Raw genomic sequence first — 57,347 nt, 5'->3', positions numbered from 1 at the left:
CGGTCGGCGTCCCAGCCCAGGTGCGGGGCCATGAGGCGGGCGATCTCCGGGGCCGCCTTCAGACCGCGATCCGGCACCTCGATGGAGATGCGGGTGCGGCGGGTCAGCACGTCGTCGAGGTGCAGCGCGCCCTCGTGGGTGGCGGCGTACACGGCCTCGGCGGCAATGTAGTCCTCCGCGCCCGGAATCGGTTCGCGCAGTGCGGGAACCGCGGCGATGAGGTCGAAGAGGTTCTCCGACAGCGAGCCGTAGCGGTGCAGCAGGTGCTCGACGGTTTCGACCGGCAGTTCGGCACGGGCCGCTACGCTCTCGATATCGGCCAGCATGTCCTGGTAGCCGACCGCGCCGAGGATCGGCAGGTTCTCGGTGACCGACTGCGCGACATCGCTGCCCAGGCGCTCGGCGGCGGCATCGACGACATCGCTGGCCATGACGCGGTAGGTGGTGTACTTGCCACCCGCGATGACGAACAGGCCCGGTGCGGGCTCGGCGACCGCGTGCTCACGCGACAGCTTGGAGGTCTGCTTGTTCGCGCCGGTCATGAGCGGACGCAGGCCCGCGTAGGTGCCGACGATATCGGCGCGGGTAAGCGGTTCGCGCAGAAGCGAATTCACGTGGTCGAGGATGTACTGCACGTCGGCCGCGCTGGCGGTCGGGTGGTTCTTGTCCAGCGACCAGTCGGTGTCGGTGGTGCCGATGATCCAGTGCTCGGCCCACGGGATCACGAAGAGCACGGACTTCTCGGTGCGCATGATCAGTCCGGTGTTCATGTTCAGGCGCTCACGCGGAACCATGATGTGCACGCCCTTGGACATGCGGACATGGAACGGGAAGTCCATGCCGGTCATCTTGATCATGTCGTCGGTCCACACGCCGGTCGCGCTGATCACGGTGCGGGCCCGGATGCTGTGCTCCAGACCGGTTTCCAGGTCCACGACCTTCGCGCCGACGACCTTCTCGCCGTCGCGCAGCAGGCCGATGACCTTGGTGCGGGTGAGCACGGTCGCGCCGTGCTGGGCCGCGGTGCGGGCCAGCATCATGGTGTGGCGGGCATCGTCGACCTGGGCGTCGTAGTAGCGGATCGCGCCGGTCATGGCGTCGTCCTTGAGCGCGGGGGCCAGATCCAGTGCGCTGGTGCGGGTCAGGTGCCGGTGCATGGGCACGGCGCGCGCACCGCCGAGGGTGTCGTACAAGGCGACGCCCGCGCCGATGTAGGCGCGCTCCCAGACACGGTGCTGGAGCGGGAACAGGAACGAGACGGGGTGCACCAGGTGTGGGGCCAGCTTGTTGAGCAGCAGGCCGCGTTCCTTCAAAGCCTCACGAACCAGGGCGAAGTCGAGCTGCTCCAGGTAGCGCAGGCCACCGTGGATGAGTTTGGAGGAACGGCTCGAGGTACCGGCCGCGAAGTCGCGGGCCTCGACCAGGGCGACGGACAGGCCGCGCGAGGCGGCGTCCAACGCGGCACCGGCGCCGGTCACTCCACCGCCGATGACGAGGACGTCGATCTCGGTGTCGCCGAGCGAATCGATTGCCCGGGTGCGGTAGGCGGGATCCAGTTGTGCGGACACGAAATGCTCCTTGTTATCAGGGTTTTGAGTCTTTTCGGGCAACCCGGGGTCAGTCATCGATGTCGACCCAGTCGAGGGTGCGCGAGACGGCCTTGAGCCAGCGGGCGTAGCCGCGTTCGCGCTGCTCGTCGGTCCAGGTGGGCTGCCAGCGTTTGTCCTCGTGCCAGTTGGCGACGAGTTCGTCGGTGTTGTTCCAGAAGCCGACCGCGAGCCCGGCCGCGTAAGCCGCACCGAGAGCGGTGGTTTCGGCGACCACCGGTCGCGAGACCGGGACGCCGAGGAAGTCGGACTGGATCTGCATCGCCAGTTCATTGGCGGTGACGCCGCCGTCCACTCGCAGCGTCGCCAGCTTCACGCCGGAGTCGCGTTCCATGGCCTCGACCACGTCGCGGGTCTGGTAACAGATGGATTCCAGTGTGGCCCTGGCCAAGTGGGCATTATTGCTGTAGCGGGACAGGCCGAGCACCGCGCCGCGCGCATCGGGCCGCCAGTACGGGGCGAACAAGCCCGAGAAGGCGGGCACGAAGTAGACGCCGCCGGTATCGGAGACCTGGCGGGCCAGATTCTCGATCTGCGATGCGCCGGAGATGATTCCGAGCTGATCGCGCAGCCACTGCACGGCCGAACCGGTGACGGCGATGGAGCCTTCCAGGGCGTACACCGGCTTCTCGTCGCCGAACTGGTAGGCGACGGTGGTCAGCAGGCCGTGCTTGGAGTGCACAATCTCTGTACCGGTATTCAGCATCAGGAAATTCCCTGTGCCGTAAGTGTTTTTGGCCTCACCGGGCTGGAAGCACACCTGGCCGACGGTGGCGGCCTGCTGATCGCCCAGCACACCGGCGATCTTGACCGAGCCCTTGAACGGGCCGTCGGGGTTGGTGGTGCCGAAGCCCGCCGGGTTCGCGGACGGCGCGATGGTGGGGAGCATGGCGCGCGGAACACCGAAGACGGCGAGGAGTTCCTCGTCCCAGTCCAGGGTTTCGAGGTCCATGAGCATGGTGCGCGAGGCATTGGTCGGATCGGTGATGTGGATACCGCCGCGGACGCCGCCGGTGAGGTTCCAGATCAGCCAGCTATCGGAGGTGCCGAAGAGGGCATCGCCGTTCTCGGCGTCTTCACGCACGCCGGGCACATTGTCGAGGATCCACTTGAGCTTGCCGCCGGAGAAGTACGGCGCGGGCGGCAGTCCGGCCTTGCTGCGGATGAGGTCGGCGTGGCCCGCCTTCTCGAGGTCCGCGATGATGCGGTCGGTGCGGGTGTCCTGCCAGACGATGGCGTTGTAATAGGGGCGTCCGGTCTTGCGGTTCCACACGATGGTGGTCTCACGCTGATTGGTGACGCCGACCGCGGCGAGATCGGCCGCGGTCAGATTGGCTCCCGCCAGAGCGCTCTTGATGACGGTGCGACTGCGTTCCCAAATTTCATCGGGATTGTGTTCCACCCAGCCGGCCTGCGGCATGATCTGCTCGTGTTCGAGCTGATGCCGGGCAACTACATTGCCGCCGTGGTCGAACACCATGAATCGCGTGGAGGTCGTGCCTTGGTCGATGGCTCCGACATACTGCGTCATCGCGGTCCTTTCGGGAAACTCGTCATTGAGTCCATTTGCCCTGGTGAGGCCGGTCGACGCCGGGCCCGACGTCAACGCTACGAAGAGATGACGATGGGGGCGAGGGTTGCCGTTCGACAATGCCGAACGGTTTGCTGGTAGATTTCTGGTATGCCGGGTTCGATTCAGTCGATCGAGCGTGCGGCGGCCATGCTCCGGCTGCTCGCGCGCGGGAACGGGCGCATGGGCGTGGGGGAGATCGCTGCGGCGCTCGGGCTGGCCAAGCCCACCGCGCACGGCATTCTGCGGACCTTGCAAGGGGTCGGATTCGTTGAGCAGGACTCGGTGAGTGGCAAGTATCAGCTGGGGTCCGCATTGCAGGAACTCGGCGCGGGATACCTGGATGCCAATGAATTGCGGTCACGTGCCATCAACCGTGCGGACACGCTTGCGGCCCGCAGTGGCGAATCGGTGCGGATCGCCGCGCCGGTGAACGGGGGAGTGGAGGTCGTGCACCACGTCTTCCGGCCGGACAACACCGAACAGGCTTTGGCCGTGGGTGAGATGCTCCCGGCGCATGCCACCGCGCTGGGGAAGGTGCTGCTGGCCTATGACTCCGAGTTGTCGGCCGCCCTGCGCGAGCGGGAGCTGCCCGCGCTCACCCATCGCACGATTGTCGACAAGCCCGCGTTGGGTCGGGCACTGACCGAGGTGCGCCGGACCGGGTGGGCCGGGGATGTGGGGGAGTACGTCTCCGGCGAGGCGAGCATTGCCGCGCCCATCCGGGCGCGCGGCGGGCTGGTGGTCGGGGCGATCGGCATCAATGGCCCGGTGGATCGACTCTGTGACGGACAGTTGCGATTCCGGCCCGTGCTCATCGGGCAGGTTCGCGATGCGGCCCGGGCAGTATCGCGGGATCTCGGTGGCGCACAATGAGTTTCACGCAGGACGGGAGCAGGCTCGGATGACGCAACGCTATGTGCTGGCCATCGACCAGGGCACCACCTCCACCCGCTGCATTCTGTTCGATCAGCGCGCGCGGCTGGCGGGGGTGTCGCAGCGCGAACACCGGCAGCACTATCCGCGGCCAGGCTGGGTGGAGCAGGACGCGCTGGAGATCTGGCGCAATGTCGAACGCATTGTTCCTGCGGCACTGCGTGATTCGGGCATCACTGTCGATCAAGTCGCGGCGGTGGGCATCGCCAATCAGCGTGAGACCACGGTGGTGTGGGATGCGCGCACCGGGACGCCGATCGGGCGCGCCATCGTCTGGCAGGACGTGCGCACCGAAGGGCTCGTGCAGCAGCTGCGGGAATCCCTTGACGCGGAACGCATTCGGGAATTGTGCGGCCTGCCGCTGGCCACCTACTTCGCCGCGCCCAGGCTGCGCTGGCTGCTCGACAATGTGCCCGGGCTGCGGGAGCGCGCCGAGCGGGGTGACGTGCTGTTCGGGACCATGGAGACCTGGCTGATCTGGAATCTCACCGGCGGCGCGGATCACGGCGAGCACGTCACCGATGTGACGAATGCCGGTCGGACACTGCTGATGAACCTGGCCACGCTGGCGTGGGATGACGAGCTGCTGCGGCTGTTCGATATTCCGAAGGCCATGCTGCCGCGCATCGAACCGTCCACCGGATCATTCGGCACCGCGAGGCGGGTCGTTCCGGGAGTGCGGATCGCGGCGGCGCTGGGCGACCAGCATGCGGCGCTGTTCGGGCAGACCTGCTTCGCGCCCGGTGAGACCGAATGTACCTATGGCACAGGCGGGTTCCTGCTCATGAACACGGGCCGCGAGCTGGTGCGGTCGAAGCATGGTCTGCTCACCACCATCGGCTATCAGGTCGGGCCGGATCCGGTCTACGCGCTGGAGGGGCCGATCGCGGTCACCGGCTCGCTGGTGCAGTGGCTGCGCGACAATATCGGGCTCATCGCGAGCGCGCCGGAGATCGAAACCCTAGCGGGCACAGTCGAAGACAATGGCGGTTGCTATCTGGTCCCCGCCTTCTCCGGTCTTTACGCTCCGCATTGGCGCAGTGATGCTCGCGGCTTGCTGATCGGACTGACCTCGTATGTCACCAAGGGGCACATCGCGAGAGCCGTTCTGGAAGCCACGGCCTGGCAGACCCGGGACGTGGTCGAAGCCATGAACGCGGACTCGGGGCTGCATGCTTCGGCGCTGCGGGTGGCGGGCGGCATGACCTCGGACAACCTGCTCATGCAGATAATCGCCGATGTCCTGGATATCCCCGTCATGCGCCCGATCGTCGCCGAAACCGTCTCCCTCGGCGCGGCATACGCGGCCGGGCTGGCCGTCGGCTACTGGCCGGATCTGGAAGGCCTGCGCCACAACTGGCGGGTTGCCGCACAGTGGCTGCCGCGCATGGATCCGGTTCTGCGCGAGGACGAGTACGACAACTGGAAACGGGCTGTGGAGCTTACCTTCGGTTGGCTGCGCCACAAGAAGCCCTTGACCTAACGTGGCAGGCATGCGTTTGTACGTGGGATGCGCCATGTGGACTCACCCCCAGTGGCAGGAAAAGCCCCTACCCCCGGCAGAACGCCTCCGCTCCTACGCCTCCTGGTGCAATGCGGTCGAAGGCAACACCACCTTCTACGCCACTCCCCACCGCCGCACCGTCGAATCGTGGGCCCGCCAAACCGATCCGGACTTCCGCTTCGTCATGAAGCTTCCCCGCACGGTCACCCACGACCGCCGCCTCACCGGCATCGACAACGAAATGAACGCCTTCCTCGACGCCATAGAACCCTTGGGTCGCCGTCTCCACGCCCTCTGGATCCAACTCCCCCCATCCTTCACCGACCTGGCGGCCCTCACCCACCTCCTCGAAAACCTCCCACCCCACTACCGGGCGGCAGTAGAAGTCCGCCACCCCGTCTTCTTCGAAAACCCCCGAGCCACAGCCCAACTCGAAGCAGTCCTCGAAGCAGCCGACGCCGAATGGATCCCCTTCGACACCACAGTCCTCTTCTCGGCCCCACCCACCAGCCAAGCCGAATACGAAGCAGGCTCCAAAAAACCCCGCCTCCCCCGCCGCACCCGAGCCCTGACCGAATACCCAATCGTCCGCTACCACGGCCGAGACGACCCCAAAACCACAATCGCAGGCTGGCAACCCTGGCTCGACACAGTCGAATCCTGGCTCCGAGAAGGCCGTTCCCCCACCGTCTTCATCCACACCCCCGACAACGCCTCCTCCCGAACCCTCGCCCGCCACTTCCACGCCGAACTCCGCGACCGCCTCCCAGCTCTGGACCCCCTCCCAGACCCCATCCCCACCGACCCAATGACGTTGTTCTGACCTCCACCCTCTGACGGCTCGGCCTTCGGCCATCGCTGTCATTAACCGCACCGGTCAAAACCAGCGTCTCGGCCGCTCGTGTCCCAAGCGCACGGCAGTACGGATATAGCGTGGTCGCCTCGCCTGCCGTACCCGACGTTGGCTCCCCCGTTGGGAGCCGCCCTCTCTCGTCCCAGCCTGGCTGGATGGCTGTGGTCCCGTTCCGGGACCAACCACCAAAGACAAAACACGAAAAGACAAGAGATTCAAGACAAAAGACAAGGACGCCTGGACAAGAAGGGACCAAACAAGAGATACAAGACAAGAACAAGGACCAACGAGCAGCCGTGAAGCCTCCGATGGCCCCGCCGCTGCGCGTCTTAGGGGTAGAACACGTTCAGGAGGGACATGAGGCTGGTGTAACCGGACAAAACCCCGACTCATGTCCCCTCTCGATGAACGAGCCACCCGACACGCCCCAACACACCGACGCCCACCCCCGGCTCGTGCGGGTTCATGCCCGATTCGCCGGATTCCCTTGTCGGACACGCCCTCGAGGGGCTTGCCCGCCGACCTTCCCAGCGTGTCGCCACCGGAGAGGCCCGCCGATCGCGCATCCCGGGGATGAAACACGTTCAGTGGGACATGAGGCTGGTCGATCCGGACAAAACCCCGGCTCATGTCCCACTCGATGAACCAGCGACCCCGGCACGCGTGTGGCGCGGCCCGACACGCCGGTCGGCGGGGTGAGGGAGCTGTGGTGGTGGGGACACGCCGGAAATCCCGCCACCAGAGCTCCCTCACCTCCCGCTAGCCGCAACTCGACTTCCGCCAGCCGCAACGCGACGCACCCGCAGGTCCCCCTTCGAGAACGAGCCGCTGGAATCGAAGCGCAGCGGGCCCGGGATGCGAAGCGCAGCAAGGTTCGGGATACGCAGCGCAGCTAGGTTCGGGATGCGAAGCGCGGCGACTCAGGGATGCGAAGCGCAGCGAGATCCGGAACGCGTAGCGCGGCGAGATCCGGGACCCGAAGCGCAGCGAGATCCGGGACGCGCAGCGCAGCGAGTCAGGGGGAAGCCTCCACGGCTGGGGTTGTCTTGTGTCTTGTTCTTTGAGGTTTTGTTCCTTCTTGTCCGGGCGTCTTTGTCTTTTGGTCTTTCGGGTTTGGTCCCGGAACGGGACCACAGCCTTCCAGCCAGGCTGGGACGAGAGGTGACGGCTCCTGGCTGGGGAGCCAACGTCGGGTACGGCAGGCGAGGCGACCACGCTATATCCGTACTGCCGTGCGCTTGGGGCACGAGCGGCCGAGACGCTGGTTTTGACCGGTGCGGTTAATGACAGCGATGGCCGAAGGCCGAGCCGTCAGAGGGTAGCGCGGTAAACGAAAAGCGCCGCGCCGGAAGGGGATCCGGGCGGCGCTGGTCGGTGGGGTGGGTTAGATCAGGATGGATTCTTTTTGGCGGCGTTCGGCTTCGCGGGCGAGGGAGCGGTCGCGTTGTTCTTCGAAGCGGACTACGTCCTTGCGGAGCTTTTCGAGGAATTCGCCGAGGTCGTTGCGGAGTTCTTCGCCGTGGGGGCCGAAGTCGGTGCGGTCGAAGATGTTCCACTTCTTGAGGACTGGGAGGACGACTTCTTCGAGGTGTTGGCGGAGGTCGTAGATGCCGTGCTTTGCCATGAGGACGCCATTGCGGCGGAAGTCGGGCATTCCGGCGCCCGGCATTTGGAAGCCCTTGACGATATGGGTGATGGCTTCCATAGCTTGGTCCGGGGAGAGGTCGAGGGCTGCGGCGCACATATTGCGGTAGAAGATCATGTGCAGGTTTTCGTCGGCGGCGATGCGTTGCAGCATTCGGTCCGCTATGGGGTCATTGCACACTTTGCCGGTATTGCGATGAGAAACGCGAGTGGCTAATTCCTGGAAAGTCACATAAGCGACAGAAAACATAAATCCGGCATCCGCGCGGAGTGTGGTGTTGTCGGCCGCGGCGGCACGACCGCGGACCACATCGGCTGCGCGATAGCCATTGGTCATGTGAATCATGCGGGCGTTCTCGAGCGCGACCGGATCCACGCCCCGGGTCACCACCAGGTAGTCGCGAATCACGATGCCGTGCCGGTTCTCCTCGGCCGTCCAGCGCCCCACCCAGGTTCCCCACGCGCCATCCTGGGAGAAGTTCTGCGCGATCTCCCGGTGGTAGCTGGGCAGATTGTCCTCGGTGAGAAGATTGGTGATCATGGCCGCCTTGGCGACCTCGCCGAGACGCGACTGTTCCGGATCCCAGTCCACCCCATCCATTGCTGCGAAGTTGCGGCCTTCATCCCACGGCACGTAGTCGTGTGGATGCCAGTCCTTGGCCATGGATAGATGCCTGTTCACATTCGCTTCGGCAATCGGCTCCAGCTCGATGAGCAACTCGAGCTGCGTCAGACTCCTGGCCACGGTCGTGTGCCTCCCTCGAAATCGCTGGACGCTGCGGAATAATGGTGGAGATCAAAGAATTGTGCAGGCGTTTGCCGCCGCGGTGTAGAGGTCCGCTGAGAACGGATCATAGGATGCCCGCGTGTCGTGTGAGGAGACTGGTCGGCTTCGCCTCGGATAATCTAGCCCAGTTCGCCGGAGATTGGCTTCACCCCCCGCCGCTGTGTTCACGGCCGGGAGCGCTCACTAGTTGCAAACCAGTCATAGACAGCCCACGCGGATCGAGATCTCGGTTCGCCGGAGCATTGCTACGGAGAGAGTGAACATGCAGACGCCCAATCGCAGGAAGTTCCCTGAAGTCGTCGTCACTTCGCTCGCGGCGACCACCTCGATCGCGGGTGACGTCGACTCGACCTGGAAGGGACTACTCAACGGCGAGAGCGGGATCGACGTTCTCGAGGACAGTTTCCTCGACGACTTCGGGCTTCCCGTTCGCATCGGCGGCCACCTGAAGATTTCGCCGACCGATCAGCTCACCCGCTCGGAGACACGCCGCTGGTGCTACGTCGAGCAGATGGCCGTGGTGCTGGGTCGCGAGGTGTGGCGCAATGCGGGCAGTCCCGAGGTCGACGGCGATCGACTCGGCGTCGCGATCGGTACCGGCCTCGGCGGTGCGGAGGTGCTCATGACGGCGCGGGACAAGCTGATCAATGGCGGCTATCGCAAGGTGCTGCCGTCGACCGTGCAGGCCATCATGCCGAACGGCCCGGCCGCCTGCGTGAGTATCGAGCTGGGCGCGAGGGCCGGTGTGACAACGCCTGTTTCGGCCTGTTCGTCCGGTTCGGAGGCCATTGCGAATGCCTGGCGCATGATCGTCATGGGCGATGCCGACATGGTGGTCACCGGCGGCGTGGAAGGCTCCATTCAGGCGCTGCCCATCGCGGGCTTCTCCATGATGCGCGCCATGAGCACCCGCAACCACGACCCCAAGGGCGCGTCCCGCCCATTCGACAGGGACCGCGACGGTTTCGTCTTCGGTGAGGCCGGTGCGCTCATGATCGTCGAGACCGAGGAGCACGCCAAGGCGCGCGGCGCGAAGATCCATGCGCGCCTGATGGGTGCGGGCATCACCTCCGATGGCTTCCATCTGGTCGCCCCCGATCCCGAGGGCACCGGCGCGGCACGTGCGATGAGCCGGGCCATGGAACACGCCGGGCTGTCGAAATCCGATGTGTCACATATCAATGCGCACGCCACCGCCACACCCATCGGTGATTACGCGGAGGCGAATGCCATTTCCCTGGCCGTCGGCAATCATGCGGCGATCTATGCACCGAAGTCCGCTTTGGGGCATTCCATTGGCGCGGTCGGTGCGCTCGAATCGGTCATAACGGTCCTGAGCGTGCGCGACGGAATCATCCCGCCCACGCTGAATTTGGACAATCTGGACCCCCAAATCGACCTTGACGTGGTGCACGGTCAGGCCCGCTCCGGCAACTACGAGTACGCCCTGAACAACTCATTCGGGTTCGGTGGGCACAACGTGGCGCTGGCCTTCGGCCGGTACTGAGTGACACGGGTTTCCGACACCTGCTAGTGTTCCTCAGCCCCAGCTACTTCCCGGGCTTCGGTGTCGATTTCTGTTCGGTGTCACTGCACAGTCATTTCTGTGAGTTGAAAAAGGATAGGGAATGATCGGCGAGACCTTCGATGACTTTCTGGACGAGCGCGGCAACATCAAACTCCCCGAAAACCAGACCATGGTCGACCTTGTCGACATGCACGCTGGGGCGAACGGGGACGAGCTCGCCTACCGCTATATCGACTATTCACGCGAGCTCGACGGCGAGTACCACGACATCACGTGGAACCGATTCGGCGTCCGGCTGCGTGCCGTTGCCGCCCGGCTGCAGCAGGTCACGCAGCCGGGCGACCGGGTCGCCATCCTCGCTCCGCAGGGGCTGGACTACATCGTGGCCATGTATGCCGCGGTGTACGCCGGCAATATCGCGGTGCCCCTGTTCGATCCGGACGAGCAGGGCCACACCGACCGGCTGCACGCGGTGCTCGACGACTGCACCCCGTCGGCGATTCTGACGGTCGGCTCGGCCGCGGCCGGGGTGCGCGACATCTTCAAGCACCTGCCCGCACCGCAGCGCCCGCGCATCATTGCCGTGGAGGCGATCCCGGACAATGTGGGCGCCAGCTGGATTCGGCCGAAGCTCGCGATGGACGACACGGCGTATCTGCAGTACACGTCCGGGTCCACCCGCACCCCCGCGGGCGTGGAGATCACGCACCGGGCCGTGGGCACCAACCTATTGCAGATGATCGATGCCATCGGCATCACCGAGAAAGCGCGCGGCGTCACCTGGCTGCCCCTGTTCCACGATATGGGCCTGCTGACGGTGATCCTGCCGACCATCGGCGGCAAGTACATCACCATCATGTCGCCGAGCGCCTTCGTGCGCCGCCCGTACCGCTGGATCAAGGAGCTGGCGGCACAGGAGGACGGGGCCGAGATCTTCGCGGCCGCACCGAATTTCGCGTTCGAGCACGCGGCGGCGCGGGGCCTGCCCAAGCCGGGCGAGGAACTCGATCTGTCGAATGTCATCGGGCTCATCAATGGCAGCGAGCCGGTGTCGGTGACCTCGATGAAGAAGTTCAACGACGCGTTCGAGCCCTACGGCCTGCCGAAGACCGCCATCAAGCCCTGCTACGGCATGGCCGAGGCCACCCTCTTCGTCTCCGCCACCAAACGCGACGACGAGGCCCGCACCGTCTATGTGGACCGCTCCGAACTCAATGCGGGCCGCATGACCGAGGTCGACCAGCACGCGGAAAACGCTGTCGCACAGGTGTCTTGCGGTTATGTCGCGCTCTCGCAGTGGGCGGTCATCGTCGACTCCGACACCGGTGTCGAGAAGGATGACGGACAGGTCGGCGAGATCTGGCTGCACGGCCAGAACATGGGCGTCGGCTACTGGGGTCGCCCCGAGGAGACCATCGCCACCTTCCAGAACCGCCTGAAGGTCCGGCAAGCCAAGGGCAGTCACGCCGAAGGCACCGAATCCGATGCGAAGTGGATGCGCACAGGCGATTTCGGCGCCTACCTCGACGGCGAGCTCTACATCACCGGGCGCGTCAAGGACCTGGTGATCGTCGACGGCCGCAACCATTACCCGCAGGATCTGGAGTACTCCGCCCAGGAGTCCAGCACCGCCCTGCGCCCGGGTTTCGTTGCCGCCTTCTCGGTTTCGGCGAATCAGATGCCTGTCGAAACCCTCGTCGAGAGTGGAACGCCGGTTCAACCTGACCGCGATGACACCGCTGAGCAATTGGTGATAGTGGCCGAACGCGGTACGGGCGCAGCGAAACTGGACGCCGAGCCGATTACCGAAACCGTCCGAGCGGCCATCGCCAAGCGCCACGGCGTGACAGTCCGAGACCTGCTCCTGGTCCCGGCGGGCTCCATCCCCCGCACCTCCAGCGGCAAGATCGCCCGCCGCGCCTGCAAGACGGCTTACGTCGAAGGCACTCTCCGCGGCGGCCACCGCCAGCAGGCGTTCCCGGACGAATCTGACTGAGCGACAACCGAATCAACTCTCAGAGCGTCCGCCGTTTGTCGGCGGACGCTCTGGTATTTTCTGACGGCTCGGCCTTCGGCCTTCGCTTTCATTAACCGCACCGGTCAAAACCAGCGTCTCGGTCGCTCGTGCCCCAAGCGCACGGCAGTACGGATATAGCGTGGTTGCCTCGCCGGACGTACCCGACGTTGGCTCCCCAGTCCGGAGCCGTTACCTCTCGTTCCGGCCTGGCTGGAAGGTTGTGGTCCCGTTCCGGGACCAAACCCCAAAGAACAAGAGACGAAAGAACATAAAGACAAGAGCGCCCGGACGAGCAGAGAAGAAAAGACTCGAGAACAAGACTCGAGACACTCCCGCCGGGGGCCGAGGGGGCCGGGTATCGGCGTGTCACGGTGTGTCGGCTGGGCCCGTTCGCCGAGGGGGACATGAGGCTGGTGTAACCGGACAAAACCCCGGCTCATGTCCCCTCTCGATGAACAGGCCACCCCGACACCGGCGTGGCGCGGCCCGACACGCCGGTCGGTGGGGTGAGGGAGCTGTGGTGGTGGGGACACGCCGGAAATCCCACCACCAGAGCTCCCTCACCACCCGCCAGCCGCAACTCGACTCCCGCCACCCGCAACTCACCACCCGCCAGCCGCAACTCGACTCCCGCCACCCGCAACTCGACTCCCGCCAGCCGCAACTCGACTCCCGCCACCCGCAACTCGACTCCCGCCAGCCGCAACTCGACGCACCCGCAGGCCCCCTTCGAGACTGAGCCGGTGGAAGCGCAGCGCAGCGACGCCCGGGATGCGAAGCGCAGCGAGGTCCGGGACGCGCAGCGCAGCGAGCCAGGGGAAACCTCCACGGCCCGGGGCGTCTCGAGTCTTGTTCTTTGAGGTTTTGTCCCTTCTTGTCCAGGCGTCTTTGTCTTTTATCTTGTATCTCTTGTCTTTTCATCTCTTGCTCTTGTTCTCGAGAGGTGACCACACGCATCCAGCCAAGTCACAGCCAGTCCAAATCCAAACCGGTCTGTATGCTCTGCACTCGTGTGGAGTATCGCCCGGGCAGGGCTCCTAACTGCGCTTAGTGCCGCAGTTGTGACTACAAGCGGGGTAGCCCCGATAGCTGGCGCGGAACCCTCACATGGTGTGCCTGCGGAGGTTTGTGGGACGCCGTTGTCTGCGGATGAGCTGGATCGTATTGCGCGACTATCCGATACCTCGGATCTGACAGGGGATGGGTTGGCGCGCTTGGAGACTGCGGTGGCGCGGAATCGGGAGATCACCCGGATTCTGGTGGAGCATCGGGATCGGCGGGGGCTGTTCGGGATTGGGCTGGATGGGGTTGAAGAGGTGGCGGTTATGCCGCTTCAGGAGGATCCTGCGGCGTTTCAGGATCGGGAGTATGCGCATGCCATCAGCCTTGAATTGCTTAGCCGGTATTTGAATAATCTGCATGCGGCGTTTACCGGTGGTGTGGTGGAACCGCATTGGGTGCGGTACTTCCAGTTGGCCGGTGACTGCGCGGTTTCCGGGGCGCAGGCGGCGATGGTGGGGTACGACGCGCATCTGTCGGTGGATCTGGCGTACTCGATCGCGGCCGTGCATACCAAGCCGGAGAATGCGCCGGATTACTTCAAGATCGTCGCGCAGATCGCGGGTGCGGGCGATGTCATTGTCGATCGGACCAAGCAGGTCTTCGGGGCGGACCTGGGGCCGCTGTGGCGGTTCTACTTCGTGGGTGAGGGCCTGGATCTGCTGGTCGGCAAGGGTGTGGCGACCAAACCCCTGTTGGTGCTGGCCGATTTGGGGGCCAATGTGGTGATCTTCGGAAACGGCCTGGCCCTACAGGATCCGGCTTTGCGCGCCCCTGTCACGGTGGAGATCGCCGCCCTCTTCGACTCCGCTGACATCGCCTTCGGGGTACTCACTGAACTGCACGCCCTCTGACCGAGGTCAATTGGGGGCTGTGGGGTTGTTGGTGAGGGGGCGGGCGGGTATTCGGCCTGCGGCTTTGGCCCAGTACATGCTGTAGTCGGCGGCTTGGAGGAGGTCGTCGGCGGTGGTGTGGGCCGCGTATTCCTCGGCCGTGCCCACGCTGGCGGTCACCGTCAGGAGGTGGCCTTGGACGGTGAAGGGGCGGGCGAAGGAGCCGCGAACGCAGCGGGCCAGCGGGTCTACCTCGGAGTGCGAGTTGGGGATGAGGATGACGAATTCGTCGCCGCCCATGCGAGCAACGAGGCGGCCGGGGCCGGTGGCGCAGTCGTCGAGTCGGGCGGCTGCTTGGACCAGTAGCTCGTCGCCCACGGCGTGGCCGAAAGTGTCGTTGACGACCTTGAATTGGTCCAGGTCGACGTAGCAGAGGCCGATTCGGGCGCCGGGTTCGGCGAAGGCCGCCGTGAGGGCGTCGAAGAAGCAGGAGCGGTTGGCGAGGCCGGTGAGTTGATCGTGGTGGGCCCGGTAGTGGAGGCGTTCGCGCAGGGCCCGCTGTTCGGAGATGTCTTCGACGAGGATCAGGGTGTATTGGGGTTTGCCGTGGTCGTCGCGAATGAGCGAGACGTTGATCTTGGTCCACACGGTGGAGCCGTCCTTGTGCGGATACGCCTTCTCCAGGTGGACATTCTCGACATCCCCGCGCAGCACCGCCGCGTACATCGGCCACATGCCGGGATCGTCCTCGGGATGGCCGAGATCGGTGACGTCCAGCGCGCACATCTCGGCGGGGGTGTAGCCGAGCATGTCCGCGAACGCGGCATTCACTTCGATAATGCGACCGGTCATATCGGACAATCCGGTCCCAATTCCGGCCTGTGCGAACACCGCTCGGAACCGCGCCTCACTGGCGCGCAACTGCTCCTGCACGACTCGGCGCGCTTGAATATCGGCGGTCCGGACGCTTTCCTGTTCGGCCAGTAGCCATTTCCGGAATTCGCGGACATACCCGATGGTGAACGCGCCGAGTAGTTCCGCGGCCCGCTCCTTCGGGATGGTGTGTTCCTGCGCGAAGTACGCGTCGAGCACCGAGATGCTGCGTCCGAGCACCTGACTGCCGACGAAATGCGCACGCGCCAGTTCGGCTCCGAGATCGGCGACCCGTTCGGCGGATTCGCCATTGCGGGCTATGGCGTCGAAGCGGCGGGCCAGGCCATGCAATAGGGCGCGGGCCTCGTCCCGGCTCATGGGCACCACGTGATCGCGGGCTCCGCTGTCCAGCGCGGTAGTCCACTGTTCGACCAAGTCGGCGTGCGGGCCACCCTGCTCCGGCCCACCCCGGGGATCCGACGCCATGGGGATCGATGGTAGCCCGACCGGTCGGTGCTCGCGAACACCGACCCGATTCGTGGCAGTGGGATATCATTGCGGCGCTTCACTATTGACTGTGAGCGCGCAGTGTGTGGTTCGAGAGGGGTTGCGGAATCCGATGACCAGACCGAGTTGGGCTCCCGAGGGCATCGATTTGGATCGACCCAGCGCCTCCCGCGTGTACGACTACTTCGTCGGCGGCATGCACAATTTCGAGATCGACCGCGAATTGGCGCAGATGATCGAGAAGTTCACCCCGAATGTCGCGGAAACCATGCGCGCCAATCGGGATCTGCTACGCCGCGCCGTCCGCTTCCTCACCGACGCCGGTATCGACCAGTTCCTGGATCTGGGGTCCGGTATTCCGACCGTCGGCAATGTGCACGAGGTCGCTCAGGCCCGCAACCCTGAAGCCCGAGTGGTTTACGTGGATATCGACCCCGTCGCGGTCGCGCACAGTCAAGCCATCCTGCACGGCAATGAGCGCACCGCCATCGTGCACGCCGATGTGGCCGACCCGGATTCCATTCTGAACGATCCAGAGGTCTCGAGGCTCCTCGACTTCTCCCGCCCCGTGGCCGTCCTGCTGCTCGGCGTCCTGCATTTCGTCCCGGACGAGGCCGATCCCGCCGCGGCGGTGGCCCGCTTGCTGGAAGTGTGCGCGCCTGGCAGCTATGTCGCCATCACGCACGCCACCGCCGACGGGCAGCCGCCGGAAGTGCTGGAGGCGCAGAAGCTTTCCGGCCGCACCTCCACCGAGATCACCCTGCGCAGCCACGACGAGATCGCCGCCTACTTCCTCGACTGGACCCTGCTCGAGCCCGGCCTGGTGCAGCTGCCGCTGTGGCGTCCGGAGAACCCGGCCGATATCGATGACAACCCGGAGCGCTCGGGCGCGTACGGCGGTCTCGCGATCAAGGAATGACGCTAGGGCGCGATCATCGGAATGCTCAGCGCTCGTAGCGCACCGCCGGGTTGGAGCACCACGCTGTCGTCGATATTGCCGACCACGATCGGGACGAATCCGGTGGTTTTGATGAGTTCGGCGACTCGGCACAGTGCGGCGGGGTGATCACCCGCGAGCGGGGCCACGATGCGCCCGAGCGAGGTCAGCGGCCCGGATCGGTACATGGGCGTGGTGAAGTTGTTGAAGGCCTTCACCAGCTGCGCCTTCGGCACCATATCCGCGACGATCGCGCTGGTCGGGCGTCCATCCGTGGGGAGGAGGGTGACGCTGCCATCGGCCTCGCGGGCGAAGGGATTGGCCGGGTCGATCCAGATCTTGCCGCCCAGCTCCGGCAGTTCCTTGGTCAGCAGCTCCAGCTGATCCCATTGCACCGCCCCGACCAGCAGGGTCGCCGAGTCGACCACTTCGTCTATCGAGGACGCCCGCGCGTGACGTAATCCTTTGTCCCGCAGCAGATCCGGTAGCTCGTCCGGATGCCGGTTGGTGATGTGCACGGTGTGGCCCGCGCGATCGAACAGTCCCGCCAGGCTGAGGCCGATATGGCCCGCGCCGAAGATGCCCACATCCATGGCCGCGCACTCCCGTCGTGGTGTACTCCCGGAGATTGCTAGAACTTAACTGTATCGCTGGCCGGGGAAGTCGGTGCGATGGCTGCCCGAATCCTCCGAATTCCGTCATGATCGAGGCCATGAGTGTGGATTTGGAGCGCATCGACCGAACCCTGGTCATCCGGATGAATCGCCCGCACAAGCGCAATGCCATCGACGCCGAAATGACCGCCGGGCTGGACCGTGCGCTCAATGACTTCGAGGACGATCCCGACCTCTGGGTGGCCGTGCTGACCGGCACCGATACGGTCTTCTCAGCAGGCACCGACCTGGCCGCCGGATCCGGCGCGCCGACCGAACGCGGTGGCCCGTACGGCGTGGTCCGCCGCGAACGCCGCAAGCCCCTCATCGCCGCCGTGGAAGGCCGCGCCCTGGGCGGCGGCATGGAGATCGTGCTGGCCTGCGATCTGGTCGTAGCCGCTCACAATTCCAGCTTCGGCCTCCCCGAGGTGAGCCGCGGCGTCATCGCCACCTGCGGCGGCCTCTTCCGCGCCCGCCGCGCCCTGCCCTTGAATATCGCCAAGGAACTCCTCCTCACCGGCGAGCCCCTCACCGCCGATCGGGCTTGGCGCCTCGGCTTCGTCAACCAGCTGGCCGACCCGGGTGAGGTGGTGGACACCGCCGTAGAGCTGGCCGCCCGCATCTGCCGCAATGCCCCGGTCTCGGTCCGCGAGAGCCTGACCGCCCTCGAACAGCTCAACTCCGCCGACGACGCGGAAGCCTGGCGAGTCACCGAACAAGCCATGGCCGCCACCCTGAGCTCCGACGACACCAAGGAAGGCATCGCCGCCTTCCTCGAGCGTCGCGAACCACGCTGGACCGGAAAGTAATCCGAACCCCGCAGGGCGAGTCGCCGATAGCCGCGCCGCCCGCTCCGCGAAATCGGTGGCGGGCGCGAGCTGTCCATGTTCTGGCGTTCGCGGCCAACCGCAATGGTGGCTTGGGATGCCAGGTTGGAAGCCGCAGGTGGTTAGCCGTCGATTCGAGGAGCAGGCATGGCGTCGCGACGTGTGGACTATGCCTGACTCAGTACTTGCCGTACCGCGTGTGATTCGCGAGCGCGGTGAGCGCGGCGGTCAGATCGGCGCGGATATTGGGATCGGACACCAGGCCGTCCTCGCCGATGGCCTCCCGCACGACGGTGATTCGCCCGCTCGCGGATTCGACGAGATCCGCGCCCACGTAGCCGAGGACCGTGCGCAGGGTGGCGATGGCTTCCTCGCCGCGCCCTTCGTAGGCGACATTGATCCACGCGACGGGCTTATCGCTGAGGTCTCCGGTGCCGACGGTCCATTCCAGGAGGTTCTTGAGGCTGCCGGGGATCATTCCGGCGTACTCGGGGGTGCAGATGAGCACGGCGTCGGCATTGTTGATCTGCTTGTGCAGCGCCTCGACGATGGGCGGCTCGGCCTCGTCGCCGGGCACGAACGCGGGCAGCTCGAGCAGTCCGTCGTACAGCGTCACCTCGATGCCCTCCGGGGCGTCGGCGGCCACCGTGCGCAGCGCGGAGGTATTGGTCGAATTGGCGCGGGTGCTGCCCGAGATCAGCAGGACATGCAATGGGTTGCTCACCACCGTCGCAACATAGGCGATCGGCGGCATATTTCGCACGGGGCAATCCCAGCGAGTGAGAGTAGCTGCGACATAACCTGTCTAATCTTCTCATTTTCGGTATTCTGGCGAGCACGCCGTGCTGTCCCGGACAGTTGTCACCGTTCGGATTCGATTGTGCGACAAGTGCATAGAGCAAGGCTTGTGCAGAAAGGCAGGCAACGATGACTGCGAACACCAACCGCTTCGACGAAGCGGCGGTCGGTGCCGGACACCCCACCGCGACATTCGGCGGGGCCAACCCCGGCCGGCTGCTGTCGGCGGAACCCATGACGGCACGCATGCTGCCCGGGCTGCGGCTGCCCGCCCGCGCCTGGCGGATCAGCTACGTCTCGACCCTCGGCAATGGGGAACCCACCCAGGTCACCGGCACAGTCCTGGTGCCGCGCGAACCGTGGCGAGGTCCGGGCTCGCGACCGCTGATCGGCTACGCCGTCGGCACCCAGGGCCTGGCCGACAAGATCTCCGCCGCGTCCTGGCAGCTGCGCTTCGGTGTCGAGTACGAATCGCTGTTCATCGCCTCCGCACTGCGCCGCGGCTGGGCGCTGGCCATCACCGACTATCCGGGGCTCGGCAATCCGGGTACGCACCCGTATGTCATGGGCCGCTCGCTGGGGCCTTCGGTGCTGGACAGCATGCGCGCCGCACGTCGTCTCACCGCCGCGGGCCTGGATCCGCAAGGCCCGCTGGGCATTTACGGCTACTCCGAGGGCGGTTGTGCCGCGGGCTGGGCGCTGCAATTGCAACCCACCTACGCACCGGACCTCCAATTGGCCGGTGGCGTAGTCGGTTCCGCGCCCGCCGACCTGACGGACATGATCAACTTCCTGGACGGCAGCCCGTACGCCTTCCTGCTGTTCTACGGCGTACTCGGCCTCGACGCGGCCTATCCGGAACTCGAGGTCATGCAGTACCTCAAGCCGCAGGGCCGCGCCCTGGCCGCGCTGTTCCGCCGCACCCACGCCGGATTCGCCGCGCTGGTGGGCATCGGGGTGGGAGCCTTCCTGCCCAAGAATGTCTCGACGTATTGCAGCCGCCCGCCCTTCGAGGTGCCCGAGGTGAAGGCGCGCCTGCTGGAGAACAAGCTCGGCGGAATCGCCCCTGCCACACCGGTTCTGGTCGCAGGCGGGACGGCCGAACAGATCATTCCGTATCCCCAGGCGGTGCAGCTGGCCGAGGACTGGAAGGCGCTCGGCGTGGATGTCACCATGCATCCCATGCCGCGTCGCGAACATGTCACCGGCGCACTGTCTTTCGCGGGCCCGGCCATGCGCTTCCTCGCCGCGCGCCTCGAGGAGGCACGCGAGGTCTCGCTCCAGCGCGGGGCCTGAGCGGAGTCCTGATTTCGCCGCGCCGCCGAAAACGGCAGTGCCGAAGGGAATCCAACCTCGGAGTGGTGCTGACCGCGCAGGGGAGCGGAGCGGAAGCCGGGCACCCGGTGGCCATGAAGCACCTCGCGTTCGTGCTGCAAACGCTCGGGCGGCCCGAGGAAGCCTGGGTGTGGCAGCAGCGGTTCGAGGAGCCGGGCGGAGAGTGAGCGGGCGCATCGGCTGCGCCCGCTCTGACTCTCAGAGCTGAAGCAGCCGTGTCTTCGCGTCGGCGTACTCGCGGGCCAGGCGGTCCACCACCTGCGCGGTCGGCACTACGGCGTCCACGCTGCCGATGCCCTGACCCGAGCCCCAGATGTCGCGCCATGGCTTGGCACCCGTGCCGGTGACGTCTCCGGTCGCGAAATTCATTGCGGACGGGTCGGATTGGGGCAGGTTGTTCGGGTCCATCCCCGCGGCCGAGATGCTGGGGCGCAGGTAGTTTCCGTGTACGCCGGTGAACAGGTTCGAGTACACGATGTCGCCCGCCGAGGAGTCGACGATCATCTGCTTGTAGTTCGGCACCGCATTGGCCTCCTCGGTGGCGATGAACGCCGACCCGATATAGGCCAGATCCGCACCCGCCGCCTGCGCGGCCAGGATCGAGCGGCCGTGCGCGATGGCACCCGACAGCAGCAGCGGACCGTCGAACCAGGCTCGGATCTCCTGGATCAGCGCGAACGGCGACTGTGCGCCCGCATGCCCGCCCGCACCCGCCGCGACCGCGATCAATCCGTCCGCCCCGCGCTCGACGGCCTTGTGCGCGAACACATTATTGATGACGTCGTGCAGCACGATGCCGCCATAGGAATGCACGGCCTCGTTCACATCGGCGCGTGCGCCCAGCGACGTGATGACGATCGGCACCTGGAACTCGACCACGGTGGCCAGGTCCTCTTCCAGCCGGTCATTGCTCTTGTGCACGATCAGGTTCACCGCGTACGGCGCGGACGGGCTCTCCGGATTATCGACGTCGTGCTTGGCCAGTTCCTCATTGATGCGGACCAGCCAATCCCGGAACTGGGATTGCGTGCGCGCGTTCAGCGACGGGAACGAGCCGACGATCCCGGCCCGCGATTGCGCGATGACGAGCTCCGGCCCGGACACGATGAACATGGGTGATGCGACCGCGGGCAGGCGCAGGCGATCGGACAGGATGGGCGGCAGGCTCATTGACGCAGCTTCCTTCGGTGGAACTACACGCGCAAGGCGCTATTAACATCTTGCCAGTACGGGTGCGAACCTACCGGTTCAGCGCCCGGCCTTCTCGGCGGCCACGATGTGGCGGTAGGTATTCGAGTCGTAGCGCAACCGCCGTGGCACCAGCGGCCATACGGTCCGCACCGCACCGGCGAAGAGTTGGAGCCGCAGCTCGTCGCGCTGGTTCCAGTCGAGGTCGAGGGTCCGCCGGGCCCGCTCCGGCATCAGGCCCGCCAGCAGCCAGACATTGAACCTCATGACCGGCCGACGAACCACCGCCCACATCCATTCCGGCACACCGGGAATCGGTGGGATAGGCGTGTTCACGGAGTTGACGGCGAAGTCGGTGGTCTGGTTGGATTCCAGCTCCTCGTCGAGCATCCGGTCCCAATACGCCTGGAACTCTTCATGAGTGCCGAACACCGGCTGCATGGACAGCCCGTACCGCTCCCACCAGGTGACGCCCTCGGCCCACAGCTGTTCCTTTTCCGCGTGGGTCAGCGGCGTGCCGAAGTAGTCGTTCATGGTCATGACGGTTTCGACGAAGGTGACGTGCGTCCACCAGAAGATGTCCGGGTTCAGCGCGTGATACCGCTTGCCGTGCTCGTCGACTCCCTTGATCTCCCGGTGGTAGTCGCGCACCTTGACGGCCGCCGCGGATTCCGGCGAATAGATCGAGTCCTCGATCCGGGGAATCGAGCGCAGCAGCCGGTCCCACGGGTCGTCGAAGAAGTTCGAGTGCTGTTGCAGCGCGGCGTGCACGGCCGGATGCATGTTCTGGAGTGTGCCGGAGCGGCCGAGGAACAGCTTCAAGCGCTGGTCACCGAAGTACTTCCAGAGCAGTGAACCGGGTCCAATCGGCGCTCCGATCGGCTCGTTCACCTGCTGGGATTCGACATGTGCGGCACTGGTCATGTCGTGGCCTCCACTCCATTGGGAACTGCTACTGGAGTAGTGCAACATATTCTCTCTACATGTTGCAAGAGGCGACAAATTTTGTGTCTTTGTTGCACGGCCTGGATAGACTCGCCCCGGAGGTGCTGACCCTTGGATTCCCCGATCTCACTACAGGCGCTACTGACCGCGGCCGGGCCCGATGACGCCCTCGACCTGCGGATCAAGGAGGCCGCACTGGAGCAGTACATGCTCGTCGGCATCCGCCGGACCAGTGCCGACGACATTGCCAAGCGGGCCGGGGTCAATCGCACCACGCTCTACCGGCGCATGGGCGGGCGCGACGAGATCACCCGTGCGGCCTTCACGCACGAGGTGCGGCGCACGCTGGCCGAGATCGGCGAACGGATCGGTGAGATCGAGGATCCCCTCGAACGGCACACCCGCGGCTTCATCTTCACCGTCACCACGCTGCGCGATCACCCGATGATCCGGCGCCTGCTCGTGGTCGACAAGGACGAGGTGCTGAGCTGGCTCACCCTGGAAGCCGGTGAGATCCTGCGCATAGCAACGGTTTTCGTCATGGCTCAGGTGTCTGCGAACCGGGCTCGACTGGGCCTCAACGATAATGGCCAAACCGAGTTCTATGCCACCACCGTCGTCCGGCTGATCCACTCCCTGGTGCTGACACCGGATGCCCCGCCGCAGCTGGACACCGAAGAGCAGTTGCGCGACTACGTCGTCCGCTACTTGCAACCACTGTTCACCGCACCCTGAATCCGCTTCGTGCGCTAGGCGTTGGGCTGCTCGGAGAATTCGGGGAACACGGCCAAGGGCGCGTCGGGATCGAGGACCAGGCCGCGGGATTCGGCCGTGGCGGACAGCGCGCCCCACGCGAAGGAGGTCAGCTGCTCGGCGAGTTCCTTGGCGGTGATGACCGGATCATTGAGCCAGCGCAGCACGCCCAGGCCGATCGCGCCGAGCATGGCGTCGGTGACGAACTGCGTGTGATCCCCATTCGCGCCGCGCCGTCGCAGCATCGCGGAGAAGAACCCCGCGACCGTATCGGACAGTGGGCGGCCTTCCTCGATCAACCGGGTGGCGCCGAAGGCCGCGACCACGTGTGAGCTGACGATGAAGCGAAACAGGTTGGGCCGCTCCGCCACCAGTTCGACATAGGCGGACAGCGCGGTCCGGATGGCTTCGCGCGCGGGTCCGGTCGGGTCGAGGTGCGGGGTCACCCGTTCGACGATGAGCTGCTGCACGCGCCCGCTCACCGCGGCCAGTAGTTCCACCTTGTCGCCGAAGAAGCGGTACAGCTTGGGGCGCGGTATACCAGCGGTTTTCACCACATCGTCGATGGACAGATCGGGACCGTGCTCATCGATGGCGCGAATGGTGGCCTCGATGAGTTCGGCGCGTACGGAGGTGCGGTGCGTATGCCAGCGGTCGTACCTGGCGTCACCCTTCAGGTCCGCCGGACGGTCGTCACGAGGGTGGGAGGCCATGTGCCAGATTGTAATTCGATCCGTTACGGCGCACCCCTTGCCTATCTGTCTGGGACAATCCTACACTGACCTCACGTCGAACACCTAGTACTAGGTACTCGGTGTTGCACCAAGGATGGTCATGATGGCTAGTACGCTCCCGGCAACCAGCTACCCCAAGGCCAGGCGGATCAAATTCCGCTTCGACCAACACGATTCGAACGACAAGTACTTCGTCGACGGCGACATGGTGTTCAGTCATTTCGTCGCCGGACTCTCCGGCGGCTTCCCGCCCGGCGAGGAATCGTTCATCCGTTCCGTGCGCCGCGTCGCCGAGCAGGTCACCGATCCGGTCCTGCGCAAACGCGTCACCGGCTTCGTCGGCCAGGAGGCCATGCACGGCCAGGAACACCGCCGGCTCAATGACAAGCTGGTCGAAATGGGTTATCCCATCGAATGGATGGACTCCGAGCCGCAGAAGGAACGCTTCCTGCGGCTCGAGGAGAGACTGCCCGCGCCAGTGCATCTGGCCATGACCGCGGCGGCTGAACACTTCACGGCCGTCCTCGCCGAACGCGTGCTCTCCAGCGACGAGATCCAGAACATTCCGGCCTCACCCGAATTCTGGAGTCTGCTGAATTGGCATGCGCTGGAAGAACTCGAGCACAAATCGGTGGCATTCGACGTGTTCCGCGCCGTCGGCGGCAGCGAGCGCATGCGGATCGGCGTCATGGCCGCCATGTACTCGATCACGCTGCCGTTCACCTATGGGTCCCTGGCGGTTTCGCTGGCCCGCGACCCGGTGGCACGGCGGCAGCCCGCCCGGGTGGCGCGCGAGGCCTATCAGCTGTTCACCGGCCCCATCTTCCGCGGGCTGATGGCCGAGCTGGCCAAGTACATGCGGCCCGGCTTCCACCCCGACGATATCGACACCAACGCCCTGCTCATCCAGTGGCAGCAGCAGCTTTTCGGCAAAGACGGTGCGCTGGTCGACCACTTGAAGTAACCCACAACTCCATCGAAGAAAGGACCGACCAATGACGATCGGTCAGGACACCCAGTCCCGCAATGCGTATCCGAAGGTGCGGCGCATGCGCTTCCGGTTCGGTCAGCCCGAGCCTATGTCGCATCATTTCGTGCAAGACGACATTCCGCTGACCCACCTCATCGCGATTCTGTCGGGCGCGTTCCCGCCGGGTGAGGAATCGTTCATCCGCTCGGTGCGCAAATTCTCGGACGACATCAAGGACCCGGTGCTCAAAAAGCGCGTTGCGGCCTTCATCGGGCAGGAAGCCATGCACGGGCAGCAGCATCGCGCCCTCAATGACCAGCTGATCGAGATGGGCTTCCCGATCGTGCGGATCTTCACCTTCGGGCCCGGCGCACTGCGCGAGCGCGGGCTGATCATGGTCGAGAACCTGGTGCCGCGGCAGGTGCATCTGGCCGTCACCGCGCTGGCCGAGCATTACACCTCGACGCTTGCCGTCCGGGTGCTGGGCAATGAAGCGATTCAGAACATTCCCGGCGATCCGGAAGTCTGGAATCTATTGAACTGGCACGCATTCGAGGAACTCGAGCACAAGTCGGTGGCCTTCGACGTGTTCCGCGCCACCGGTGGTTCGGAGGTCGTGCGGATCGTGCTCATGGCGGGCACCTACGCCTTCACGATTCCGGTGGTCTCGCTCGGTGTCGCCGCGTCGATTCTCAGTGACCCCCGCAGTTGGCGGCCGATCAAGGTGGTGCGGCAGTCGATTCGGCTGTATCGCGGGCCGATCGTCAAGGGACTCATGAAGGAGATCCGCCCGTATATGCGGCCGGGCTTCCATCCCGACGATATCGACACCAATGCGCTGCTCGAACGGTGGCGGCGGGAGCTGTTCGGGGCGCACGGCGAACTGCTGGATCGCCTCGGTTGAGCCGCGAGCACCTGAGCCGAGGACATGACATGAGCAAAGACGACGGCCGGGGTGCGCCTGCCGGGATTCGCCCCGATCACGAGGTCATCGTGGTCGGGGCCGGATTCGGCGGCATCGGAACCGGCATCGCATTGCAGCGCAAAGGGATCCACGACTTCCTGATCGTGGACAAGTGGGACCGGGTCGGCGGTACCTGGCATGCCAATACCTATCCCGGTGTGGCGGTGGACATCCCCTCGTTCATCTACAGCTTCTCCTACGAGCAGCGCGGTGACTGGTCGCGAATCTTCGCACCCGGCACAGAACTTCGCGACTATGCCGAGAGCATGGTCGACAAGTACGGGCTGCGGAACCGGCTCCGGCTGAATACCACCATCGTGGCCGCCGAGTTCGATGACGGGAACAGCCTGTGGCGGTTGCGTACCGACGGCGGGCAGGAGCTGACCTGCCGGTATATGGTGCTGGCGGTCGGTGGGCTGGAGCGGCCGAAGATGCCGGATATCGAGGGATTGCAGGAGTTCGGCGGGACGCTCGTGCATACGGCCATGTGGGATCACGATGTGGCGCTGAGCGGGAAACGGGTCGCCGTGATCGGCACCGGTGCCACTGCCCTGCAACTGATTCCGGTCATTGTGGATGAGACCGAGCATCTCACCGTCTTTCAGCGCACGCCGATCTGGGTGTTCCCCAAGTCAGACTCCGAGGTGGGCTGGCTGGGTCGGCAAATATTGGGGCAGAAGCGGATTCGCTCCGTACTGCGACTGGCCGGGAATATCGGCACCGAACTGGCCATGAGCGGCATGGTGGCCGGGCCGAAATGGCTCACCGATACCGGTCGCCGACTGGCTGAGGCCCCGATCCGGAACTGGATGCGCGGGCAGGTGCGCGATCCCGTGCTGCGCGAAAAGCTCACCCCGAAATACGGATTGGGCTGCAAACGGCCGTCCATGTCGAACGACTACTTGAAGACGTTCAACCGCCAGGACGTCAGTCTCATCACCGATTCCATCGAACGGGTCACCGAACACGGCGTGCTCACCGCCGATGGCGTCGAGCACGAGATCGATATCCTGATCTGCGCCACCGGATTCAAGCTGTGGGACAAGGGCGCAATCCCGCCGTTCCCGGTGCACGGGCGGCACGGCAAGGACCTGGAGACCTTCTGGGACCAGCACCGCTACCAGTCCTATCAGGGCGTGACGGTGCCGGGATTCCCTAATGCGTTCACCATTACCGGGCCGTACGGGTTTGTGCTGGGCTCCTACATCTGGTTGATCGAGGCCACCTCGGCGCACCTGGCCCGGGCCATTGCCGAGTCGAAACGCCGTGGCACCAACGAGATCGAGATCCGGCAGGACGTGCACGACGAGTACTACCGCAAATGCCTGCGGCGACAGGAGAAGAACTTCCTGTTCACGCCGGTGTGCGAGGGCTCCAACACCTACTACATCGACAATCACGGGGATTCCCCGTTCCGGCCGTCCACGCACGGCGAGATGTATTGGCAGAACCGGCATTTCGATCTCGACGTATATCGCTACACCGTGGGCGCGCCGGTGCCGGCGGTCGCAGTGTCCAAGGAGGCATCGTGAAACTCAATGGCATCGATCCGCGGCTGGTGGTCGTCACCGGCGCGGGCAGCGGAATCGGGCGGGCGGTGGCGCTGCGCTTCGCCCGCATGGGCTCGCGGGTGATCGTCTCCGATATCGACAAGGATGCCGCGCTGGGCACCGTCGCCATGATTCAGGCGGCCGGGCATCGGGGTGTGGCCATGCAGTTGGACGTGACCGATCCGGCGGGGTGGGCGGCGTTCGCGCGGGATGTGCATGCCGATCACGGGGTGCCGGATGTGCTGGTCAATAATGCCGGGATCCTGGTCAGCGGGGCGTTCTTGGACCTCGAACCGGAGGACTGGGACAAGCAGCTGAGCGTGAATCTGCTGGGAGTCGTGTATGGCTGCCGGGCTTTCGGGCGTCAGATGATCGACGAGGGCAAGCGGGGGCACATCGTGAATATCGCCTCCGCGGCTGCTTTCACTCCGACGCCCGTCATGTCGGCGTATTCGGTATCCAAGGCCGGAGTGAAGATGCTCACCGAGTGTCTGCGCCTGGAACTGGCACCGAAAGGTGTTGGGGTGAGCGCCATTTGCCCCGGCGTGATCAATACCAATATCGGTGAGCACGCCACAACGGTCGGTGTCGATCCGGAGTTGGTCGAGCGCGGTAAGCAGATCGCCAGGCAGGTACAGGAATTCGCGGCGCAGCTGCCGTTCTCGCCGCTGAGTCCGGATCTGGTGGCGCGGGCCGTGGTGCGGGCGGTGCGGTTCGACCTGGCCGTGGTGCCGGTGCGGGCCGAGGCTTGGCTGGGATACTTCATGCTGCGCATTGCGCCGGGTGTGAATCGGCGTATCACCCAGCCGATCTCGATGGAGAGAATCGAATCGGCCGGTGCCTGGCTGCTGGAGCGATTCGCCGCCGCTGCTGCGCCGAGCGGTACCGCCACGCCGGAGGCCGTGGCATCCGGTAGAGGGGTATCCGGCAGGGGAGACGCGGGATGAACGCACGCGTCCACGAGCTGGTGGTGCGCGAAGTCGTCAGCGAGACCTCCGAGGCGGTCTCGCTGATCTTCGATGTGCCCGTCGAGCTGAGTCGTCGATTCGCCTATTCGCCTGGGCAGTTCCTGACTGTGCGGGTGCCGAGCGAGCAGACGGGATCGGTAGCGCGGTGCTACTCGCTGTCCAGCAGTCCGCATTGCGGTGAGCGACCGGCCGTGACAGTGAAGCGCACGCTTGGCGGGTATGCGTCGAACTGGCTGTGCGACAACGTTTCGGCTGGATCCGTGCTCACCGTGCTGGAGCCTGCCGGGAACTTCGCGCCGCGCAACTGGAACCGCGATCTGCTGCTCTGTGCGGCGGGGAGCGGGATCACGCCGATCATGTCCATTCTCAAGTCGGCGCTGGCAATGGGGCGGGGGAAAGTGGTTGTGCTGTATGCCAACCGGGATCGGCAGTCGATCATCTTCGCGCGGCAGTTGCAGGAGTTGATTCGGCGTAATCCGCGGCGGCTGAGTGTTCTGCATTGGCTGGAATCGGAACGTGGACTTCCTGACGCTCGTGGCATTGCCACCTGGGCGCGGCCTTATCGCAAGTACGACGTGTATCTCTGTGGCCCAGCAGGATTCGCATCGGCGATCAAGGATGGTTTGGCGCGATTGCGGATACCCGAGCGGGCGATCCGGCAGGAGGAGTACCGCTCGCTGACGGACAACCCGTTCGAACGGCATGCCGCCGTGGTGACGCCTGCGCATGCCGTTGGGCCTCCTCAGGCCGGGGCCGGAGTCGCGGTCGCGGTGGCTCCCGCACCGGTGGCCGCGCCCCTACGCGCCTCGGCCGACACCGCCACCGTCAAGGTCGAGATCGATGGCGAGACCCACACGCTGCCATGGCCGAGGACGAAGAAGCTCCTCGACGTCCTCCTCGACCATGGCATCGACGCCCCCTACGTATGCCGTGAATCGGCCTGCGGCACTTGTGTGTGCCGGGTCGAGCGCGGCCGCACCCGCATGCTCATGAACGAATCCTTGATCGACGAGGAGCTCGCCATGGGCCTCACCTTGGCCTGTCAGACCCTTCCGGAGTCCGACGACCTGCACATAGCCTTCGACCAGTAACGGCCCGAGAACGAGGTTGCCCTAATGACAACGTTGTCAGAACTACCCGAGGGGATCGGCGGCTTCGCCGACCCGCGCTTCGGCTCCACCGTGCGGGCCTTCGAGCGCGTGTTCGCGCACTACCTCCGGACCGGAGGGGCGCTAGCGGTATATCTGTGCGGCGAGCCTGTGGTCGATATCTGGACCGGGACAGCGGATCGGGCGGGAGAGATTCCCTGGGATGGTGACACCACAGCGCTCACCTTCTCGACCAGTAAGGGGATCACTGCGATGGTGATTCACCGGCTGGTGGATCGCGGGCTGCTCGACTACGACGCACCGGTGGCCGAGTATTGGCCCGAGTTCGGGGATGCCGGAAAGCATTCGATCACCGTGCGTGATGTGCTGGCGCACCGCGCGGGGCTGTCGGACCTGCGGCGGGTGCTGGACGAGCCCGCCGATGTGCTCGATCACATATTGATGGAGCATCGGCTGGCGTCGGCCACGCCGGATTGGACTCGCGGGTTCCCGGTCTATCACGCGCTCACTTTCGGCTGGCTGCTCGGCGGGCTGGCGCGGGCGGTCACCGGCTTGAGCATGGGCGAGCTGTATCGCACCGAGATCGCTGAGCCGCTCGGGGCCACCGGCATCCATTTGGGGCGGCCCGACGATGGCACGGTGGTGGCGGAACTCGTAGGTTCCAGTCTTGCCGCTACCGGGTCGCGTCTCGGGAGGCCGATCACCGCGGCGGCGGCGCGAGTTCCGTTCGTGGGCACGGCTGTCCGCGCCATGCATGTCTCGGGTGCGCAGGATGTCCTCCGTGGTCCGTATCCCGAGCTGTTGAATGCCGAGAATGGTGCTGCCACAGGGGTATTCAGTGCCGAAGCGATCGCCAGGGTGTACGCCGCCATCGCGGGGGAGGGCTCGGTGGGCGGCAACTATCTGATTTCGCCCGAAACGGCCCGTGCGCTGGACCGTTCCACGCACCTCAGCCCGGATTCGCACCGGCTGGCGTTCTGGCAGCTCGGCTATCACCCGTTGCCGACGATCGGTGCGCCGCGCGGGTTCGGGCATCTCGGGTTGGGTGGTTCCGGCGGCTGGGTGGATCCGGATTCCGGTCTGGCCGTTGGCTTCGTCCACAATCGCTTGGATCTGGCGTATCTGCCATTCGATATGTCGCTACTGTCGCTCCTGCTGCCGAGCATTGCCCGGGCGGGCGCTGCGGGTGATCGTCGTCGGCGGGCGGCGCGGGCGGCCTGATATTCACAATCCGCGTGGCCCGCAAAGCAAACCCCAACGGGCCGTGCAGCTATTTGGGCAGCTGGCCAGCTAACTCCCCTGGCAGGATCGGTCGGGTCCGGTGAACTCGGTCCGAAAACTGGGTGAATGCGAGAGACTCGGCGTGTCGAGATCGTGCCGCACACGCCAGGGGAGTTTGCGATGTCCGAGTTCTCAGCTGTTTACCCAACTGCCGCGCCGGTCGGTGTGGACAGCACACGCCCGAGCATCGCGCGCGTCTACGATGCCGCGCTCAATGGCAAAGACAACTTCGAAGTCGATCGGGCGATCCTGGAGCAAGTCCGTGCCGTAGCCCCTGACGCCTGCGAATTAGCTTTGGCCAATAGAGATTTCCTGATCAGAGTGTGTCGCTTCTTAGCCAGGGAGGCCGGTATAGATCAATTCCTCGACCTCGGCTCCGGCCTCCCCACCGCCGAAAACACCCACCAGGTTGTCCAGCGCATCAACCCGGACTCCTCCGTCGTCTATGTCGACTACGACCCCATGGTCCTGGCCCACTCCCGCGCCCTCCTCATGGGCAGCCCGCGCACCACCATCGTCGACGCCGACATCTTTCGACCCTCCGAAGTCCTCACCCACCCCGAAATCCGCTTGGCCCTGAACTTCTCCCGCCCCATAGCCCTCTTCCAAATAGGCACTCTCCACCACTATCTCGGCGAAGACTCAGCAGCCTTGATGCAGACCTACGTAGACGCCCTCCCCAAGGGTTCCTACGTAGCCATAGCCCACTTCTTCGACCCCGAGACCCCGGCCCACAGCACCCTCGCCCGCAACATGGAATCCGTCTTCCTCCAAAGCCCCATGGCCAGCGGCGTCTTCCGCACCCGCCCCCAACTTCAATCCATGTTCGCCAACCTCGAAATGATCACCCCGGGGCTCACTCTTTGCGACAACTGGTGGCCCGACGGGCCACACCTCACGCCGCTTTCCCCAGTCCGCCACTGCATAGCGGGCGGGATCGGCCGGAAGAATTGAATGGCCTCACTCGAGTGGCCAACCAGTGTCGACCCTCGGACGGCTCGGCCTTCGGCCATCGCTTTCATTAACCGCACCGGTCAGAACCACGACTCGGGACGCTCGTGCCCGAAGCGCACGGCAGTACGGATATAGCGTGGTTGCGTCGCCGGACGTACCCGACGTTGGCTCCCCAGCCCGGAGCCGTCACCTCTCGTCCCAGCCTGGCTGGAAGGTTGTGGTCCCGTTCCGGGACCAAACCCTAAAGAACCAAACACGAAAAGACAAGAGACACAAGACAAAAGATGCCTGGACAAGAAGGGACAAAACCTCAAAGAACAAGACTCGAGACGCCCCGAGCCGTGGAGGTCTCCCCCTGGCTCGCTGCGCTGCGCGTCCCGGACCTCGCTGCGCTTGGATTCCACCGGCTCAGTCTCGAAGGGGGCCTGCGGGTGCGTCGAGTTGCGGGTGGCGGGAGTCGAGTTGCGGCTGGCGGGTGGTGAGGGAGCTCTGGTGGTGGGATTTCCGGCGTGTCCCCACCACCACAGCTCCCTCGCCCCGCCGACCGGCGTGTCGGGCCGCACCACACGCGTGTCGGGGTGGGCTGTTCATCGAGAGGGGGCATGAGCCGGGGTTTTGTCCGGTTGCACCAGCCTCATGTCCCTCCTGAACGTGTTCTACCCGAGATGCACAGCGGCAGGGCGCATTTGGGGCATCAACGGCCGCTCGTTGGTCCTTGTTCTTGTCTTGTATCTCTTGTTTGTCCCTTCTTGTCCAGGCGTCCTTGTCCTTTGTCTTGGATCTCTTGTCTTTTCGCGTTTTGTCTTTGGTTGTTGGTCCCGGAACGGGACCACAGCCATCCAGCCAGGCTGGAACGAGAGGTAACGGCTCCGGGCTGGGGAGCCAAAGTCGGGTACGGCAGGCGAAGCGACCACGCTATATCCGTACTGCCGTGCGCTTCGGACACGAGCAGCCGAGACACTGGTTTTGACCGGTGCGGTTAATGAAAGCGATGGCCGAAGGCCGAGCCGTCCGAGGGGTGCCGGTGGGCGCTTAAATCATCTGACACGGGTGCGTTCTGTCAGTAGCGTTTTTGGGTGTTTGTGTTGTGGTTGACCGGTGCGCCGGGGGTTGGGAAGTCGACGGTTGGGTGGGGGCTGTATGGGCGGGCCAGGGCGGAGGGGGTGGCGGTTGCGTATGTGGATATTGATCAGCTTGGGATTCTTGTGCCTGCGCCTGTTGGGGACTCGGATCGTCACCAGCTGAAGGCGATCAACGTCTTGAGAGTGCTCGAGACTTTTCGCCGTTATGGGGTGGAGCAGGTCATTGTGTCGGGGGTGGTTGATCCGGATCGGGGGATTGAGCGAGTTCGGGATGCTTTGGGCACGGGGGTTGGGCTGGTTCGGCTTTGCTGTAGTCGGGAGGAGTTGCGACGTCGGTATCTTGGGCGCGGGTCGCCGGAGGAGTTGGTTGATCGGCTGATGGCGGTGGCGGATGCGTTGGAGTGCAATGGGATTGGGGCTCCGTTCGATACCACGGCGATGTCGCCTGATGAGGTCGTTGAGAAGCTTGCCGAGCAGATGAAACCGGGTCGGGCAGAGGTGATTCCGTTGGCCTCGGAACTTGCTGGGCCGGTGGCGGGGGAAGGGCTGCCGGTGTTGGTGCTTGTCGGGCCCACTGCGGTAGGGAAGTCGGCTGTGGGGTGGGAGGTTTTGCAGCTGCTGCGGGGGCGGGGGATTCCGGCTGCCTATATCGATGTGGAGCAGCTGGGGTTTTGCTCGGGGGAGTTAGCTCCGATGGTTAAGGGCGAGAACCTTTTACAGGTTTGGCGGGGGTATCGGGAGGCGGGGGCTCGGGCTTTGATTGTTGTGGCTCGGGGGGCGCCTGATCGATATGAGACGGCGCTTGCGGGGGAGCTTGTCAGGACTGTGTATCTGGAGGCGTCGCCGGGTGTGCTGGCTGAGCGGATTGCGTTGCGTGGGCATGGGCGAGGGCCCCGATTGGCGGGGGATTCGCTGGTCGGGGCTTCGCCTCTTCGGCAGGCTGGGTTAGTGGTCCGGGCTGCCGAGGAGGCGGGTGGGCTTCGTGAAAACCGTGGGGGCGCTTGGGTTATCGATACCGACGAGCGGACTATCGCAGCGGTTGCGGGTGAGCTTCTGCTCGGGCTGCTGTGACCATTGCGGTGATTGCGGCGGGGAGGGCTTGGAGGGGGTCGGGGGCGAAGTGGGGGGAGTGGTTGGAGGGGAGGTGGGGTGGGAGGGCGGCTTCGGTGAGCATGTAGGACTGGTCGGATTCGGTGAAGGAGGTCAGGGACATGCCGCCTATGTGCCAGAAGACGGAGGGGCAGTTGGCTGCGGTGGCGAAGAGGCCGAAATCCTCGCTGCCGGTTATGGGATGGGTCAGGGGCATTACCGGGATGCCTGCTGAGGTCAGGGTGGACATGACTCGTTCGGTGTCGCCGGGGGTGTTGGTGGTTACCGGGAAGTGGTCGTAGGGCTCGACTTTGGGGTCGACGGGAGCATTGGCCGCGGCGGCTTCGGCTTGGGCTATGCGGTGGATGGCTTCGAGCATGCGGTCGCGGGAGGAGTCGGTGAAGGTGCGGAGGCTGAGCAGGACTTCGGCGGTGTCGGCGATGATGTTCGGGCGGGTGCCCGCGTGCAGGGCACCGGCGGTGAGGACCGGGGTGGCGGCGGTTGCTGCCTGGCGAGCGGTGAGGGCTTGCAGGCGGACTACCAGGGAGGCTGCCATCAGCAAGGGGTCGATGGCGGTGTGTGGTTGGGAGGCGTGGCCGCCTACGCCGTTGAAGGTGACGCGGATCGAGTCGGCGGCCGCCATCAGAGTGCCGCTTTTGCAGAGGACCAGGCCTGCGGGGAGCGGGCTGACGTGCTGGCCGAGGACTATGCGCGGGCGGGGGAATCGGTCCAGGAGGCCGTCGGCGAGCATGCCTTCCGCGCCGGAACCGGTTTCCTCGGCGGGCTGGAAGAGGGCGACGAAAGTGCCGGGCAGCGGGTCCGCGGAGAGTTGGGCGCAGGCGCCGAGTAGTGCGGCGACATGGATGTCGTGGCCGCAGGCGTGCATGACGCCCGGCGTGAGGGAGGTGTAGTCGAGGCCGGTTTCCTCCTGGACGGGGAGGGCGTCCATGTCGGCGCGCAACCAGATCACGGGGCCGGGGCCATTGTGCAGGACGCCGACCACGCCGGTGCCGCCTACGTTTTCGGTGACCTCCCAGCCGGGGAGTGCCCGGAGTTCCTCGGCCACCAGGCGGGCGGTCTCGAATTCGACTCCGGACAGCTCGGGGTGCGCGTGCAGGTGGCGGTAGATCTCCAGCCAGTGTGCATCGAGCGTGGTCGGGTCTGTCATGGGAGGACCTCCTTGTCGGGGATGACGGCGGGGCGTCGGGTGCCCACGGCCGCCCGGAATGCGTCGGCGGTTTGCGGGACCAGCCAAGCGGCGATGATCGCCAGCAGCGGGCCGATCGCCATGGTCTCGAAAGCCGTTGTGTAACTGAAGTGATCGGTCACCGCGCCGAACGCCAGCGGGCTGAGCACACCCGCCAGCTGGCCGCCGAAGATGATCACGCCGGAGGCCGCGCCGATATAGGTGCTGGGCAGGGCGCGCAGCGGGACGGCGAATGCGGGCATGAAGGCCAGGCCCGCCGCCAGGCTCATGAGCGTTCCGATGATCACGAACAGGGGGAATGGCTCGGCACGCGGCAGGAAGAAGAGCATTACCGCGGTGAAAAGCATGGCGGGGACCACGATTACGCGCGGTTGGCCACCCAGCTTGTCCGAGATCCGCGCGCCGAGGACCACACCGGCCGCCGCGGCGAGAGTAGACGGGACTGCGGCGCAGGCTATGCCGATGGTGGAGATGCCTCGTTGTTCCTGAAGGAAGCTGGGCGTCCAGGCGGTGACGCCCCACACCAGCACGTCGTAGCCGAAGAAGATGGCCGCGAAGCCCAGTAGCGACGGGGCGAACAGGACGGCTCGGCGTTCGGCGGCCTGGCCGCCCGCCGCCATCGGAATCTTTTCCTGCGGAAGGGGTTCCGGCATCCAGCGCCGCCATGCCACGATGACCGTCACACCCAGGATCGAGATGACCGCGAACATCACTCGCCAGCCCGCCGTGGGCAGGAGGATTCCGGCGATCACCGAGGCCAGCAGGATGCCCACCGCATTGGAGGAGTTGGTCCAGCCGGTAGCCGTGGTCCGCTGTTCGGGCAGGCTGCGTTCGGCGAGGGCCTTGATCGCCGCCGCCGGGAACACGCCCTGCACGAGTCCGAACAGGAATCGCATGGCCAGAAGCGCGCTGAATGACCATGCCACCGCCGTCAATCCGGTGAAAACCGACCAGGCCAGCAGGCCGATCATGCCGACTCGCAGCGCACCGTAGCGGTCGGCCAGCAGGCCGCCGGGCACCTGCACGAGCGCGTAGGCGATGAAGAACACGGAGACCAGCAGACCGCGCTGAGTGTGGTCCAGCCCGAGATCACTACCGATATCGGGCAACGCGAAGTTGATCACGGTCCGGTCGATGTAGTCGACAACCCATGCCGCGAACAGCAGCATGACGGTTATCCGGGTAGTGCGTGGCATCCAAGCCCTTTCACGGCGGGTGAAGTGGCTCCGTGCCACAAACATGCCCCGTGCCCGAGGATAGGTTGGAATCCGCCGTTCCCGCTTCAGGAGCCGAGCCCCAGGTTTCGTCGGCATGCGGTGAACCGGATCCGGGGTCCGCTCGTAGATATGGATGAGTTGATCGTGAACCGGTAGCCATCGTGATGCCGGTTCGGTGGTCCGACCACCGCACCCCGGTCCCGCCGGAGCTGTGTGCGGCGGGGCTTTCGTTTATCAAAAGCCCTGCGTACCAGCATTTTCAGGGCAACTCTGTGACCTGAGACACATTGTCTGAGACTGTTGAAAGCAGATACCTTGTGGGCGATGTATCGCACGCAATGCATGTCGAGATGGGGGACTGTGTCCGATCGTGCAAGAACTGCCCACACCGTCGCGGACGTTGTCGTCGAGCGGATCGCGGAGTACAGCGACCATATTTTCGGCGTCGGCGGGGCGAATATCGAAGACGTCTACGATGCGGTGCAGCGCAGCCGGGTTTCCATGACAGGCATTGTCGCCAAGCATGAGTTCGGCGCGGCCACTATGGCGGACGGGTATGCGCGGGCGACCAATCGGCTTGGCGTGGTGGCGGCTACGTCTGGTGGCGGGGCATTGAATTTGCTTGCCGCGCTGGGGGAGTCGTTTGATTCGAGAGTTCCGGTGCTGGCGCTGGTTGGGCAGCCGCCGACCGGGGTCGAGGGCAAGGGTGCGTTTCAGGACACCAGCGGGGCGGCGGGGCGGCTCGATGCCGAGGCGATCTTTCGGTCGGTGTCGCGGTATTGCGCGAAAGTCGTTCGGGCGGAGGATATTCATGCTGAGCTGGATCGGGCTATCGAGGCCGCGTTGAGCGGTGGACCGGCGGTGCTGCTGCTGCCCAAGGATATTCAGGCGGCCACGGTGTCTGGGACTGTGAATGAGCTGCGGGCCGCGGTGGTCGATGGGCGAGATTCGCTTGCCGAGGTTGCTGAACTGCTCGCCGCACCGGGACCGGCCGTGATTATCGCCGGGCCGGAGATAGCTCGGGCCGATGCACGCACCGAGTTGGCCGCTCTGGCCGCTTCGCTGGATGCATCCGTACTGGTCACACCCGATGCCAAAGATGCTTTGTCGAACCGGCATCCGCGATTCGCGGGGGTTGTCGGGATCATGGGGCATCCGCGGGCTCCGGAGCTGGTCGCTCAGGCTGCGCTGGTTGTGTTAGCTGGCGCTGCGTTGCCGATGACCGCTCGGGCTGGGCTGGATGATGCGCTGGCCGGTTGCCCACGGGTGGTGCATCTAGGGACCGATGAGCCGTTCGTGCCGGTGCATGCGCGGGTGCGGGGGCGGCTCAATGATCAGTTGCTCGAGCTGGCGGTGAAGACCTCGCGGCCTGGATTCGGTGTGGCGCAGGCCGATCCGCTTGGCGAGCTGAAGACTCCCGCTGCGACGGGGCCGGGCGTGCGGTATCGCGAAGCCGTGCTGGCTATTGCCGAGCGGCTGGAGCCCGGCACCGATGTGGTCGCCGATGCCGGGAATACCGGGGCGGCGGTGGTGCATCATCTGCCGGTGCCCGAGGGCGGACGGTTTCTGATCGCGCTCGGCATGGGCGGCATGGGGTATTCGTTCGGTGCGGGCATCGGGTCGGCGCTGGGGCGGGACCGCAGGACCGTCGTAATCGCCGGGGACGGTTCGTATTTCATGCACGGGCACGAGCTGCATACCGCGATCGAGTATCAGGCTCCGGTCACTTTCATCGTCTTCAACAACAATGCGCACGCCATGTGCGTCACGCGGGAGCAGCTGTACTACTCCGGCGACTACACCTTCAACCGCTTCCGTCCGGCCGAGATCGGGGCGGGCGTCGCGGCCATGTTCCCCGAGCTACCCGCCTGGACTGCCACCACACTCGGGGACTTCGAGGTCGCGCTCGACAAGGCGCTTGCAGTCCGCGGGCCCGCCTTCATCGAACTTCGTTGTGACCCCGACGAAATCCCGCCCTTCGCACCCTTCCTCAAGGAGCCTGCACTATGACCGAGACCGTCAAGGCCGAGCCGATCGAAGTACCGCACCTGGATGTGCCGGGGGTGTATCGCATCGAGACAATGCCGCTCAAGGAGGGCATGCCGCTGGTGCTCGATATGACCCGGGCGGTGTACCCGCACGATGAGATTTTCGGGGAGTACTGCACGGTGCACGAGTATGTGGCCGCGCCGCCGGACGAGGTCTATGAATACCTCGCCGACACTCGCAGCCTGTGCGAATGGACTTACAGCATGCGGGGTTTCGAGCGTACCGAGGATCCGGATGTGTGGGTGTCGGACGACCGGATCGGGTCGCATACGCGGATCTATACGCGGACCGAGGGGAATCCGCAGGCGCGCACCGTCGACTATCACTGTGCCTGGGATCAGGGCGAGCAGCTGTGGATGATCTACCTCATGCGGGTCATCGACGCGCAGCTGGTGCTGAACAAGCCCGGGTCGGTGGTGCTGTGGACCAACTGCCATCACCCCTTCTACGACGAGAACGGCCTCCCGGAGACCGCGCCCGCGGACCGGCCGGTGTGGGTGGGTGACTTCTGGCATCTGTTCGCGGCCGGGCACCTGCTGGAACTGCGCAATCTCAAGGCGATCTGCGAGCACCGCCATGCCGCCGGTCAGCCGATCAAGCCGGAATGGATGGACTGATGATGAGCATGGAATCCGTGAGCTTGATCGACGTTGCGGGGTACCTGCCCGAAAACATTGTTCCGGCAGACTATTTCACCCAGTATGCGGACCCGGACGACGTCACTTCGAACGTCATGTTCAAGGCTCCTAAGTTCCGCCATCATGTTGCGCCGGGTGAGACGCCAGCCGATATGGCGGAACGGGCCGTGGCTCCGATTCTGGAGCGGCAGGGCCGGGAAGTGCTGCGCGACATCGACATTCTGATCGTGCACACGCAGCTGCCGGAGATTGCCTTCGTCGGCAATGGCGGGGAGGTGGCGGCGCGGCTCGGCATCGCGCCGGAGTGGTTGATCGACTTGCACAATGGCGGCTGCGCGGCCTTCGTGCATGCCATGAAACTGGCTCGGCAGATCATGATGAGCTCCGATGCCAAGTCGGCGCTCATTGTGACCATCCAGAATGTGGCGGGGCAGATCTTCACACAGGAGGATGTGCGTAGTAAGCCGCAGGCGGCCATTCCGGGTGACGGCGCGGGCGCGGGACTGCTGGTGAAATCGTCGGTTTCGCCGATTCTGGATATCGAGACCCGGCATCTGCCGGAGTTCGCCGGGCAGATGACGGCCATCTCCGATCCGCCGCGCCGTTACTGGGAAGCCGGGCCCGGGCAGCTGCATGTGGGCTTCACCGAATCCAAGATCGCCAAGGTGCTGGCCCGCGGCAATCGGATCGTGCCCGAGGTGGCGCACACCGTGTGCAAGCGGATCGGCGTGCGGTCCGATGAACTGGATCTGCTGGTCACCAATCAGCCCAATCGTGCCTTCCTGCGGAACTGGCGGGATGCGCTCATGCTGCCGCAGGAACGGCATCCGGACACGTTCGACGAGTGCGGGAATCTGTTCGGGGCCGGGATTCCGGTGACCTTCGATCGTGCGGTCGATGAGGGCCGGGTTCCGGCCGGATCGGTGGTGATGTTCGCTGGGTTCGCGCATGCCGGTGATTTCGCGGCGGCCACCGCCGTGCGCTGGGGCGGGCGCTGAGCATGACTCCGGTGCTGCGGCGGGGGCATCAGCTCCAGCTCAATGAGATTCCCTATGGGCCACCGGCTTCCGTACAGGAAGCGCTGACCCGGGCGCTGGCCTCGGCCAATCGGTATCCGGAGTTCCTGCCGCAGCGGTTGCCCCGGCTCATTGCGGAACGGTTCGGCATCGAGCCGGATCGGATCGTGGTGGGCGCGGGAGCGACCGGCGTGATCATGCATATTGTGCAGGAATTCGGTTCCGGCGGTGCGCATGTGGTGATGGCTACGCCTACGTTCGACGGGTATCCGATTCTCACCGCGATGGCGGGTGGGCGGCCGATCGCGGTACCGCTCACCGGTGACGGGCGTCAGGATTTGGCGGGGATCGCACGGGCGGTGACGGCGACGACGCGGTTGGTGGTGCTGTGCAGTCCGCACAATCCGACTGGAACACTCATTGCACCAGTGGAATTCGTGGAATTCATGAGCCGACTATCGGCTGATGTCACGGTTCTGCTGGACGAGGCGTATGTAGATTTCGTGGCGGATCACGAGCGGATCGAAGTGTTGTCGCTCATGGAGCGGTTCTCGAATTTGATTGTGCTTCGGACGTTTTCGAAGGCTTATGGGCTGGCTGCGCTGCGGGTGGGGTATGCGATCGGCAGCCCGGCGACCATCAAGCGAATCGCGCGGCGGCAGTTGCCTTTCGGGATGAATGCTTTGGCCGAGGTGGCTGTCCGGGCCTGCTACGAGGCTGAGCCGGAGATTGCGGCGCGGGTGGCCGAGATCGGCGACCACCGTGGGCAGCTCACCGAGGGGCTGCGGGAGCTGGGACTCACGGTGCCGGACAGTTACGCCAACTTCTCGTACCTGACGCTGCCGGGTCCGGATATCGATCGGGTAGGGATGGCATTGGCTGGGGCTGATATCCACGTGAAGCACTATCCGACCGGACTCCGCATCACCGTCGGCGACCGGGATGCCACCGACGCGGTGCTCGCCACCGTGCGCAGTACAGTGCAGTAATGCAAGAAAATCCGCCTTCCGCACCCGAAGGGCACCGGGCCGGAGCGGACGAGGAGATCGATTACGCACTGTTGTCGCTGAGCGCGCAGCTGTGTTTCGCGCTGTACTCCACGTCGCGGTCCATGACCGCCGCCTACCGTCCGTTTCTCGACGCGATGCACCTCACCTACCCCCAGTACCTCGTGCTGCTCGCCCTGTGGGAGCGACCGGGCATCACCATGAAGGAACTGGGCGAACAGATCCACCTTGACTACGGGACGGTGTCACCGCTGGTCCAGCGGTTGCAGACGCGCGGGCTGGTCGACAGCATCCGCAGTGCCGCCGACGGCCGCGCGGTGGTGCTGCACGCCACCGAGGCCAGCATCGAACTGCAACCTCAGGCGCAGCGGATGATCGAGACCGTGCTGGATCGCGTCGGGATTCCCGTCGCGGATATCGAGGCCCTGCGCGATCAGGTCAAGGCGTTCGGTGCGCGGCTCGAGGCGATGGTGGCGGCCGCGCGGGCTCGCTGATGGTTCAGCGGAGCGCGGTGGCGAGCGGATTGCGTTCGACGCTGAAGTACGTCTTGTCGCTGGGCAGCAGCCAATCCTGGCCGACGAAGAACCGCTTGGCGGTCTCGTCGCCGAAGGCCATATAGCGCAGCCAGGCCACTGCGGTGCCCGAGCTCAGGTAGGCGTCGGTGCCGTCCACGGGTGAAAAGTGGCTGACGCCACGGGCATTCGCGATCCAGGCCGGGGCATTGAAGGTGGTGTTGTACTGCCACCAGCGCACCCAGGCGAAGTCCGGGACCACGAAATCATTGAAACCGGTGAGGTACAGGGTCGGCACATTGAGCAGCGCACCGACCGCGATCGGGCCGGGCTCGATGGCCAGCACGCCCGCCAATCGCAGCGTGGGGTCGATGAGTGACGCGACCGACGGGAGTACCGCCGCGATCTGCTGGCTGGCCGCGCCACCGGCGGAGTGTCCGGCGACGAAGGTGCGCGACAGGTCGATTCGGTTGAACAGCGGGGAATTCGGATCGCGGTTCGCCATGATCGCGACCGCGAGTCCGGCGGCGGGGACGTAGGCCAGGGAGTTGAACCACTCGTACGGGATCATGACGACGAAGCCATTGCTGACCCATTGGCGGGCCAGGCGGTCGTACATGCCGGGGTTGGCGTCGATGCCGCCGGTCATCACGATCAGGGGCGCGCTGCCGAGGTCGGCGATGTCGGCCGGGTAGTAAGTGTTCACGCCCGCAGGGGATTCCAAGCCATTGGGGAAGGCCTGGGTGCAGGTCATATCGTCGCGATTGCCGAAGATGTGGACGGCGATGTGCTGGAACATGCCGACGATCGATTCCTGGCACGGGTTGGTGCGCACGGCCGTCGCGACGGGGTGGGGGCCGGTGCCGCCGTAGATGCTTTGGGCTGTCGCGGGTGGCTCCGGTGCAGTGTCGTCGGCTGTGGCCGTGGCCGACATCCATAGTCCGGCGAAAAGTGTTGCCGCTGCCAGCACCGCGGACATCGCTCGGCGCGATGCGATACGCCTCATCATCGAGGTTCCCTTCATCCCTTGGGCCCGTGGGGATTTGTGAAACCCAACGGTCTCAGAGGAGGCTAGCGGAGAGTGGCGTGGGACACAATGAGCCACTGGGCGGAGGTTACTGGATTGTGCGCCCGTGTCCAGACTTTCGCGCGTCGAGAACTGTAAAAGTGAATCACGGACCAATTTCTTTCATGCAGTGTCCTGGAGCACAGTGAAAGGACCAAGAACATTTCGTTAACCAAATGTTTGCGAGTCTGTGAGTTGCGTGAGTTGCAATTTGGTGTTTTTCTTGGTTCGCAGGTCATTCAGACCGTGCCATTCTCGGCAGAGTCGCCGCCGCACTCTCTCGACCTGCTGACACCAAGTCGCCTTTCGGGCGCACTTGTCCTGATGAAGGTTTGAAAGGAAATCGGGCCATGAACGTATCTCGATTCACTCGTGCGGCCGTCGTTTTCGCGGGTCTCTCCGCGACTTTCATTGCACCCGGTCTGGCTACCGCCGCGCCGGCGGGCGGCGATGCCGCACCGCCCGCCGACGTGGGTGGCTCGAACCCGGCGCAATCGGTATTACCCCAGTTGGGAACGGGTAGCGCGGCGGTGGGTACGGGCAGTGCCACCGGCGCGGGCGTGCTCGGCGCGCTGGGTACCGGCAGTTCCGCTGCGGGCACACTCGCCGGTTTGTTTCCCGGGCCGGGAACGGTTCTCGGATTACTCGGCACCGGAAGTGGTGCGGCCAGTGGGTCCGCACAGGCGGGAGGAACGCTCGCGCAGGCGCTCGGATCTGGGAGCGCGGCTGCGGGAGCGGGATCTTCGGGCGCGAAATAAGGCATTTGCTTTCAATTCGCCCATTAGGCAATGGGTTGCGTTTGATGTGAGCATTCTGCTCATTCTGATTATTGCGCATTAAACCGATGAGGAACATCGTCATGGAATACACCCACCTGTCTGAATTCTCCCTACGCTCAGGGGCGCTCACGCTGTGGAGCGCCGAAGTGGCCCCCGGCCATGACTGGACGGCCGATGACCGGCCATTGACCAGCGTGCACGTGCGGCACTGCGCGAATACCGACGCGAACGATCCGCGACCCGGACGCGGACGCTGGATCGGGACCATCTTCGAAATGGACGCGGCGTTCGACGCCGAGGACTGGCGCGAGACCGTGCGGCTGTGGCACGTGCGGCACGAGGGACTGCGGACCACCCTTGCCGGGCATGGGAATCCGGAGCCCGAGCGGCTGGTGCTGGAGGGGGACGGCGTTGTCATCGCCGATGAGGCGGTGACCGGGCTCGAATCCGCCGGGGCGATCAATGAATACCTCAGCGACGCGATGGAACTGCGGCTGTCGCCGCTGGTCTGGCCGCACTGCCTGCTCGCCACGATCGAGCACGCCGACACCGGGGACTTCACCGTGCTGGTGGCGGCGGATCACTCGGTCATGGACGCCTACTCGCAGGCCATTGTGATTCTGGAGCTGCGGGCCATGTATCAGTCCGTGCGGCGGGGCGAGCCGGTGCGGGAATCGGTGACATTCGGCAGTGCGGCCGATTTCGCGGCGCTGGAGCGGACCACCGCCGCGGCATTGACGCCGCGGTGCGAGGCGGTTGAGCTGTGGCGGCGGTTCCTCAGTGGTTCGGGCGGGATGCTGCCGCGATTCGAACCCGCGATCTCCGCTCCCAGTCATGCCGCGCCGCTGCCGCAGACCAGCATTTCGCGGAAACTGCTGCCGCTCACCGAGCTCGAGTACGTGGAGGCGGCCGTGACCGCGCGTGGGCATCGGCTCTCCGTGGCGGTATTCACAGCGCTCGCCATCGCCTACCGCCGGGCCTTCGGCTACATCTCCATGCGGGCCATCATGCCCATCTCTACGCGCCCCGACCTGTGCTGGCTCGAATCCATGGGCTGGTTCGTGAATGTTGTTCCCCTCGACATCACCCTGGCTCCAGATCTGGATCTGGACACCTCCCTCGAATCCACCCGCAGCGCCCTGCGGCGCACCAAGGTTGCCAATGACGCCACGTGGACTCGCGCGCTGGACCTGCTCTCCTGCACCGACAGCCCACGATTCGGCATCTCATTCCTCGATATCCGAGTCCTGCCCGACTACCAGCTCGTGGAATCCCTGCGCGGGCACACCCTCCGCGCCGAATCCCACTCGCCGGACGAAGTCTTCTTCTGGATTGTTCGCGCCGCCGACGGACTCCGGCTGTCCACCCGGTTCCCGGCCGCTTTCCCCACCGTCGAGATGGACCGGTTCCTCTACGAATTCACCAAAGCCATGCGCGAATTCGCCGAAGGAGTCGAACTCGAGGCGGCCGTCCCCACCACGCTCCTGCACGACACCCCCGTGGTGACGCCCGATCCGGCCCCGGTCCCGTTGAGCACGGGCCAACCGGACTTGGCACCGGTACCGGCAAGGCGGTGAGCCATGCGGCTCCTCTTAGCCTTCGCTGGCAGTCGCGGTGATGCCCAACCCGGTGTACTGATCGGCCAGGAACTGCAGCGCAGAGGCCACCACGTGACGCTGGCCGTCTCGCCGAATCTGGTGGATTTCGCCCGAGACCAAGGCTTTTCGGCCAAACCCTTCGGACTGGACAGCGACGACCTGCTCCGAACCCAGCGCGATGACCGCCGATTCACCTCCCGCAACCCATTGCGGCAAATCCGCGCCACCCTGGACCTGCAACGCCGCGGGTTCGGTGAAGCGGCCCTGGACCTACTCGACATCGCCGGGGACGCAGAAGTACTCGTCACCGGAATGGCGTGCGAGGAGGCCGCCGCCGAAGTGGCGAGAATTCGAGCAATCCCGCTCGCGGCCGTCCACTTCTTCCCGATCGTGCCGAACAGAGCCGTACCAGTGGTGCCCGCCGCCTGGGCTCGGCGGCTACCGGGGACCGCACACCGCTTGGGCTGGCAGGCACTGACGAAGGCTCGCGCCTGGGCACTGGCCCCAGAGATCGCTGCCCTGCGCCGAGCCACCGCGCCGGGCCGCGCGCCCCACGCGACGCAGGTGCCCGCATCGTCGCCGACACCACAACCGAATCCCCACTCGCACACCGACATTTCAGGCGCGGAGGTACTGCGCGTGATTCCTGAGCTGAAGTTGCACGCGGGAGGTGGAGTACTCGAGCTGACACCGAGTGCTCTGCGACCGTCGGCCGATCCGAGCCTTCCAGCACGCGATGTTGCGGCTGTCGGCCGGTCGGGCACTGCTGCGACGCCAGGGCGCATCGCCATTCAGGCATATGACCCGGAGCTCTTTCCGGGGCTCGAGAGTGCATTGGGGGATGCACCGGTGACCGGGTTTCCGGTCGTGCCCAGTGGGACATCGGCCATTACCTGCGCGAACGGCCCGGCCGCGATCGAGCCTCGCCCGGAGCTGCGGGATTGGTTCGCGGCGGGGAGTGCGCCCGTTTATGTCGGGTTCGGGTCCATGCCCGTGGGCGATCCGGACGCGGTGGAGGCGATGGTGCGTGAGGTCGGCCGTCGACTGGGGATGCGGATATTGCTGGTGGGCGGGATATTTCGCGCTCGCATTCGGGCGGATATGGCTGTGGTCGGGCAGGTGGATCACCGGGCGGTGCTGCCGAAGTGTGCGGCAGCTGTACATCACGGTGGCGCGGGGACCACGGCGGCGGTGCTGCGGGCCGGAGTGCCCGCGGTGGTGTGCTCGGTACAGGCGGATCAGCCGTACTGGGGGCAGCAGGTCGAGGCGCTCGGGCTCGGCGTGACCGTGCCGTTCGCGCAGATCACTGCGAATCGGCTGGAGCAGGCACTGATTCGGGCAACGCGGCCCGAGGTGGTGCTGCGCGCGTCGGCGTACGGGCTGCGATTCCGCGATGACGGGGTAGCGCGGGCCGCGGACGCCATCGAATCCATCGCTTCTGAACAACGGAGCTCTCTCACCGGAGCTGTATCGAGAGGAATGCTGCTGTGAGTGCTATCGAGACCGAGGGACTCGGGAAGAGCTTCGCTGGGATGACCGCTGTGGACGGGGTTGATCTGCGGATCGAGGCGGGGACCGTGTTCGGGTTGCTCGGGCCCAATGGGGCCGGGAAGACGACGATCGTGCGGATGCTCGCGACCCTATTGCGGCCGGATCGGGGGCGGGCCCGGCTCTTCGGGTACGACGTGGTTCGGCAGGCTACGGCGGTGCGGTCGATGATCGGGCTGACCGGGCAGTACGCGGCGGTGGATGAGAATCTCACCGCCATCGAGAATCTGCGATTGTTCGGGCAGCTGCTGGGGTTGTCGCGGCGGGATGCGGCGCGGCGGGCGGATGAGCTGCTCGAGGAGTTCGAGTTGACCGGGGCCGCGCTGCGGCGGGTCAGTACGTTCTCGGGCGGGATGCGGCGGCGGCTGGATTTGGCGGCCACCTTGATTACGTTGCCGCCCCTCATCTTCTTGGATGAGCCGACCACCGGGCTGGATCCGCATACGCGGGAGCGGATGTGGTCCGTGGTGCGGGGGCTGGTGGATCGGGGAGCCACGATTCTCCTGACTACGCAGTATTTGGAGGAAGCCGATGCGCTCGCGGATCGGATTGCCGTCATCGATCACGGAGCCGTGGTCGCGGAAGGGACTGCGGCGGAACTGAAGTCGTCGGTGGGGGAGGAGGTGCTGCGGATCGATCTGGTCGACTCGGGACAGCGGACGCTGGCCGAGGCGGCGGTGGAGCGGATCGTCGGAATTACTCCGCTGCACGGGGATACGCCGGATCGGCTGTCGGTTCCGCTGCCGGACATCGACAGTGCGGCCGAGGTGATCAGCGCCTGCCGTGCCGGAGGGATTCGCTTGCGCGGATTCGCCGTGGACCGGCCCGATCTCAATGCGGTGTTCCTCGCGCTGACCCAGCCTCGGGCCGCCGCGCCGCTCTCGACAGATCTTGTGCAGGATTCGGCAGTAAAGGCGGTCACGTCATGACGACGCTCACGCAAGGCCTCGTGCGCACTCCGGTGACGCGAATCGACCGGCGGCCCAGGGTAACTCGGATCGGGTTGCGGGATTCGCTGGTGCAATCGCTGCTCATGGCGAAGCGGGGCATGCTGACCTTCCGGCACAGTCCGCAGTTGCTGTACGACGCGATTCTGCTGCCGATCGTGGGGCCGTTGCTGTTCGGGAATGTGTTCGGTACGGCCATTGCGGGGAGTTTGAAGGCTTATCTGCCCACTCTGGTTCCGGGCGTGCTGGTGCAGATCGTGTTGACGTCGTCGGTGGCTACGGGAGTTCAACTGTCCGAGGACATTCGGTCGGGTGTGTTCGACCGGTTCGTGTCCATGCCGATCGCGAGGTCCGCGCCCGTGGCCGGAGCGTTGGTGTCGGGTGCGACGCGATATGTGATCGCCGCGGTCATGGTGTTGATCGTCGGACTCGGGATGGGGTATCGGCCGGAGCATCCGGGCGGACTGGTGCTCGGGGCGCTGCTCGTGGTGCTGGCGACCACCGCCATGAGCTGGATCTTCGCCTTCATCGGCGTGACGGTTGCCCGCCCGGCGGCGGTGCAGGGCATGTCGATGCTGGTGCTGACCTTCCTCAGCTTCGCGTCCAATGCGCTGGTTCCCGTTGCCGCCATGCCCGCCTGGCTGCGGCACGTGTCCGACTACAACCCCGTCTCGCATCTGGTGGCGGCGGTCCGCGATCTCGCGGATTCCGGCCACGCCGGAAGCGACCTGCTCTGGTCCGTGCTGGCCGCACTGCTGGTCGCGGTCGTGTTCGCACCCTTGACCGTGCGCACCCTGCGCAACCGCTGAATGGAGGAATCATGAACAGCGGCACCATGAATCGGCTTACCGCGGACGACGATCTGTTTCTGAAGCTGCATGACCTGTACGGCAATGCCCTCGTCAATCAGTTGACGTGGCGGTTCGACGAGCGCCTCGGTCGGGGGGTGCTCGACGGATTTCACGCTCAGTTGGCGGCGGGATTCCTGGCTCGGCGGGTGGTGACGACCGCCGTTCCGTTCGCACGGCCTTGGTGGGTGCGGGCGGCGCAGTCGATTCCGCTGGGCTGGCAGGACGAAGCTGTGGCCGAGAGCGGTGTGCTGGATTGGTTCTTCGCGCAGAGCCACGTCGATTTCGATCCGCGCAGCGGGCGGGTGTGGCGATTGTCGGCCGCGCCCACGAGCGACGGAGGGACGTTGTTGTCCCTGGTCACGTCGCATGTGGGGGCCGATGGCGGCGCGGTGCTGTACGCGGTCGGCGATGCGCTGGACCGGTTGGAAGCCGGGCTACCGCCCGATGCTGACACGAGCTCCGGGCGGCTGGTCGGCGAGACCGCACGAACGGGGTTGCGCCGCAGGCATTTCGTCGATGCCACTGGTCAATTGGCTGCGGCGGCACTGGGTATCGGTGCCGCTATCAAGGCTCGCGCCGTGCAGGAGCCCGCCCGGAATCCGCGCCCGGTCGAGCCGGAGCTCGAGCTGGCCGACCGGTATACGGCCGCGAGTGTTGTCGTCGAGGTCGATTTGGCCGAGTGGAATGCGGTCGCGGCAGCCAATCAAGGCACTGCGAATGGGCTGCTGGTCGGGGTCGCGGTCGGGATTCTCGGCCGGTGCGGGCGGGTTTCCGATGGTGCCGCCGTCCGGGTCGATATTCCGCATTCCATGCGGCAGCCGGATGATCCGCGTGGCAATGCCACCACCGGGCTGCCGATCGCGGTGCCTTTCCGGGCTGATGCTCGCACCGACCTGGCTCAGGTGCGCACCTCGATCAAGCAGGCCGCGCGTGCCTACGCCGATCCGGTGACCACTCCGGCGCTGCAACACCTTCAGCCGGTTCAGATGATGCTGCCTCGGTTCGTCCTCAGCTATTTCTCCCGTACTGCCAAAGCGCCGGAATGCTTGTGCACCAACCTCGGTGAGACCGGCCAGGCCGTGGCCACCATCGCTGGTGTCCGCGCTCGTTCGGTGCTCATGCGTCCGGTGGTCTGCACGGGTGACACCGAGATGTTCCGACGCGTCGAGGTCGGCCTGAATCTGTCCTGGTCCAGCGATGGCGAGACGGTGGTTTTGGCCATCACGGGTGCCGATCCGGATCGCTTCCCCACGCGTGACGCGCTGAGCGACTACGTGGCCAAGGAGTTCGCGGCCTGGGGCCTGCACCCCAGCTTCTGGTCGTAACCTGCGGTTGACGGGCCGGGGATGTAAGTGTAACCATGGGGTACAGTTATTTAAGTCACTCCCCGAGAGGCTCTGACAATGGCGTCAGCAACCGTGAAGACCGCCGATCCCGTGGTCGCACTCGCGCGGCAGTATGCCGAGAAGCTCCTGCTGCTGTCGCAGGGTTCGGTAGACAAGCACTTCGATCCTTTCACCGATATCGATTGGGACAACCCCGATTTCGCGATCGATGCCACCGACCGGCGCTGGATTCTCCCGGAATCGGGGGACATGTTCGGTAGGCATCCCTGGTACAAATCCCAGCCCGAGGACCGCAAGATCGAGATCGGGCTGTGGCGGCAGGCCAATATCGCCAAGGTCGGGTTGCAGTTCGAGACCCTGCTGATCGGCGGCATGGTGCAGCACACCTTCAAGCTGCCCAATGGCTCGGCCGAATTCCGCTACTGCACGCACGAGGTCATCGAGGAGTGCAATCACACCCTGATGTTCCAGGAGATGGTGAACCGGATCGGGCGCGATGTGCCCGGTATGGGGCCGATTCTCAAGAAGCTCACCTATGTGGTGCCGCCGCTGGCCGCGGTGTTCCCGAACCTGTTCTTCATGGCGGTCCTGTCCGGCGAGGAGCCGATCGACCACATTCAGAAGGCGATCCTGCGCGCCGGTGAAGAGGTGCATCCGATCATGCGCGGAGTGATGGCCATCCATATCGCAGAGGAGGCCCGGCACATCTCCTTCGCGCACGAGTTCCTGGAACATCATGTGCCGCAGGCGAATCAGCTGAACAAGTTCGTGCTGTCGCTGGCCTTCCCGATCGTCATGTGGATCGGCGGGCGGGCGATCATCATTCCGCCGCGCTCCTTCTTTCAGGAGTTCGGGATTCCGCGGTCGGTGCGCAAGGAGGTCTTCTTCGGGCTGCCGGATTCCAAGGAGGCCTTCGCGGGCTACTTCGGTGATGTGCGGTCGCTGGCCAAGCGGATCGGGTTGATGAATCCGGTGGCCAAGACGGTCTGGAAGGTGCTCGGCATCGACGGCGCGACCACGCGGTATCGGTCCGAGCCGGACCGTCCGGGGCAGGTCCGCGCGGCCTGACCCGCCCCGTAGTAGACGTTACTGCGAATAACATGTAATACTCGGTGCGCCCGGACGCCGGTGTCCGGGCGCGACCAGAAGCGAAGCGAGTACCTCAATGACGCGGCATGTCGACGTACTGATCATCGGCGCGGGCCTTTCCGGCATCGGCATGGCCTGCCATCTGACCAGGGAACAGACCGGGCGCAGCTACCTCATCCTGGAGCGGCGCACCGCCATCGGAGGCACCTGGGACCTGTTCCGCTACCCGGGCATCCGCTCCGACTCCGACATGTACACCTTCGGCTTCGGCTTCCGGCCCTGGCACGGCACCAAGGTGCTCGCCGACGGGCCGCACATCCGGCAGTACGTCGAGGACACCGCGCGCGAATACGGCGTCATCGACCACATTCGCTTCGGCCGCCGCGTCACCAAGGCCAGCTGGTCCACCGAGGACGGCATCTGGACCGTTCACGTGCACAACGAGCAGACCGGCGAGACCGAGACCTACACCGCCGACTTCTTCATCGGCTGCACCGGCTACTACGACTACGACAAGGGCTACCGGCCGGAGTTCCCCGGCGAGGAGAACTTCCGCGGGCAGATCGTGCACCCGCAGCACTGGCCCGAGGATCTCGATTACACCGGTAAGCGGGTGGTCGTGATCGGCAGTGGCGCAACGGCTATCACGTTGATTCCGGCCATGAGCAAGGATGCCGCGCACGTCACCATGTTGCAGCGGTCGCCCACGTATATTGCGGCATTGCCCGCGGACGATCCGGTCGCGGTCGGCATGAAGTTCGCGAGAGTGCCTGCCGCACTGGCATACAAGGCGGGGCGGGCGCGGAATATCGCCTTGCAGCGGGCGAGTTACCAGCTGTCCCGGACCAATCCGAAGCTGTCCAAGAAGCTCATGCTGGCCGCGGTGCGCGCGCAGGTCGGGTCCGGCGTCGATATGCGGCACTTCACGCCGTCGTACAACCCGTGGGATCAGCGGTTGTGCGTGGTGCCGAACGGTGATCTGTTCCGGATTCTGCGCAGCGGCAAGGCTTCCATTGCCACCGACCACATCGACGCCTTCACCGAAACCGGCATTCGGCTGCGCTCCGGCGAGGAGCTGGAAGCCGACATCGTGATCAGCGCAACCGGATTGACCGTGCAGATGCTCGGCGGCGCGGCGCTGGAAGTGGACGGCGAAGCCGTCGTGACCCGGGACCTGGTGGCCTACAAGGGTTCACTGCTCAGCAATGTGCCCAATGCCATGATCGTGCTCGGGTACACCAACGCGTCCTGGACGCTGAAGGCCGACCTGGCCGCCGAATACTTCTGCCGCCTGCTGAATCACATGCGGGACAAGGGCTATTCGCAGGTGGTCGCGGTGCCCGAGGAAGGCGATCGGTCCGAGGCCTCGCTCATGGGCGGTGCGTTGACCTCCGGCTACATCCAGCGTGGTGATGGTGTCATGCCGCGGCAGGGGACGCGCGGGCCGTGGCTGGTCATCAATAACTACTTCCGCGATCGCGCCATGCTGCGCAAGGGCGAGTTGGAGGACGGGATTCTGCGCTTCAGCCGTCGCGGGCAGGCGCGTGCGGCCGTGGGGACGGTCGAATCACGTTCTGCCTGAGCGGTCGGCGTTATCGGAGGGCCACAGCGTCGCTGCGGTCCTCCGCTGCTGTCCGGGCGTGGTCCGATAGTCGGCGCGGGGGGATCTGCTCGAGTACTCGGGCGGCGAGAGCCTGTGCGGCACCCTCCTGGCCGCGAATGCCGGGGAAGGCGTTGATATCGACGATCAGCGGTTCGCCGTCCACTTCGAGCAGATCCACGCCGTAGACATCCAGGCCGAAGGCCTCACCGGTGCGCAGTGCGAGTTCGGCCCAGGGGTGGGGGCCGGTCAGCGGGCGATCCGGCTGGCGGGTGCCCTCGGTCAGTTCGGAGTGGCGCAGGGCGGCAAAGACTTTGCCCGCGACCACCCAGAGCTTGTGATCCCAGCCGGTGCCGGGGGCGAAGTCCTGGACCACGACGGGCTCGTCCGGCCAGGTCTCGGCTAGGGCTTGTAGCTGTTCGAGGGTGGTTACGCGGGCTACCAGGTCATCGCGGCGGCTGTGGCGGCTCTTGATCACCAGCGGGCCGTCGAGCTGTTCGGGCAGGTCGCGGAGGTTGGGCCATTCGATGGTCGCGGGGAAGGGCAGGCTCGAGCGATCCGCCCACTGCGCCATGTGAACTCGGTCCTGGCAGAACTCGGTCGAATCGGCGGAGTTGAGTACGGGGATGCCATGCGCTTCCAGGGCACGAGCGAGACTGATCGCGGCGGGCGTGCGGGCTTTCAGCAGGTAGACGTCCGCTGGATTCGCGGGCTGGTTCGCGTCGGGCGCAAGGGTTTCCACCAGGTGGCCGTCCGCTGTCAGGAGTGCGGTCGTGGCGGCGAGCAGCGGATGGTCCGGCTTCCCGGTCAGCAAGCCGACTCTCACAGTGCCACCGGAAGCTGTTCCCGCGCCAGCGATTCGAGGTCGACCCGGTAGGACGATCCGGCTTGGGCCAGGTCCATGATGGCGCGCGCGACGGTCGGCACCGCCTCGGGCACCTTCCGGAAGCTCGGGAAGTCATTGACGTCCACCACGACCGGCCCGTCCGGCCCGAGCACGACATCCACGCCGTACAGGTCGAGTCCGAACACCTCGCCGACACGCGCTGCGATATCCGCGATTTCACGGCTCAGGGGCACCGGCTTATCCGGGCCGCGCTCGCCGCGCGCCAGTGGCGAGGTGCGTTCGGTGCCGTGCAGTCGGCCGCCTACGCAGTAGATCTTCAGGTCCACACCGGAATTCGGCACGTACGGCTGCGCCAGCAGCAGCGCGTCGCGCGCCTCGCCGTCCATCAGCTTGGCCAGCTGCTCGGGCCGTTTGACCAGGCGCACACCGCGTCCGGAGCTGCCGTCGGCGGGTTTGACCACCAAGGGGTATCGGGTGGAAGGGATTCGGGCGAGGTCGGCGGGCCGCGCTGCCGCCCAGGTCGTCGGAACCGGCAGACCGCTGGCCGCCGCGACCACGGCCGCCCGGGCCTTGTCTCGCACGCCCCGAATGGATCTGGCGTCATTCACGGTGGTGAGCCCGGCCGCGGCGGCGGCTTCCAGCAGGCCGAGCCCCGGCCCGCCGGAAACGGTTTTGAGCACCCAGGCGTCGTGCTGTCCCTGCCGGACTATGGAGTCGAGATCCAGCAGCTCACCGCCCGGCCGCACGATATCGACCCGGTGCCCCCAATCTCGCAACTGCCGAGCCACATTCAGCGGCATCCCATCCTTGCGGTACTGCTCCTCGACGAGAAAACAGAACCTCATCCGTGCCGCCATTACGCTCCCCGACGGGCCTTGCGCACTTGCGCAGCGGCCCAGACTATTTGCCGATCGTTTCAGCAAGATCATCCCTTTTGGGGGCGAAAATGTAACGCCGAGGCGGTAGTCCAAGGCCGCCGATCAGATCGGCTGGAACCCCGAACCGACACCCTTCGCCGCATCCACCGCGGCCCGCACCGCATCGAACGCCACCGCGAGCACCGGCGTATGCAGCGGATTATTGCTGTCGCTGCAACTGAATCGGATCGCCCGGGTGTCATTGATCAACGGCCCCGAAACCAGCCCCACCAGGGTATCCCCGACCGTCAGCGGGCCGCCGGAATCGCCGTAGCTCGAGCATGCCTGATCGAGGAAACCTCCTGGCCCCGAACCCCATACGACGCCACAGGCCCGGCCGGTCGTACGCCCGGTCTGGCACACCACATCCCAGGTCGCGGGCGGTGTCGAATACCCGGAGATGGTGGTGCCGCCCACGGACCGCAGCGGGGCGACCTTGTCCGGATCGAATTCGATTACCCCGTAATCGAGTTCCTCATCCGAGGCTCGCACGACACCGACCACGCCGACATCGCGGAACTGCTCACCGGTCACCGGCATTCCCGGCTCCGCGCAGTGCCCGGCCGTGAACCCCACCAGCCGCCCGGCACCGTCGTGTCCGATGGTGGTCAGACTGCATTTGGTGGACCGCCCGAGCACGATGCCGGACCCGCCGCCGAGTGCCGCCTGCGAGTCGGAGGGGTCGGCCTGGGCCGATGGCGCCGCGACGGCCCCGAGTGCGATGACCATTGCGGCGGTCCCGACCCAACGGTGCGATACGAGCATGCCCAACCACCCATCCGTCTCGACCCTCTACTTAGCTACACGGTAGCCCCAAAGGTCAGCGGAGCCAGATCTGACGTTGTAAGGCGAACGGGTCGGTCTGAACGGCGGACGCACTCGACCAGATCATGGTTTCGCGCCGATCGGTGCTGTATCGCGGCCAGGTAGAGCCCGGATCCGCATTGACGATGAAGTCGACCCAGGTCTTGTGCAGGGCGTCGGCCAGGGCCTGCGGCGGGTTGTCACCTGCGACCGAGGACACACCCTTCGCGGTCAGGCAATCGAAGGCGAAGGGGAGGTCCAGGCAGTGTGAGGAGAGGCCGTTGTAGTCGGGGGCGGTGGAGGACCAGGTGAACTCGTAGAGCCAGGTGGGGACGCCGCGCGCAGTGCGTTCCTCGGCGGCTCGGTAGGACGGGGCGCGCAGGAGGGCGTCGCTCTGGGCTTGGCCTACGAGTTGTGCGGCGGAATCGGTGGGGTAGGCCGTGCGGAAGGCGTCGATATCGGTGGGGGACAGGCCCAGCGCGGTGAAGGCGGTGGGGAGGGCCGCGTCGGGGATGGGCTTGTCCCGGGTGATGGCGTTGAACTCGTCTCGGGTGAAGCCGAGCAGCAGGGGGACGTTCGCGGTCGAGCCGGATTTCAGGGCGTCCGTGGCGGATTCGGGGATGAGGGTGCCGTCGGCGAAGGGGGCCAGGCTCAGGAGGGGGACGCTGGCACTGTCGGGGCCTTCCGCGCGCAGCTTGTCTTCCAGCGCCTGGATCTGGTCGCCGGAGAGGTCACGCAGGGCGGCGACGGTGGTGGGAGTGCCGGTGCGCTGGGTGAAGAAGGCGCTGACCGCCTGGGCCTGATCGCGAGTATTGGGCTGGGACAGTGCGCCCGAGGCCGAGATGCCCGCGCGGAAAAGACCTTTGGCCTTGGGGGTGGCCATGAGCGCCCAGACCGCGCCGCCGCCCGCGGACTGGCCCGCGATGGTGACCTTGGCCGGATCGCCGCCGAAGGACGCGATATTGTCGCGGACCCATTCGAGGGCGGCTATCCAGTCGAGCACTCCGCGATTGTCGGGTGCGCCGTCGACGTGCAGGAAGCCTTCGATGCCGAGGCGATAGCCGATGGAGACGACGACCACGCCGTCACGGTTGAAGGACGCGCCATCATACCAGGGGCTGGCCGAGCAGCCTGCGACGAAGCCGCCGCCGTGAATCCAGACCAGGACAGGGAGTTTCGACTGCTTGGAGGCGTCGGGGGTGAAGACATTGAGGTTGAGGATGCCGTCGCCGGGGATGCTGGGCTCGGGGATGGCTGTCACGTCGGAGAGCTGTTTGCGCTGGGCGGTGGGGCCGTACTTGACGCAGTCGAGGGTTTCCTTCCACGGCGTCGGCGGGGAGGGGGCCGCGAAGCGGAGGTCACCGACCGGCGGCTGGGCGTAGGGGATGCCGAGGAAGGCGGTGCCGGTGGCGCGACGCTCGCCTCGGATCGGGCCGTGGGTGGTGGTGACGGTGGGCGCGGTGCTGGTGTCGTCCGACTGCTTGGAGCATGCGGCGGCCAAGGCCAGCGCGCCCGTTCCGAGCAGTAGGGTCCGGCGGCCGATATGTGCAGCGGGCATGTCAACCTCATGGTCCATCAATTACGTCAATGCTTGAAATAAATCATTGCCAGCATAATGTCGAACCTGTGGACACCGCACACTCGGGCACGCCGAGCGACTCAGCCGCCGTGCGCCGCCGCAACCTCGGACTGGTATTGCGGCATATCGCGGAACACGGGCCCTGTGCGCGCACCGAGGTGGCGACGGCCACCGGGTTGGCGCACGGGTCGGTCACCACGCTGGTCGCCGATCTGGTCGATCGCGGACTCATCGGCGAGGACGACGCGCAGCGCAGCGGTGGCCGGGGTCGGCCCGGGCGTCCCGTGCGGCTCGCGCCGAGTCGCGCCCTGACCATCGCCGTGCAGATCACCTCCGAGCAGCTGCGGGCCGTGGTCGCCGACCTCGCCGGGGCGATCGTGTGGCGCGAGGACACGTCCCACCATCAGGCTCCGGGCACCCCGGAGGCCATGGCGGATGCACTCGCCGCCGCCGTCCGCCGCGCCGAAAACGCCGCCCGCGCGCCACGATTCGAGCACGTCGAATCCGTGCTGGTTCGGGTCGTCGTGGCCATGGCGGGGCCGGTGCGCGATGACGGGGCGCAAACGGTGTTGGTCGCACCGGATTTCGGGTGGCTGCGACCGGTGCGGCTGGGCGCGCTCATCGCCGATCGGCTGCCGGGGCTGGACTGCCCGGTCGATGTGGTCAATGACGGCAATGCGGCCGCGCTCGCGGAGTATCACGCGCGGCCTCGGGCGCGGCGTGGGCTGGTGCTCATCGAGGCGGGTACAGGCATCGGCGGCGGTGTGGTGCTGGACGGGCGGATTCATATCGGCAGTCACGGGATCGCGGGTGAGCCGGGGCATATGCCGGTCGCGTTCGACGGTCCGGGCTGTGTGTGTGGCGCGCGCGGGTGC

Annotated in this window: 50 protein-coding genes (2 of these 50 only partly in view); 34 read left to right on the top strand and 16 right to left on the bottom strand. The window is 65.6% G+C overall.

The window, feature by feature from the left end; all coding sequences use genetic code 11:
* Together glpD and glpK (AB0N05_RS36575) are read right to left on the bottom strand one after the other, a co-directional pair.
* On the bottom strand, positions 1-1,568 hold the 5' portion of the coding sequence (gene glpD / locus AB0N05_RS36580; protein WP_364703025.1) for a glycerol-3-phosphate dehydrogenase. 115 nt of this gene lie to the left of the window's left edge; the window shows 1,568 of its 1,683 coding nt (coding positions 1-1,568); the start codon lies at positions 1,566-1,568; its stop codon lies off the left edge, out of view.
* 49 nt (positions 1,569-1,617) lie between these two features.
* The gene (gene glpK / locus AB0N05_RS36575; protein ID WP_364703022.1) at positions 1,618-3,138 is read right to left on the bottom strand and encodes a glycerol kinase GlpK; all 1,521 of its coding nucleotides are present in this window, start codon (positions 3,136-3,138) and stop codon (positions 1,618-1,620) included.
* A gap of 150 nt (positions 3,139-3,288) precedes the next feature.
* Between glpK (AB0N05_RS36575) and AB0N05_RS36570 the strand changes: the two genes are divergently transcribed.
* The 3 genes from AB0N05_RS36570 to AB0N05_RS36560 are packed head-to-tail and all read left to right on the top strand — an operon-like array spanning position 3,289 to position 6,440.
* Complete coding sequence (locus tag AB0N05_RS36570; RefSeq protein ID WP_364703020.1) at positions 3,289-4,053, top strand: IclR family transcriptional regulator; 765 nt, start codon at positions 3,289-3,291, stop codon at positions 4,051-4,053.
* Positions 4,054-4,081: 28 nt separating this feature from the next.
* The gene (gene glpK / locus AB0N05_RS36565) at positions 4,082-5,596 is read left to right on the top strand and encodes a glycerol kinase GlpK (RefSeq protein WP_364703018.1); all 1,515 of its coding nucleotides are present in this window, start codon (positions 4,082-4,084) and stop codon (positions 5,594-5,596) included.
* Positions 5,597-5,606: 10 nt separating this feature from the next.
* Positions 5,607-6,440, top strand: a complete 834-nt coding sequence (locus tag AB0N05_RS36560) for a DUF72 domain-containing protein (protein WP_364703015.1) — start codon at positions 5,607-5,609, stop codon at positions 6,438-6,440.
* 1,414 nt (positions 6,441-7,854) lie between these two features.
* Here the strand turns inward: AB0N05_RS36560 and AB0N05_RS36555 are convergent.
* Positions 7,855-8,859 (bottom strand): acyl-ACP desaturase, encoded by a 1,005-nt coding sequence (locus AB0N05_RS36555; protein WP_364703013.1) that lies wholly within the window; start codon positions 8,857-8,859, stop codon positions 7,855-7,857.
* Positions 8,860-9,163: 304 nt separating this feature from the next.
* On the opposite strand from AB0N05_RS36555, the gene AB0N05_RS36550 reads away from it, so the two are divergent.
* From AB0N05_RS36550 to AB0N05_RS36535, 4 genes are all read left to right on the top strand, one after another.
* Entirely contained in the window at positions 9,164-10,408 is a 1,245-nt protein-coding gene (locus AB0N05_RS36550) for a KasA/KasB family beta-ketoacyl-ACP synthase (RefSeq protein WP_364703011.1), read from the top strand.
* 124 nt (positions 10,409-10,532) lie between these two features.
* Complete coding sequence (gene fadD32 / locus AB0N05_RS36545; RefSeq protein ID WP_364703251.1) at positions 10,533-12,425, top strand: long-chain-fatty-acid--AMP ligase FadD32; 1,893 nt, start codon at positions 10,533-10,535, stop codon at positions 12,423-12,425.
* Positions 12,426-12,969: 544 nt separating this feature from the next.
* Positions 12,970-13,185: a hypothetical protein gene (locus tag AB0N05_RS36540; protein ID WP_364703008.1), complete on the top strand. Its 216-nt coding sequence runs from the start codon at positions 12,970-12,972 to the stop codon at positions 13,183-13,185.
* Positions 13,186-13,585: 400 nt separating this feature from the next.
* Positions 13,586-14,359, top strand: a complete 774-nt coding sequence (locus AB0N05_RS36535) for a DUF5995 family protein (RefSeq protein ID WP_364703005.1) — start codon at positions 13,586-13,588, stop codon at positions 14,357-14,359.
* A gap of 6 nt (positions 14,360-14,365) precedes the next feature.
* Here AB0N05_RS36535 and AB0N05_RS36530 read toward each other — a convergent pair whose 3' ends face one another.
* Positions 14,366-15,697, bottom strand: coding sequence for a diguanylate cyclase (locus AB0N05_RS36530; protein ID WP_364703002.1), 1,332 nt, complete (start codon positions 15,695-15,697; stop codon positions 14,366-14,368).
* Between the two features lie 133 nt (positions 15,698-15,830).
* Between AB0N05_RS36530 and AB0N05_RS36525 the strand changes: the two genes are divergently transcribed.
* The gene (locus AB0N05_RS36525) at positions 15,831-16,637 is read left to right on the top strand and encodes an SAM-dependent methyltransferase (protein ID WP_364703000.1); all 807 of its coding nucleotides are present in this window, start codon (positions 15,831-15,833) and stop codon (positions 16,635-16,637) included.
* A 2-nt stretch (positions 16,638-16,639) separates the two neighbouring features.
* On the opposite strand, the gene AB0N05_RS36520 is transcribed toward AB0N05_RS36525, so the two are convergent.
* Entirely contained in the window at positions 16,640-17,284 is a 645-nt protein-coding gene (locus AB0N05_RS36520) for an NAD(P)-binding domain-containing protein (RefSeq protein WP_364703248.1), read from the bottom strand.
* A gap of 83 nt (positions 17,285-17,367) precedes the next feature.
* Here AB0N05_RS36520 and AB0N05_RS36515 point away from each other — a divergent pair, with 83 nt between their 5' ends.
* Positions 17,368-18,117 (top strand): enoyl-CoA hydratase-related protein, encoded by a 750-nt coding sequence (locus AB0N05_RS36515; protein ID WP_364702998.1) that lies wholly within the window; start codon positions 17,368-17,370, stop codon positions 18,115-18,117.
* 196 nt (positions 18,118-18,313) lie between these two features.
* Here AB0N05_RS36515 and AB0N05_RS36510 read toward each other — a convergent pair whose 3' ends face one another.
* Entirely contained in the window at positions 18,314-18,889 is a 576-nt protein-coding gene (locus AB0N05_RS36510; RefSeq protein WP_364703245.1) for an NADPH-dependent FMN reductase, read from the bottom strand.
* Positions 18,890-19,062: 173 nt separating this feature from the next.
* Here AB0N05_RS36510 and AB0N05_RS36505 point away from each other — a divergent pair, with 173 nt between their 5' ends.
* A complete protein-coding gene (locus AB0N05_RS36505) occupies positions 19,063-20,229 on the top strand; it encodes a lipase family protein (protein WP_364702995.1) in 1,167 nt (388 codons plus the stop codon).
* Positions 20,230-20,294: 65 nt separating this feature from the next.
* Complete coding sequence (locus AB0N05_RS36500) at positions 20,295-20,435, top strand: hypothetical protein (RefSeq protein WP_364702991.1); 141 nt, start codon at positions 20,295-20,297, stop codon at positions 20,433-20,435.
* 31 nt (positions 20,436-20,466) lie between these two features.
* Here AB0N05_RS36500 and AB0N05_RS36495 read toward each other — a convergent pair whose 3' ends face one another.
* On the bottom strand, positions 20,467-21,438 hold the full coding sequence (locus tag AB0N05_RS36495; protein WP_364702988.1) for a nitronate monooxygenase family protein: 972 nt from the start codon (positions 21,436-21,438) through the stop codon (positions 20,467-20,469).
* A gap of 78 nt (positions 21,439-21,516) precedes the next feature.
* Positions 21,517-22,380 carry an oxygenase MpaB family protein gene (locus AB0N05_RS36490; RefSeq protein WP_364702986.1) on the bottom strand — a complete coding sequence of 288 codons (864 nt, stop codon included), beginning with the start codon at positions 22,378-22,380 and terminating at the stop codon, positions 21,517-21,519.
* Positions 22,381-22,512: 132 nt separating this feature from the next.
* On the opposite strand from AB0N05_RS36490, the gene AB0N05_RS36485 reads away from it, so the two are divergent.
* The gene (locus AB0N05_RS36485; RefSeq protein ID WP_364702983.1) at positions 22,513-23,136 is read left to right on the top strand and encodes a TetR/AcrR family transcriptional regulator; all 624 of its coding nucleotides are present in this window, start codon (positions 22,513-22,515) and stop codon (positions 23,134-23,136) included.
* A gap of 14 nt (positions 23,137-23,150) precedes the next feature.
* Here AB0N05_RS36485 and AB0N05_RS36480 read toward each other — a convergent pair whose 3' ends face one another.
* Positions 23,151-23,867: a TetR/AcrR family transcriptional regulator gene (locus AB0N05_RS36480; RefSeq protein ID WP_364702981.1), complete on the bottom strand. Its 717-nt coding sequence runs from the start codon at positions 23,865-23,867 to the stop codon at positions 23,151-23,153.
* A 124-nt stretch (positions 23,868-23,991) separates the two neighbouring features.
* Between AB0N05_RS36480 and AB0N05_RS36475 the strand changes: the two genes are divergently transcribed.
* The 8 genes from AB0N05_RS36475 to AB0N05_RS36440 all read left to right on the top strand — a co-directional run bounded on the left by AB0N05_RS36475 (position 23,992) and on the right by AB0N05_RS36440 (position 33,837).
* Positions 23,992-24,852: a metal-dependent hydrolase gene (locus AB0N05_RS36475; protein ID WP_364703242.1), complete on the top strand. Its 861-nt coding sequence runs from the start codon at positions 23,992-23,994 to the stop codon at positions 24,850-24,852.
* Between the two features lie 31 nt (positions 24,853-24,883).
* Positions 24,884-25,762, top strand: a complete 879-nt coding sequence (locus AB0N05_RS36470) for a metal-dependent hydrolase (protein WP_364702978.1) — start codon at positions 24,884-24,886, stop codon at positions 25,760-25,762.
* Between the two features lie 29 nt (positions 25,763-25,791).
* Positions 25,792-27,354, top strand: a complete 1,563-nt coding sequence (locus AB0N05_RS36465) for an NAD(P)/FAD-dependent oxidoreductase (protein ID WP_364702975.1) — start codon at positions 25,792-25,794, stop codon at positions 27,352-27,354.
* Positions 27,351-28,319, top strand: coding sequence for an SDR family NAD(P)-dependent oxidoreductase (locus AB0N05_RS36460; protein WP_364702972.1), 969 nt, complete (start codon positions 27,351-27,353; stop codon positions 28,317-28,319). Before AB0N05_RS36465 ends, AB0N05_RS36460 begins: the two co-directional genes overlap by 4 nt.
* Positions 28,316-29,431: a ferredoxin--NADP reductase gene (locus AB0N05_RS36455; RefSeq protein ID WP_364702969.1), complete on the top strand. Its 1,116-nt coding sequence runs from the start codon at positions 28,316-28,318 to the stop codon at positions 29,429-29,431. Before AB0N05_RS36460 ends, AB0N05_RS36455 begins: the two co-directional genes overlap by 4 nt.
* A 24-nt stretch (positions 29,432-29,455) precedes the next feature.
* Positions 29,456-30,670, top strand: coding sequence for a serine hydrolase domain-containing protein (locus AB0N05_RS36450; RefSeq protein ID WP_364702967.1), 1,215 nt, complete (start codon positions 29,456-29,458; stop codon positions 30,668-30,670).
* Between the two features lie 180 nt (positions 30,671-30,850).
* On the top strand, positions 30,851-31,684 hold the full coding sequence (locus AB0N05_RS36445; protein WP_364702964.1) for an SAM-dependent methyltransferase: 834 nt from the start codon (positions 30,851-30,853) through the stop codon (positions 31,682-31,684).
* A gap of 1,076 nt (positions 31,685-32,760) precedes the next feature.
* Entirely contained in the window at positions 32,761-33,837 is a 1,077-nt protein-coding gene (locus AB0N05_RS36440) for an AAA family ATPase (RefSeq protein WP_364702962.1), read from the top strand.
* Here the strand turns inward: AB0N05_RS36440 and AB0N05_RS36435 are convergent.
* Both AB0N05_RS36435 and AB0N05_RS36430 read right to left on the bottom strand, forming a co-directional pair.
* Positions 33,794-35,023: an amidohydrolase gene (locus tag AB0N05_RS36435; RefSeq protein ID WP_364702960.1), complete on the bottom strand. Its 1,230-nt coding sequence runs from the start codon at positions 35,021-35,023 to the stop codon at positions 33,794-33,796. The genes AB0N05_RS36440 and AB0N05_RS36435 overlap by 44 nt on opposite strands.
* Positions 35,020-36,258, bottom strand: a complete 1,239-nt coding sequence (locus AB0N05_RS36430; RefSeq protein WP_364702957.1) for an MFS transporter — start codon at positions 36,256-36,258, stop codon at positions 35,020-35,022. The genes AB0N05_RS36435 and AB0N05_RS36430 overlap by 4 nt, the downstream gene beginning before the upstream one ends.
* A gap of 381 nt (positions 36,259-36,639) precedes the next feature.
* Here AB0N05_RS36430 and AB0N05_RS36425 point away from each other — a divergent pair, with 381 nt between their 5' ends.
* The 5 genes from AB0N05_RS36425 to AB0N05_RS36405 are packed head-to-tail and all read left to right on the top strand — an operon-like array spanning position 36,640 to position 41,483.
* The gene (locus AB0N05_RS36425; RefSeq protein WP_364702955.1) at positions 36,640-38,289 is read left to right on the top strand and encodes a thiamine pyrophosphate-binding protein; all 1,650 of its coding nucleotides are present in this window, start codon (positions 36,640-36,642) and stop codon (positions 38,287-38,289) included.
* Entirely contained in the window at positions 38,286-38,945 is a 660-nt protein-coding gene (locus AB0N05_RS36420; RefSeq protein ID WP_364702952.1) for an SRPBCC family protein, read from the top strand. Before AB0N05_RS36425 ends, AB0N05_RS36420 begins: the two co-directional genes overlap by 4 nt.
* A gap of 8 nt (positions 38,946-38,953) precedes the next feature.
* Positions 38,954-39,964 (top strand): 3-oxoacyl-[acyl-carrier-protein] synthase III C-terminal domain-containing protein, encoded by a 1,011-nt coding sequence (locus tag AB0N05_RS36415; protein WP_364703240.1) that lies wholly within the window; start codon positions 38,954-38,956, stop codon positions 39,962-39,964.
* Positions 39,965-39,966: 2 nt separating this feature from the next.
* Positions 39,967-40,971 carry an aminotransferase class I/II-fold pyridoxal phosphate-dependent enzyme gene (locus AB0N05_RS36410; protein ID WP_364702950.1) on the top strand — a complete coding sequence of 335 codons (1,005 nt, stop codon included), beginning with the start codon at positions 39,967-39,969 and terminating at the stop codon, positions 40,969-40,971.
* Entirely contained in the window at positions 40,971-41,483 is a 513-nt protein-coding gene (locus tag AB0N05_RS36405; RefSeq protein ID WP_364702948.1) for a MarR family transcriptional regulator, read from the top strand. Before AB0N05_RS36410 ends, AB0N05_RS36405 begins: the two co-directional genes overlap by 1 nt.
* A gap of 4 nt (positions 41,484-41,487) precedes the next feature.
* On the opposite strand, the gene AB0N05_RS36400 is transcribed toward AB0N05_RS36405, so the two are convergent.
* Entirely contained in the window at positions 41,488-42,510 is a 1,023-nt protein-coding gene (locus tag AB0N05_RS36400) for a hypothetical protein (RefSeq protein ID WP_364702945.1), read from the bottom strand.
* A 407-nt stretch (positions 42,511-42,917) separates the two neighbouring features.
* Here AB0N05_RS36400 and AB0N05_RS36395 point away from each other — a divergent pair, with 407 nt between their 5' ends.
* The 8 genes from AB0N05_RS36395 to AB0N05_RS36360 all read left to right on the top strand — a co-directional run bounded on the left by AB0N05_RS36395 (position 42,918) and on the right by AB0N05_RS36360 (position 52,307).
* Complete coding sequence (locus AB0N05_RS36395; protein WP_364702942.1) at positions 42,918-43,325, top strand: hypothetical protein; 408 nt, start codon at positions 42,918-42,920, stop codon at positions 43,323-43,325.
* Positions 43,326-43,426: 101 nt separating this feature from the next.
* Positions 43,427-44,923 carry a condensation domain-containing protein gene (locus AB0N05_RS36390; RefSeq protein ID WP_364702939.1) on the top strand — a complete coding sequence of 499 codons (1,497 nt, stop codon included), beginning with the start codon at positions 43,427-43,429 and terminating at the stop codon, positions 44,921-44,923.
* Between the two features lie 3 nt (positions 44,924-44,926).
* The gene (locus tag AB0N05_RS36385) at positions 44,927-46,435 is read left to right on the top strand and encodes a nucleotide disphospho-sugar-binding domain-containing protein (RefSeq protein ID WP_364702936.1); all 1,509 of its coding nucleotides are present in this window, start codon (positions 44,927-44,929) and stop codon (positions 46,433-46,435) included.
* Complete coding sequence (locus AB0N05_RS36380; RefSeq protein WP_364702934.1) at positions 46,432-47,421, top strand: ATP-binding cassette domain-containing protein; 990 nt, start codon at positions 46,432-46,434, stop codon at positions 47,419-47,421. The genes AB0N05_RS36385 and AB0N05_RS36380 overlap by 4 nt, the downstream gene beginning before the upstream one ends.
* On the top strand, positions 47,418-48,248 hold the full coding sequence (locus AB0N05_RS36375) for an ABC transporter permease (protein WP_364702931.1): 831 nt from the start codon (positions 47,418-47,420) through the stop codon (positions 48,246-48,248). Before AB0N05_RS36380 ends, AB0N05_RS36375 begins: the two co-directional genes overlap by 4 nt.
* 11 nt (positions 48,249-48,259) lie before the next feature.
* Positions 48,260-49,615: a hypothetical protein gene (locus AB0N05_RS36370; protein ID WP_364702928.1), complete on the top strand. Its 1,356-nt coding sequence runs from the start codon at positions 48,260-48,262 to the stop codon at positions 49,613-49,615.
* Between the two features lie 78 nt (positions 49,616-49,693).
* On the top strand, positions 49,694-50,704 hold the full coding sequence (locus tag AB0N05_RS36365) for a diiron oxygenase (protein WP_364702926.1): 1,011 nt from the start codon (positions 49,694-49,696) through the stop codon (positions 50,702-50,704).
* A gap of 97 nt (positions 50,705-50,801) precedes the next feature.
* On the top strand, positions 50,802-52,307 hold the full coding sequence (locus AB0N05_RS36360) for an NAD(P)/FAD-dependent oxidoreductase (protein WP_364702923.1): 1,506 nt from the start codon (positions 50,802-50,804) through the stop codon (positions 52,305-52,307).
* Between the two features lie 10 nt (positions 52,308-52,317).
* On the opposite strand, the gene AB0N05_RS36355 is transcribed toward AB0N05_RS36360, so the two are convergent.
* The 4 genes from AB0N05_RS36355 to AB0N05_RS36340 form a co-directional block, all read right to left on the bottom strand.
* Entirely contained in the window at positions 52,318-53,151 is an 834-nt protein-coding gene (locus AB0N05_RS36355) for a hypothetical protein (protein WP_364702921.1), read from the bottom strand.
* Positions 53,148-54,029, bottom strand: a complete 882-nt coding sequence (locus tag AB0N05_RS36350; RefSeq protein WP_364702918.1) for an ATP-grasp domain-containing protein — start codon at positions 54,027-54,029, stop codon at positions 53,148-53,150. Before AB0N05_RS36350 ends, AB0N05_RS36355 begins: the two co-directional genes overlap by 4 nt.
* 123 nt (positions 54,030-54,152) lie before the next feature.
* Positions 54,153-54,854, bottom strand: a complete 702-nt coding sequence (locus AB0N05_RS36345; RefSeq protein ID WP_364702915.1) for a hypothetical protein — start codon at positions 54,852-54,854, stop codon at positions 54,153-54,155.
* A 55-nt stretch (positions 54,855-54,909) separates the two neighbouring features.
* Positions 54,910-56,451: a carboxylesterase family protein gene (locus AB0N05_RS36340; protein WP_364702913.1), complete on the bottom strand. Its 1,542-nt coding sequence runs from the start codon at positions 56,449-56,451 to the stop codon at positions 54,910-54,912.
* Between the two features lie 68 nt (positions 56,452-56,519).
* Between AB0N05_RS36340 and AB0N05_RS36335 the strand changes: the two genes are divergently transcribed.
* A protein-coding gene (locus AB0N05_RS36335) for an ROK family transcriptional regulator (RefSeq protein ID WP_364702910.1) crosses the window boundary here: on the top strand, positions 56,520-57,347 show its 5' portion. The gene runs 429 nt beyond the window's last position; only the first 828 of its 1,257 coding nucleotides appear in the window; its start codon is at positions 56,520-56,522; the stop codon falls past the right edge of the window.

This window comes from Nocardia sp. NPDC051030 (assembly GCF_040683015.1).
GTDB lineage: Bacteria > Actinomycetota > Actinomycetes > Mycobacteriales > Mycobacteriaceae > Nocardia.
Note: the sequence above shows the minus strand (reverse complement) of the source record. Positions and strands in the feature narration are given on the sequence as shown.

What these genes read in the sequence shown, in the direction of transcription:
- AB0N05_RS36375 (WP_364702931.1), top strand. Translation starts at nt 47,418, where the DNA reads ATGACGACGCTCACGCAAGGCCTCGTGCGCACTCCGGTGACGCGAATC.
- AB0N05_RS36350 (WP_364702918.1), bottom strand. Translation starts at nt 54,029, where the DNA reads ATGGCGGCACGGATGAGGTTCTGTTTTCTCGTCGAGGAGCAGTACCGC.
- AB0N05_RS36470 (WP_364702978.1), top strand. Translation starts at nt 24,884, where the DNA reads ATGACGATCGGTCAGGACACCCAGTCCCGCAATGCGTATCCGAAGGTG.
- AB0N05_RS36560 (WP_364703015.1), top strand. Translation starts at nt 5,607, where the DNA reads ATGCGTTTGTACGTGGGATGCGCCATGTGGACTCACCCCCAGTGGCAG.
- AB0N05_RS36385 (WP_364702936.1), top strand. Translation starts at nt 44,927, where the DNA reads ATGCGGCTCCTCTTAGCCTTCGCTGGCAGTCGCGGTGATGCCCAACCC.
- AB0N05_RS36450 (WP_364702967.1), top strand. Translation starts at nt 29,456, where the DNA reads ATGACAACGTTGTCAGAACTACCCGAGGGGATCGGCGGCTTCGCCGAC.
- AB0N05_RS36465 (WP_364702975.1), top strand. Translation starts at nt 25,792, where the DNA reads ATGAGCAAAGACGACGGCCGGGGTGCGCCTGCCGGGATTCGCCCCGAT.
- AB0N05_RS36505 (WP_364702995.1), top strand. Translation starts at nt 19,063, where the DNA reads ATGACTGCGAACACCAACCGCTTCGACGAAGCGGCGGTCGGTGCCGGA.
- AB0N05_RS36410 (WP_364702950.1), top strand. Translation starts at nt 39,967, where the DNA reads ATGACTCCGGTGCTGCGGCGGGGGCATCAGCTCCAGCTCAATGAGATT.
- AB0N05_RS36400 (WP_364702945.1), bottom strand. Translation starts at nt 42,510, where the DNA reads ATGATGAGGCGTATCGCATCGCGCCGAGCGATGTCCGCGGTGCTGGCA.
- glpK (WP_364703018.1), top strand. Translation starts at nt 4,082, where the DNA reads ATGACGCAACGCTATGTGCTGGCCATCGACCAGGGCACCACCTCCACC.
- AB0N05_RS36515 (WP_364702998.1), top strand. Translation starts at nt 17,368, where the DNA reads ATGAGTGTGGATTTGGAGCGCATCGACCGAACCCTGGTCATCCGGATG.
- AB0N05_RS36360 (WP_364702923.1), top strand. Translation starts at nt 50,802, where the DNA reads ATGACGCGGCATGTCGACGTACTGATCATCGGCGCGGGCCTTTCCGGC.
- AB0N05_RS36490 (WP_364702986.1), bottom strand. Translation starts at nt 22,380, where the DNA reads ATGACCAGTGCCGCACATGTCGAATCCCAGCAGGTGAACGAGCCGATC.
- AB0N05_RS36495 (WP_364702988.1), bottom strand. Translation starts at nt 21,438, where the DNA reads ATGAGCCTGCCGCCCATCCTGTCCGATCGCCTGCGCCTGCCCGCGGTC.
- AB0N05_RS36435 (WP_364702960.1), bottom strand. Translation starts at nt 35,023, where the DNA reads ATGACAGACCCGACCACGCTCGATGCACACTGGCTGGAGATCTACCGC.
- AB0N05_RS36430 (WP_364702957.1), bottom strand. Translation starts at nt 36,258, where the DNA reads ATGCCACGCACTACCCGGATAACCGTCATGCTGCTGTTCGCGGCATGG.
- AB0N05_RS36480 (WP_364702981.1), bottom strand. Translation starts at nt 23,867, where the DNA reads ATGGCCTCCCACCCTCGTGACGACCGTCCGGCGGACCTGAAGGGTGAC.
- AB0N05_RS36345 (WP_364702915.1), bottom strand. Translation starts at nt 54,854, where the DNA reads ATGCTCGTATCGCACCGTTGGGTCGGGACCGCCGCAATGGTCATCGCA.
- AB0N05_RS36530 (WP_364703002.1), bottom strand. Translation starts at nt 15,697, where the DNA reads ATGGCGTCGGATCCCCGGGGTGGGCCGGAGCAGGGTGGCCCGCACGCC.
- AB0N05_RS36445 (WP_364702964.1), top strand. Translation starts at nt 30,851, where the DNA reads ATGTCCGAGTTCTCAGCTGTTTACCCAACTGCCGCGCCGGTCGGTGTG.
- AB0N05_RS36395 (WP_364702942.1), top strand. Translation starts at nt 42,918, where the DNA reads ATGAACGTATCTCGATTCACTCGTGCGGCCGTCGTTTTCGCGGGTCTC.
- AB0N05_RS36340 (WP_364702913.1), bottom strand. Translation starts at nt 56,451, where the DNA reads ATGCCCGCTGCACATATCGGCCGCCGGACCCTACTGCTCGGAACGGGC.
- AB0N05_RS36370 (WP_364702928.1), top strand. Translation starts at nt 48,260, where the DNA reads ATGAACAGCGGCACCATGAATCGGCTTACCGCGGACGACGATCTGTTT.
- AB0N05_RS36570 (WP_364703020.1), top strand. Translation starts at nt 3,289, where the DNA reads ATGCCGGGTTCGATTCAGTCGATCGAGCGTGCGGCGGCCATGCTCCGG.
- AB0N05_RS36475 (WP_364703242.1), top strand. Translation starts at nt 23,992, where the DNA reads ATGGCTAGTACGCTCCCGGCAACCAGCTACCCCAAGGCCAGGCGGATC.
- AB0N05_RS36420 (WP_364702952.1), top strand. Translation starts at nt 38,286, where the DNA reads ATGACCGAGACCGTCAAGGCCGAGCCGATCGAAGTACCGCACCTGGAT.
- AB0N05_RS36550 (WP_364703011.1), top strand. Translation starts at nt 9,164, where the DNA reads ATGCAGACGCCCAATCGCAGGAAGTTCCCTGAAGTCGTCGTCACTTCG.
- glpK (WP_364703022.1), bottom strand. Translation starts at nt 3,138, where the DNA reads ATGACGCAGTATGTCGGAGCCATCGACCAAGGCACGACCTCCACGCGA.
- AB0N05_RS36510 (WP_364703245.1), bottom strand. Translation starts at nt 18,889, where the DNA reads ATGCCGCCGATCGCCTATGTTGCGACGGTGGTGAGCAACCCATTGCAT.
- AB0N05_RS36365 (WP_364702926.1), top strand. Translation starts at nt 49,694, where the DNA reads ATGGCGTCAGCAACCGTGAAGACCGCCGATCCCGTGGTCGCACTCGCG.
- AB0N05_RS36415 (WP_364703240.1), top strand. Translation starts at nt 38,954, where the DNA reads ATGGAATCCGTGAGCTTGATCGACGTTGCGGGGTACCTGCCCGAAAAC.
- AB0N05_RS36405 (WP_364702948.1), top strand. Translation starts at nt 40,971, where the DNA reads ATGCAAGAAAATCCGCCTTCCGCACCCGAAGGGCACCGGGCCGGAGCG.
- AB0N05_RS36525 (WP_364703000.1), top strand. Translation starts at nt 15,831, where the DNA reads ATGACCAGACCGAGTTGGGCTCCCGAGGGCATCGATTTGGATCGACCC.
- AB0N05_RS36455 (WP_364702969.1), top strand. Translation starts at nt 28,316, where the DNA reads ATGAACGCACGCGTCCACGAGCTGGTGGTGCGCGAAGTCGTCAGCGAG.
- AB0N05_RS36390 (WP_364702939.1), top strand. Translation starts at nt 43,427, where the DNA reads ATGGAATACACCCACCTGTCTGAATTCTCCCTACGCTCAGGGGCGCTC.